General features: G+C 65.0%; 48 protein-coding genes, 2 tRNA genes and 1 pseudogene (2 of these 51 running past the window's edge). 20 read left to right on the plus strand and 31 right to left on the minus strand.

Annotated elements, in window-relative coordinates:
- A protein-coding gene (mnmE, locus tag MTHMO_RS00240) for a tRNA uridine-5-carboxymethylaminomethyl(34) synthesis GTPase MnmE (protein WP_202212999.1) crosses the window boundary here: on the minus strand, nt 1-493 show its 5' end (the start). It extends 836 nt beyond the left edge of the window; only the first 493 of its 1329 coding nucleotides appear in the window; the start codon lies at nt 491-493; its stop codon lies beyond the left edge, outside the window.
- Nucleotides 494-677: 184 nt separating this feature from the next.
- On the opposite strand from mnmE, the gene priA reads away from it, so the two are divergent.
- On the plus strand, nt 678-2981 hold the full coding sequence (priA, locus tag MTHMO_RS00245) for a primosomal protein N' (protein WP_202213000.1): 2304 nt from the start codon (nt 678-680) through the stop codon (nt 2979-2981).
- A gap of 12 nt (nt 2982-2993) precedes the next feature.
- Here the strand turns inward: priA and MTHMO_RS00250 are convergent, their stop codons facing one another.
- Together MTHMO_RS00250 and glgA are read right to left on the minus strand one after the other, a co-directional pair.
- A complete protein-coding gene (locus tag MTHMO_RS00250; protein ID WP_202213001.1) occupies nt 2994-3551 on the minus strand; it encodes a peroxiredoxin in 558 nt (185 codons plus the stop codon).
- Nucleotides 3552-3699: 148 nt separating this feature from the next.
- A complete protein-coding gene (gene glgA / locus MTHMO_RS00255; RefSeq protein WP_237394661.1) occupies nt 3700-5427 on the minus strand; it encodes a glycogen synthase GlgA in 1728 nt (575 codons plus the stop codon).
- Nucleotides 5428-5535: 108 nt separating this feature from the next.
- Here glgA and MTHMO_RS00260 point away from each other — a divergent pair, with 108 nt between their 5' ends.
- The 3 genes from MTHMO_RS00260 (at nt 5536) to MTHMO_RS00270 (ending at nt 6427) form a co-directional block, all read left to right on the plus strand.
- Nucleotides 5536-6171, plus strand: coding sequence for a lytic transglycosylase domain-containing protein (locus MTHMO_RS00260; protein WP_202213002.1), 636 nt, complete (start codon nt 5536-5538; stop codon nt 6169-6171).
- Between the two features lie 98 nt (nt 6172-6269).
- A tRNA-Arg gene (locus MTHMO_RS00265) sits at nt 6270-6343 on the plus strand.
- Nucleotides 6344-6356: 13 nt separating this feature from the next.
- Nucleotides 6357-6427 (plus strand) — tRNA-Gly (locus MTHMO_RS00270).
- Between the two features lie 281 nt (nt 6428-6708).
- On the opposite strand, the gene MTHMO_RS00275 is transcribed toward MTHMO_RS00270, so the two are convergent.
- From MTHMO_RS00275 to MTHMO_RS00295, 5 genes are all read right to left on the minus strand, one after another.
- On the minus strand, nt 6709-8100 hold the full coding sequence (locus MTHMO_RS00275) for a glutamate decarboxylase (protein ID WP_202213003.1): 1392 nt from the start codon (nt 8098-8100) through the stop codon (nt 6709-6711).
- 38 nt (nt 8101-8138) lie between these two features.
- Complete coding sequence (locus MTHMO_RS00280) at nt 8139-9143, minus strand: exopolyphosphatase (protein WP_202213004.1); 1005 nt, start codon at nt 9141-9143, stop codon at nt 8139-8141.
- Entirely contained in the window at nt 9140-9490 is a 351-nt protein-coding gene (locus MTHMO_RS00285; RefSeq protein ID WP_202213005.1) for a hypothetical protein, read from the minus strand. The genes MTHMO_RS00280 and MTHMO_RS00285 overlap by 4 nt, the downstream gene beginning before the upstream one ends.
- The gene (clpB, locus tag MTHMO_RS00290) at nt 9487-12093 is read right to left on the minus strand and encodes an ATP-dependent chaperone ClpB (protein ID WP_202213006.1); all 2607 of its coding nucleotides are present in this window, start codon (nt 12091-12093) and stop codon (nt 9487-9489) included. Before clpB ends, MTHMO_RS00285 begins: the two co-directional genes overlap by 4 nt.
- Nucleotides 12094-12157: 64 nt before the next feature.
- Entirely contained in the window at nt 12158-12532 is a 375-nt protein-coding gene (locus MTHMO_RS00295; protein ID WP_202213007.1) for a DUF423 domain-containing protein, read from the minus strand.
- Between the two features lie 208 nt (nt 12533-12740).
- On the opposite strand from MTHMO_RS00295, the gene MTHMO_RS00300 reads away from it, so the two are divergent.
- Complete coding sequence (locus MTHMO_RS00300; RefSeq protein WP_202213008.1) at nt 12741-13862, plus strand: carbohydrate kinase family protein; 1122 nt, start codon at nt 12741-12743, stop codon at nt 13860-13862.
- A gap of 103 nt (nt 13863-13965) precedes the next feature.
- Nucleotides 13966-14244, plus strand: a complete 279-nt coding sequence (locus MTHMO_RS00305; protein WP_202213009.1) for a hypothetical protein — start codon at nt 13966-13968, stop codon at nt 14242-14244.
- 65 nt (nt 14245-14309) lie between these two features.
- Here MTHMO_RS00305 and MTHMO_RS11070 read toward each other — a convergent pair whose 3' ends face one another.
- From MTHMO_RS11070 to MTHMO_RS00315, 3 genes are all read right to left on the minus strand, one after another.
- Nucleotides 14310-14435, minus strand: a complete 126-nt coding sequence (locus tag MTHMO_RS11070) for a hypothetical protein (RefSeq protein WP_255535290.1) — start codon at nt 14433-14435, stop codon at nt 14310-14312.
- 171 nt (nt 14436-14606) lie between these two features.
- Nucleotides 14607-15614: a hypothetical protein gene (locus MTHMO_RS00310; RefSeq protein WP_202213010.1), complete on the minus strand. Its 1008-nt coding sequence runs from the start codon at nt 15612-15614 to the stop codon at nt 14607-14609.
- A 49-nt stretch (nt 15615-15663) separates the two neighbouring features.
- Nucleotides 15664-16308, minus strand: coding sequence for a hypothetical protein (locus MTHMO_RS00315; RefSeq protein ID WP_202213011.1), 645 nt, complete (start codon nt 16306-16308; stop codon nt 15664-15666).
- Between the two features lie 134 nt (nt 16309-16442).
- Here MTHMO_RS00315 and MTHMO_RS00320 point away from each other — a divergent pair, with 134 nt between their 5' ends.
- Nucleotides 16443-18062 carry an IS1634 family transposase gene (locus MTHMO_RS00320; protein ID WP_202213012.1) on the plus strand — a complete coding sequence of 540 codons (1620 nt, stop codon included), beginning with the start codon at nt 16443-16445 and terminating at the stop codon, nt 18060-18062.
- Nucleotides 18063-18107: 45 nt separating this feature from the next.
- On the opposite strand, the gene MTHMO_RS00325 is transcribed toward MTHMO_RS00320, so the two are convergent.
- From MTHMO_RS00325 to MTHMO_RS00350, 6 genes are all read right to left on the minus strand, one after another.
- Nucleotides 18108-18491 carry a hypothetical protein gene (locus MTHMO_RS00325; protein WP_202213013.1) on the minus strand — a complete coding sequence of 128 codons (384 nt, stop codon included), beginning with the start codon at nt 18489-18491 and terminating at the stop codon, nt 18108-18110.
- 50 nt (nt 18492-18541) lie between these two features.
- A complete protein-coding gene (locus MTHMO_RS00330) occupies nt 18542-19549 on the minus strand; it encodes a hypothetical protein (RefSeq protein ID WP_202213014.1) in 1008 nt (335 codons plus the stop codon).
- A 49-nt stretch (nt 19550-19598) separates the two neighbouring features.
- Nucleotides 19599-20606 carry a hypothetical protein gene (locus MTHMO_RS00335; protein ID WP_202213015.1) on the minus strand — a complete coding sequence of 336 codons (1008 nt, stop codon included), beginning with the start codon at nt 20604-20606 and terminating at the stop codon, nt 19599-19601.
- 20 nt (nt 20607-20626) lie between these two features.
- Complete coding sequence (locus MTHMO_RS00340) at nt 20627-22012, minus strand: hypothetical protein (RefSeq protein WP_202213016.1); 1386 nt, start codon at nt 22010-22012, stop codon at nt 20627-20629.
- 111 nt (nt 22013-22123) lie between these two features.
- Nucleotides 22124-23125: a hypothetical protein gene (locus MTHMO_RS00345; RefSeq protein ID WP_202213017.1), complete on the minus strand. Its 1002-nt coding sequence runs from the start codon at nt 23123-23125 to the stop codon at nt 22124-22126.
- Nucleotides 23126-23853: 728 nt separating this feature from the next.
- Entirely contained in the window at nt 23854-24648 is a 795-nt protein-coding gene (locus MTHMO_RS00350; protein ID WP_202213018.1) for a thymidylate synthase, read from the minus strand.
- A 29-nt stretch (nt 24649-24677) separates the two neighbouring features.
- On the opposite strand from MTHMO_RS00350, the gene mutS reads away from it, so the two are divergent.
- Together mutS and hisI are read left to right on the plus strand one after the other, a co-directional pair.
- On the plus strand, nt 24678-27242 hold the full coding sequence (mutS, locus tag MTHMO_RS00355; RefSeq protein WP_202213019.1) for a DNA mismatch repair protein MutS: 2565 nt from the start codon (nt 24678-24680) through the stop codon (nt 27240-27242).
- A 69-nt stretch (nt 27243-27311) separates the two neighbouring features.
- A complete protein-coding gene (hisI, locus tag MTHMO_RS00360) occupies nt 27312-27737 on the plus strand; it encodes a phosphoribosyl-AMP cyclohydrolase (protein WP_202213020.1) in 426 nt (141 codons plus the stop codon).
- Nucleotides 27738-27764: 27 nt separating this feature from the next.
- Here the strand turns inward: hisI and MTHMO_RS00365 are convergent, their stop codons facing one another.
- The gene (locus MTHMO_RS00365) at nt 27765-28877 is read right to left on the minus strand and encodes an acyl-CoA reductase (protein ID WP_202213021.1); all 1113 of its coding nucleotides are present in this window, start codon (nt 28875-28877) and stop codon (nt 27765-27767) included.
- On the minus strand, nt 28874-29956 hold the full coding sequence (locus tag MTHMO_RS00370; RefSeq protein WP_202213022.1) for an acyl-protein synthetase: 1083 nt from the start codon (nt 29954-29956) through the stop codon (nt 28874-28876). The genes MTHMO_RS00365 and MTHMO_RS00370 overlap by 4 nt, the downstream gene beginning before the upstream one ends.
- Before the next feature lie 55 nt (nt 29957-30011).
- On the opposite strand from MTHMO_RS00370, the gene MTHMO_RS00375 reads away from it, so the two are divergent.
- Genes MTHMO_RS00375 through MTHMO_RS00395 form a run of 5 tightly spaced genes read left to right on the plus strand, consistent with a single transcriptional unit; the run spans nt 30012 to nt 33464 of the window.
- Nucleotides 30012-30329 carry a polymer-forming cytoskeletal protein gene (locus MTHMO_RS00375; protein ID WP_202213024.1) on the plus strand — a complete coding sequence of 106 codons (318 nt, stop codon included), beginning with the start codon at nt 30012-30014 and terminating at the stop codon, nt 30327-30329.
- Nucleotides 30326-31102 carry a polymer-forming cytoskeletal protein gene (locus MTHMO_RS00380; protein ID WP_202213025.1) on the plus strand — a complete coding sequence of 259 codons (777 nt, stop codon included), beginning with the start codon at nt 30326-30328 and terminating at the stop codon, nt 31100-31102. Before MTHMO_RS00375 ends, MTHMO_RS00380 begins: the two co-directional genes overlap by 4 nt.
- 55 nt (nt 31103-31157) lie before the next feature.
- Nucleotides 31158-31844 carry a hypothetical protein gene (locus MTHMO_RS00385; RefSeq protein ID WP_202213026.1) on the plus strand — a complete coding sequence of 229 codons (687 nt, stop codon included), beginning with the start codon at nt 31158-31160 and terminating at the stop codon, nt 31842-31844.
- Nucleotides 31780-32313, plus strand: coding sequence for a hypothetical protein (locus MTHMO_RS00390; protein ID WP_202213027.1), 534 nt, complete (start codon nt 31780-31782; stop codon nt 32311-32313). The genes MTHMO_RS00385 and MTHMO_RS00390 overlap by 65 nt, the downstream gene beginning before the upstream one ends.
- On the plus strand, nt 32310-33464 hold the full coding sequence (locus MTHMO_RS00395; RefSeq protein ID WP_202213028.1) for a VIT1/CCC1 transporter family protein: 1155 nt from the start codon (nt 32310-32312) through the stop codon (nt 33462-33464). Before MTHMO_RS00390 ends, MTHMO_RS00395 begins: the two co-directional genes overlap by 4 nt.
- A 9-nt stretch (nt 33465-33473) precedes the next feature.
- On the opposite strand, the gene recN is transcribed toward MTHMO_RS00395, so the two are convergent.
- Both recN and prfB read right to left on the minus strand, forming a co-directional pair.
- The gene (recN, locus tag MTHMO_RS00400) at nt 33474-35168 is read right to left on the minus strand and encodes a DNA repair protein RecN (protein ID WP_202213029.1); all 1695 of its coding nucleotides are present in this window, start codon (nt 35166-35168) and stop codon (nt 33474-33476) included.
- Nucleotides 35169-35183: 15 nt separating this feature from the next.
- Nucleotides 35184-36269, minus strand: a pseudogene (gene prfB / locus MTHMO_RS00405) (peptide chain release factor 2); the annotation flags it as partial.
- 152 nt (nt 36270-36421) lie between these two features.
- Between prfB and MTHMO_RS00410 the strand changes: the two are divergent.
- Genes MTHMO_RS00410 through MTHMO_RS00425 form a run of 4 tightly spaced genes read left to right on the plus strand, consistent with a single transcriptional unit; the run spans nt 36422 to nt 39611 of the window.
- Nucleotides 36422-37606, plus strand: a complete 1185-nt coding sequence (locus tag MTHMO_RS00410; protein WP_202213030.1) for a molybdopterin molybdotransferase MoeA — start codon at nt 36422-36424, stop codon at nt 37604-37606.
- Nucleotides 37603-38097 (plus strand): cyclic pyranopterin monophosphate synthase MoaC, encoded by a 495-nt coding sequence (gene moaC / locus MTHMO_RS00415; protein ID WP_202213031.1) that lies wholly within the window; start codon nt 37603-37605, stop codon nt 38095-38097. The genes MTHMO_RS00410 and moaC overlap by 4 nt, the downstream gene beginning before the upstream one ends.
- On the plus strand, nt 38094-38591 hold the full coding sequence (mog, locus tag MTHMO_RS00420; protein WP_202213032.1) for a molybdopterin adenylyltransferase: 498 nt from the start codon (nt 38094-38096) through the stop codon (nt 38589-38591). The genes moaC and mog overlap by 4 nt, the downstream gene beginning before the upstream one ends.
- Before the next feature lie 57 nt (nt 38592-38648).
- Nucleotides 38649-39611 (plus strand): NADPH:quinone reductase, encoded by a 963-nt coding sequence (locus MTHMO_RS00425; RefSeq protein WP_202213033.1) that lies wholly within the window; start codon nt 38649-38651, stop codon nt 39609-39611.
- A 27-nt stretch (nt 39612-39638) separates the two neighbouring features.
- Here the strand turns inward: MTHMO_RS00425 and MTHMO_RS00430 are convergent, their stop codons facing one another.
- The 4 genes from MTHMO_RS00430 to MTHMO_RS00445 form a co-directional block, all read right to left on the minus strand.
- Nucleotides 39639-40793, minus strand: a complete 1155-nt coding sequence (locus tag MTHMO_RS00430) for a Re/Si-specific NAD(P)(+) transhydrogenase subunit alpha (protein ID WP_202213035.1) — start codon at nt 40791-40793, stop codon at nt 39639-39641.
- A 64-nt stretch (nt 40794-40857) separates the two neighbouring features.
- Nucleotides 40858-42201, minus strand: coding sequence for an MFS transporter (locus MTHMO_RS00435; RefSeq protein WP_202213036.1), 1344 nt, complete (start codon nt 42199-42201; stop codon nt 40858-40860).
- A gap of 21 nt (nt 42202-42222) precedes the next feature.
- Entirely contained in the window at nt 42223-43194 is a 972-nt protein-coding gene (locus MTHMO_RS00440) for a deoxyhypusine synthase family protein (protein WP_202213037.1), read from the minus strand.
- Between the two features lie 97 nt (nt 43195-43291).
- Nucleotides 43292-43927, minus strand: a complete 636-nt coding sequence (locus MTHMO_RS00445) for a MarC family protein (protein ID WP_202213038.1) — start codon at nt 43925-43927, stop codon at nt 43292-43294.
- Nucleotides 43928-44088: 161 nt separating this feature from the next.
- Here MTHMO_RS00445 and hpnE point away from each other — a divergent pair, with 161 nt between their 5' ends.
- On the plus strand, nt 44089-46344 hold the full coding sequence (gene hpnE, locus MTHMO_RS00450) for a hydroxysqualene dehydroxylase HpnE (protein ID WP_202213039.1): 2256 nt from the start codon (nt 44089-44091) through the stop codon (nt 46342-46344).
- The gene (locus MTHMO_RS00455; protein ID WP_202213040.1) at nt 46341-46901 is read left to right on the plus strand and encodes a hypothetical protein; all 561 of its coding nucleotides are present in this window, start codon (nt 46341-46343) and stop codon (nt 46899-46901) included. The genes hpnE and MTHMO_RS00455 overlap by 4 nt, the downstream gene beginning before the upstream one ends.
- Before the next feature lie 46 nt (nt 46902-46947).
- On the opposite strand, the gene MTHMO_RS00460 is transcribed toward MTHMO_RS00455, so the two are convergent.
- The 6 genes from MTHMO_RS00460 to uvrA all read right to left on the minus strand — a co-directional run.
- Nucleotides 46948-49797: a TonB-dependent siderophore receptor gene (locus tag MTHMO_RS00460; protein ID WP_237394663.1), complete on the minus strand. Its 2850-nt coding sequence runs from the start codon at nt 49795-49797 to the stop codon at nt 46948-46950.
- A 39-nt stretch (nt 49798-49836) separates the two neighbouring features.
- Complete coding sequence (locus MTHMO_RS00465; protein WP_202213041.1) at nt 49837-50565, minus strand: energy transducer TonB; 729 nt, start codon at nt 50563-50565, stop codon at nt 49837-49839.
- A gap of 202 nt (nt 50566-50767) precedes the next feature.
- Entirely contained in the window at nt 50768-51733 is a 966-nt protein-coding gene (locus MTHMO_RS00470; RefSeq protein WP_202213042.1) for a HAMP domain-containing sensor histidine kinase, read from the minus strand.
- On the minus strand, nt 51730-52419 hold the full coding sequence (locus tag MTHMO_RS00475) for a response regulator transcription factor (RefSeq protein WP_202213043.1): 690 nt from the start codon (nt 52417-52419) through the stop codon (nt 51730-51732). Before MTHMO_RS00475 ends, MTHMO_RS00470 begins: the two co-directional genes overlap by 4 nt.
- Before the next feature lie 91 nt (nt 52420-52510).
- The gene (locus tag MTHMO_RS00480; RefSeq protein WP_202213044.1) at nt 52511-54166 is read right to left on the minus strand and encodes an alpha-keto acid decarboxylase family protein; all 1656 of its coding nucleotides are present in this window, start codon (nt 54164-54166) and stop codon (nt 52511-52513) included.
- An 87-nt stretch (nt 54167-54253) separates the two neighbouring features.
- Nucleotides 54254-56475: the 3' end of an excinuclease ABC subunit UvrA gene (uvrA, locus tag MTHMO_RS00485; RefSeq protein ID WP_202213045.1), read on the minus strand. The gene runs 3331 nt beyond the window's last position; only the last 2222 of its 5553 coding nucleotides appear in the window; the start codon falls outside the window, past its right edge; its stop codon occupies nt 54254-54256.

The following is a 56475-nucleotide window of genomic DNA, read 5'->3' on the forward strand; positions in this document are numbered from 1 at the left end:
TGAGCTCCAGAAGCTCGGCTCTGGCATCCGCCAGCTTACGGCCGAGCCTCCCCTCCTGCATCTGCTGAGCGACAACCAGGCTGCGAAGGCTGCCGGCATGAATGAGGTCTGCAATCGCCTCGGCCTGGGTCAGATCGAGCTTGCCGTGAAGGAAGGCGCGCTGGGTGAACTCTCCGGGAAGAGCCGCCCGGACGCCTCGGCTGAAATAGGCCGCCAGGATCCGGTCGACCAGCAGCGGATTCCCGTGGCAGGAGATTTCGACCATCTCTTCGCCCGTATACGAGCGGGGCTGCTGCCAGTAGAGAAGGACGACGTCGTCCAGCTTCTGCTCTCCGTCCCAGAGTTCCCGGTACCAAGCCTTTTGCGGGAGCCAGGAAACCGGCTTCCGCAGCAGAAGTTCGGTGATCCTCCGGGATTCCGGGCCGCTGATCCGAATCACGGCCAAGGCCGCCGGTGCGGCGGGAGTGGCGAGTGCCGCAATGGTATCGTTCATCGGTTGCCGCGCAAAGGCGGTGAATTCTCTTGCCGCGCGCGTCCGCTGCCCGCCGGGCGAAGAGGCTGGCCGCGGAAGAGGCCGGCGGCGCTCCATCCTCTGGTCCTGACCATACTCGTCCTGTCGGCGGGCGGCAAGCGGACCCTAAGAAGGAAGTTGGTGGGAGCTTTTCTGGCGGGATACGATGGCCGCGTCCCGAACCATGCCGAACGAGCTCTTGGAAGGAAAACGGCCCTCCGCCGCTCCTCGAGGTTCCATCGCCCGAGTTCTCTTGGAGAGAAAGCGGGATTGCCTGCTCGACTATGCCGTTCCCGAACGGCTCGCCGGCCGGGTTGAGATCGGTTCCCACGTTCGGGTTCCGTTGCGGCGGGCGGAGACCACGGGCTGGGTCATCGATTTTCCGGCCGAGCCCGCCGTCGAGGGATTGCGCGAGCTGGCCGGAATCTGCTCCGACGCTTTTCACCTCCCTGCTCCTCTCCTGCAACTCGCCGCGTGGGTCGCCGACTACTATTGCGCTCCTTTGGCCGCCTCTCTCGCTTGCATTCTGCCCGCTCCGGTCCGGCGGGCGCGCGCACAGGAGCGGTTGCGGGCCGTCTGCCTTGGCGAAGCGGACCCAGAAGCCCTCGAGCGGATCGGCTGCTCTCCGCGCGAAAAGGAGGCGTGGATGCGGCTGCGCGAGCTGGGATCTGCTTGGCTCTCCGAGCTCTGCACCGGCACGGGAATCGGGCCGCAAGTCTGGAATCGGCTCGCAAAGCGCGGACTCATCGACCTGCGGAAGGCGGAGCGACGGCGGCATCCGTTGGACGTCCCTCTTCAAAAAAACGAGGTCCTTCCGATCTTGACCGCGGATCAGGCGGCGGCGTTCGACTCCGTTCGGCGGGCGATTCGGGAGAACGCGTTCTCCGCGTTCCTTCTCTTCGGAGTTACCGGCAGCGGGAAGACGGAGATCTATCTGCGGTCGGTGGCGGAGGCGCTTGCCCAGGGGCGGTCCGCGCTGATTCTTGTTCCGGAGATCGCCTTGACCCCGCAACTCGCCGAGCAGGTGCAGAGCCGGTTCGGCGATCATCCCGGCAGGGTGGCGCTCTGGCATAGCCGGCTTTCCCCTGGAGAGAGGCACGACCAGTGGCGGGACGTTCGCTCCGGGCGTGCGCGCATCGTGCTCGGCGCGCGCTCCGCCGTTTTCGCTCCGTTGCGCGATCTCGGGCTCATCGTCGTCGACGAGGAGCACGAGCCCGCCTACAAGCAAAGGGAGACTCCGCGGTATCACGCGAGGGACGTCGCCGTAATGCGCGCCCGCCGGGAAGGGATTCCGGTAGTCCTGGGCTCCGCCTGCCCCTCGCTCGAGTCCTATGCCAACGCCCTTGCGGGCAAATACCGGCTCTTGGAGTTGAGCAGCCGCGTCCAGGACCGCGCCCTTCCTTGGGTCCGGATCGTCGATCTGCGCAGAAGAGGCAAACGGCGGAATCCGGCGGCCGACGCCAAGGAGACCAAGGAAGAAATCCCTTGGCTTTCCCGCGAACTCCGGGAAGAGCTGGGGAAGCGACTGGCGCGGGGGGAGCAAGCGATTCTCTACATTAACCGGCGGGGATATGCGCGGGTTCTCCAGTGCGCGGGGTGCGGCGCCGTCCGGGAGTGCCCGGATTGCAGCGTCGCCTTGACCTATCATCGCGCGGCCGGAAGGCTCCGTTGCCACTTCTGCGGCCACCACGAACCCTACCCCGAAGCATGCTCCGCCTGTTCCGGAAAGCGCTTCGACCTGCTCGGAACCGGAACCGAACGCGTCGTCGAGTCGGTCGAGCAAGCGTTCCCCTCGGCCCGGGTCTTGCGGATGGATTCGGATTCGATGTCCCGGAAGGGCTCCCTTTCGGAAGCCTTGGCGGCTTTTGCCGCCCGCCGCTTCGACATCCTGGTCGGCACCCAGATGGTCGCCAAAGGACTCCACTTTCCCGGGGTGACCCTGGTCGGGATCATCCAAATCGACGGGCTGCTGCACATGCCCGACTTCCGCTCGGCCGAACGCGCCTTCCAGCAGCTTGTCCAGGTCGCCGGCCGCTCCGGCCGCGGGGAAGAGCGAGGCGTCGTCTTGATCCAGACCCGCTGTCCGGTGCACCCGGCGATCCAGTTCGCCCGGCACCACGACTATCGCGGCTTCGCCGAGCAGGACCTGGAATTTCGGACGTCGCTCGGCTATCCGCCGGCGTTGCGCCTGATCCTCCTTACTTGGAAGGGCCTAAAAGAAGATCTGTGCCGGCGGACGGCGGAAATCGAGGCTGCGGAGATCCGGCGAAGGCTTGAAGGATCCGCGGAAGTCGGCCCGGTGGTGCCCGCCCCGATCGCCCGGCTTCAGGGCGCCTTCCGCTTTCAACTCCTTCTTAAGACATCGCGGATCGCCGAGGCCGCCCGCCGCCTTAAGCAGTGGCTAGGGGAACGCGGCCGCCGGAAGGAGGCCGACCTCATCGTGGATGTCGATCCGGTCGAGTTCCTGTAGCCTGCCGGTTGCTCAGGCGGCCGCCGGCCTGAGGAACTCTTCTCCCTTCCGCCAGTTGCAGGGGCAGAGCTCGCCCGATTGCAAGGCGTCGAGCACCCGCAGCACCTCCTCCGGGTTGCGTCCGATCGAAAGGTCGTTGACCGAAACGAACCGGATGACGTTCTCCGGGTCGACGATGAAGGTCGCCCGGAGCGCGACCCCCTCCTTCCGATCGAGGATGCCGAGCGCGCTCGAGAGCTCCCGCTTGATATCGGCGAGCATGGGAAAAGGAATATCCTTCAGCTCCGGGTGGTGGAGCCGCCAGTTGAGGTGGACGAACTCGCTGTCGATCGAGACGCCGTAAAGGACGGCGTGGCGCTCGGCGAACTCCTTCATCAGCTTGCCGAATGCGACCAGTTCGGTCGGGCAGACGAATGTGAAATCCTTCGGCCAGAAAAAGAGGACCTTCCATTTGCCGCTGTGCGTCTGGTCGGAAATCTCGGTGAATGCCGTGTCGAGCTTCAGGCCTTCCGGCCCCCCTTGGACGGCTTTCAGGGTAAACTTGGGAAACGGATCGCCCACTGTCAGCATGCTGGCATCTCCTTTGCGTCTCTTTTGGTTTAGGGTGTTGTGCTTTAGGACATAACAAGAAGGCGGACAAGCGGTCAATTCCCGGTGCCCGCCCTGCGGAGGGGCGGATCGCATCCCCGGCGGCCGCCGCCGCTTGTCCAAGAAACCGCTATCCGGCGACTTCCGCCGGATAGCGACGGTGCCGGAGCGCTTCGGTGTAGACCTCTTCGTACTGCCGCGCGGCTTCCGACCAGGGAAAAAGCACCTTCATCGCCTCGGCACGGAGCGCTGCCAGGGTCGAGGGCGAGCTTTTCCAGAGGCGCAGAGCGCGCCGGCAGGCGGCGGCCAGCCCCGGCCCGGTGGGATCGAAGAAAAGCAGGCCCGTGCCGCGGCGCGTCTTGTCTTCCAGATCGATCACCGTGTTCTTGATCCCTCCCGTCGCGCGTGCCACGGGGATCGAGCCGTAGCGCATCGCGTAGAGCTGGCTTAGGCCGCAAGGCTCGTAGAGGGAAGGCATCAGAAAGAAATCGCTTCCCGCAAAGATCCGGTGGCTCAGCTCCTCGGAGAATCCGATCGAAGCTGCAACCTTGTCGGGGAACTCGCGGGCGAGCCAGCGTAGAAACTCCTCGAACTCCCGTTCCCCCGATCCTAAAGAGACGCACTGGAACGACTCCTCCCGGAGAAGGGAAGGAAGGGCTTCCCGAACGAGGTGGATTCCCTTTTGAAGATGGAGGCGGCTGACCATGGCGAAGAGCGGCAGGTCAGGCCGAACGGGGAGGCCGAAATGACGTTGGAGCGTTTCCTTGCACCGGGCCTTCCCGCTTAAGTCTTCCACCGAGAAGTTCGCCGGAAGAAGCGGATCGGTGCTCGGATCCCATCGCGTCTGGTCGACGCCGTTGAGGATGCCGCGCAAGCGGCTTCGCCGTTCGGACAAAAAAGGGGCGAGCCCGCAGCCGCCGACCGGCTCGAGGATCTCTTCGGCGTAAGCCGGGGAGACGGTGGTCAGAAAGTCGGCATCGTGAATGCCCGCCTTGAGCAGGTTCACCTGGCCGTAGTCCTCGATGAAGTCCGGCCGGAACCGGTCCCACTCCAATCCGAGATAGGGGAGGACGGCGGATCCGTACTTCCCTTGGTGGCCGACATTGTGGATGGTCAGCACGCTGATGCTGGCGCCGAAAGGCGACAGGAGATGCGGCCAGGCTTTGAGAAAGACCGGCACGAGCGCCCCCGGCCAATCATGGACATGAAAGACGTCCGGTATCCAGGCCAGAGACTTGCAGATTTCCAGGGCGGCCTTCGCAAGGAGGGCGAACCGGAACGCGTTGTCCGCGTACTCTCCGGACGGCTCGTCATAGACGCCGGGCCGTCCGAAATAGTTCTGGTAATCGATGAGCCACACCGGGACCCGCTCGGCTCCCAGGACCGTTTCCCAGACGGCGATCCAATGTTCCTGCCCATCCCCCATGTGCACGCAGCAGGAGCCGAGGAGGCGGGCGGAAGCCTTTTCGCGGTCGATTGCGGCATAAAAGGGGAGAACGATCCGTACCTCGTGGCCGCGCCGGGCGAGCGCCGATGCGAGCCCTTCGACGGCGTCGCCTACTCCTCCTACCTTCACCAGCGGCGCGCATTCCGCGGCGACGAACAGGATCTTTCTCCGGTTCTCCGCGGCAGAAGCCGACTCCGGCCTGCGACGAGGGCCCGCCGCGCCAGCGGAGCTCTTCCGCCTGCGCCGCGGCTTTTCGATTTGGCCCGGAACCGCTTCGACCGCCTTGGCGTGCAAGCCGACCTCCGCGTGCTGGGCTTTCTGGTCCTTTCCCGGAGACACGGTCGGTTCCGACCGCTTCCGCCCCGGTCGACGCTCTTTCTTGCTCGATCGCTCGGATGGTTGCAGGGCCATGATTGGATTCTCTGCCCATGAGCGAAGCGGCGGCAAGCTTTTGTCGAGCGGCGCCCCGACTACCGGCAATTGGCTTGCGTGGTCCGGCGGGCAAGGGAAAATGACGGAATGCGCCGGGCATTATTGTCGGCCGCCGCCCTCGTCTTTCTCTTCCTGCTCGGCTATTGGGCTTGGCGAGGCATGGTCCTGCGGGAAGACAGCCGCTACGAAGCGCAGGTCCGGCAGGCGGCCGCGCGCTACGGGGTCGATCCTCTGCTGATCCGCGCGGTCATTTGGGAGGAGACCGGATTCCGCCTGAACAAGGTGGGGCGTGTCGGCGAGCTCGGCCTCATGCAGGTCCGTCCCACGACCGCCTTCGATTGGGCTCGCAGCGAGAAGCGGACCGATTTCCGGCCGGAGCAGCTTGCCGATCCCGAGATCGGTATTTTGGCCGGAAGCTGGTATCTGGCTCGGGCGCTGCGCCGCTGGAAGGATACCGACAATCCCCCCGTGTTCGCCCTGGCCGAATATAACGCCGGACGCCGGAATGCCCTGCGTTGGGTCGACCCGGCGCATCCGAAAAGCGGCCGCGCCTTCTTTGCGCGCATCGATTTTCCCAAGACAAGACAGTATGTGCGCGAAATCCTGGATCGCTATGCTTTCTACCGCGGCCGCCCGCCATGGGAGGCCTGCCGTAGCCTCACGTCGCGGCCCGGCCGGGTCCGGAAAGGAGAGGAGGCCGTGGCCGACTCGGCGCGGCCGTAGCTTCCCGGGAGCGCACCGGCGGATCCGCGAACAAAGCAGGAAAGAAGAAAAACGGGTTGCCAAGCCCGCGGCCCGGTGCATGATGAAACATTGTCGCAGGGCCCTTAGCTCAGCGGATTAGAGCGTCTGACTACGGATCAGAAGGTCGTAGGTTCAAATCCTACAGGGCCCAGGCCGGAAACGCTGCGGGTGTAGTTCAATGGTAGAACGGCAGCCTTCCAAGCTGCATGCGAGGGTTCGATTCCCTTCACCCGCTCTCTCGGCCGGCCATGCGACGGATCGCGTTCTCCCGCTGGATATGGCCGGGTTTCGCCGGCGCTCGTGAGTTCGGCTGCGGATGGGCGAGGGGCAGCCGGCCGGAATTTGTCACAAGCTTTTTCCTGCGGCTTGCAAACCGGGCTTCCCTGCTTTGCCTTCGCTTGGTTTCCCATCCTCGCAGTACGTCTTCGTACAGCTTCCGGTGGAAACCCTGCGCCCCGCCTTGCACCTAAGCCCATTTCCGGCGCCCTCGGCTACACAATGGGTGAGAAATGGCCGCTAGTGAGCAAAGCGGTTCGCCCGCTTGCGCCTTTCCGAAGGCGTCGCCGGCTTCCCGGCGCCGGTCTGGACGGCCCAGTGAAGGTCTCTTAAGAAATGGTCCGCCATGTCTCGGGAAAAGCCCTCCCGCACGACGATGCGCAGGACCGAAACGGTTTCGGCGTCGGGAGGCATCGTATAAGCCGGCACCTGCCATCCGCGTGCATGAAGCCGCTCGGAAAGGGAAAACGCCGACAAGGGCGCCGGTTCCTTGAGCCGGAAGGCGAAGGTCGGCAACTGCGAGCCGTCGCTGACCAGATCGAACGGACCCATCTTGGCGATTCGGCCGGAGAGAAAGAGAGCGGTTTCCCGGATCGCTTTCAAGATCCGGGTGTATCCCGTGCGGCCGAGGCGGAGAAAGTTATAATACTGGGCGATGACCGGAGCGCCGGGGCGGGAGAAGTTCAAGCCGAAGGTCGGCATCTCGCCTCCCAGATAATTGACGCGAAAGATCAGCTCTTCGGGCACCGCTTCCTGGGAACGCCAGAGCACCCATCCCACGCCGGGATAGACGAAACCGTACTTGTGGCCCGATACGTTGATCGACTGGACGAGAGGGAGCCGGAAATCCCACCGGAGATGGGGATCGAGAAAGGGGGCGACGAACCCGCCACTGGCCGCATCAACATGGAGGGGGACTTCCCACCCTTTCGTTTTCGCGATGGCGGCCAGAGCGTCGTGAATCTCCTCGATCGGCTCGTACTCTCCCGTCATGGTGGTCCCGAGAATCCCGATCACCCCGATAGAATTTTCGTCGACGTGAGCGGAGACCCCGGCCGGAGTCGTCACGTAGCAACCGGGGGTCACCGGGATCAGCCTCGGCTCGACTTCGAAGTAGCGGCAGAACTTTTCCCAGACGACCTGGACATTTGCCCCCATCACTAGATTCGGGCGATCGGCGGGCAGCCCGGAGGCGAGGCGTCGCTTCCGCCAGCGCCATTTGAGCGCCAAGCCCGCCAGCATCGCCGCTTCCGAAGAGCCGATCGTCGAGGTTCCCATCGGATTCTCGCCGGCCGGAGCGTGGAAGAGATGGCCGAGGATGCTGACGCAGCGCTGCTCGATCTCCGCGGTCTGAGGATATTCGTCCTTGTCGACCAGATTCTTGGCGAAACTCTCCGCCATCAGGTCGCGGGCCTGCTTTTCCATCCAGGTCGTGACGAAGGTAGCGAGGTTGAGCCTCTCTTGCCCGTCGAGCAGGAGCTCGTCGTGGATGAGCTGATAAGCGATCTCCGGAGGCATCTCCCCGTCCGGCAGGCGGTGGCGCGGCGCGGGCTGGCTCATAGCTCTCTGCGCGTACGCGGGGGATAGGAAGGATTCCGGAGCTTCGGGGGGATGGGAGATGACTTTGTGCATAGTGTGGATCCGATGGCCGGATGGGTCCTTTTTGCGTGTCAGATCTTCCGTAGCCGCTCGACCAAGCCGTGGCGCAGCCCACGCACGCTGACGGTCAAGCGATCGATCCCTAAGGCGGCGAGCGTAGAAAAGAAGACCGCGACTCCCGGGACAAAGATATCCGCCCGCCTGGCGGGAACGCCGGGAAGTTCCTGCAACCGGTCGAGATCCAAGCGCGAGAGATCTTCGAGAAGGCGCTCGAGGGTCTGGGCGGTCGCCGAGAAAAGATGGATCTTCTCGACATCGAATTGTCGAAGCTCCTGAAGCAGGGCGGCGAGCGCTGTGGCCGTCCCTCCCACGGCGATCAGCGTGCGGTCGCGGGCGGAAAACTCCCGCAAGGCCTCCCGAAGCTGCTTCTCCAGGGTGAGGAGCATCGTGGCCAGCGACTTGCTTCCGATCGGAAATTGCGAGATGAACCGGTCGCGGAGGCGGATGCAACCCAAGGGTAGGCTCAACCGCGCGCCGACCGCGCCCGCCCGGCCTTCCGTCCACTGTGAGCTGCCGCCGCCTACATCGGCGACCAGCAGTTCGCGGTTCCGGAGCGCAGGGTCGGCGGCAACGCCCTGGAAGGTGGTCTCCGCTTCCTCTTCGCCCGAAAGCAAGAGAACCGGACAGTCGAGAAGGTCGCCGACCTGCTTGAGGAAGCGCTTTCGGTTCCGGCTGTCGCGCACCGCACTGGTGGCCGCCGCGATTCGGCGCCCGGCCCGCCACCTGTCGGCGGCCTCGCGGAGGGCGCGCAGCGCGTCCACGGTCTGCTCCACGGCTTCTTCGGACAGCTCACCCGTGGTAAGCACCCCTTCGACGAGCCGGGTCGTAAAGCTGCGGTGGTCGAGGACCCGCAAGTCGCCGCCGTCCCATTCGGCAACGAGGAATTTGATCGAATTGCTTCCGATGTCGAAGACCGCGTATCGGGCTGCGGCGGGTGCTTTCCCCCCGTCCGCGGGAGCCGGGATGACATCCGGCCCGCCCCCTTTGCAAGCGCAGCCAAGCAGTTCGTTCGTCACGACGGCGTCTCCTCGGCCTCCTGGGATGCTTCTTCGAGAAGCTCCTCCAACTCGCCGATCAACTGGTCGATCCTCCGCAAGTCCTTCCTGCGCCCCTTTTCCGGGACGATCGACAAGGATTCGAGCTTGGCGGCGGCCTTGGCCAAGAGCCTCTGCTCCCGCTTTCCCGGAAGCCGACCGGCTCGATCCAGCTCACGAACGGTCAGGGTCAACTGGCGGATCTCCCGCTGCAGGCGCGCGACGTAGTGCGCGGCGGTCTCATCGAGCAAAAAGGAGAGGGAGGCCAAGCCCCGCTCCACTTCGCTTGAGCGCCGCGGGCGCGCGAGCAATCGGGGGAAGTGCTTCATCCGTTGCCCTCCGGCTTCGTCCGGAAGAGAAGCTGCCCGTTGTTCCAATCGATCGTGAGCGCGGTCTTGTCCGGAATTTCTCCGGAGACGATCTTGCGGGAGAGGGGAGTCTCGATCTCCTTCTGGATGACCCGCTTTAGCGGGCGTGCCCCGTAAGTCGGGCTGTATCCCAAGCGGGCGAGATGCTCCTTGGCGGCCGGGGTCAGCTCGATGGTGATCGACCGCTCCGCCAATCGCTTGCGCAGCTCCTCGAGCTGCAGATCGACGATCTTCTGGAGCTGCTCCATCTGCAGAGGCTTGAAAAGCACGATCTCGTCGAGCCGGTTGAGAAACTCCGGCCGGAAATGGGCGCGCAGCTCCTCCATCACGCGGTTCCTCACCGGCTCCGGAATCTCCCCCGAAGGGCCGATCCCTTCGGTCAGATAGACGCTGCCGATGTTGGAGGTCATGACGATGATGGTGTTGCGAAAATCGACCGTGCGGCCTTGGCTGTCGGTGAGCCGGCCGTCGTCGAGGATCTGGAGGAAGACGTTGAAGACGTCCGGATGGGCTTTCTCGACCTCGTCGATGAGGATGACGCTGTAGGGCTTGCGCCGTACCGCCTCGGTCAGTTGGCCCCCCTCTTCGAATCCGACGTACCCCGGAGGGGCGCCGATTAGGCGAGCAACCTGATGCTTTTCCATGTACTCGCTCATATCGAGCCGGATCATGTTCTCCTCGCTATCGAAGAGCGCTTCGGCCAAGGCCCGGGCGAGCTCGGTCTTCCCCACGCCGGTGGGCCCCAGAAAGAAGAACGATCCGATCGGCCGCTTGGGATCCTTAAGGCCGGAGCGGGCGCGAATCACGGCGTCGGCGACGGCGGCGACCGCCTCGTCTTGCCCGACCACTCTCTGGTGAAGGATCGAATCGAGCCGCAGCAGCTTCTCCTTTTCGCCCTCCAGAAGCTTGGACACCGGAATCCCGGTCCAGCGGGCGACGACTTCCGCGATCTCCTCCGGGGTCACTTCCTCGCGCAAAAGCCTTCCCTCCGCTTGTCCCTTAGCGAGCTTTTCCTCCAGCTCCTGGAGGCGCCGCTTCAGCTCGGGAATCCTTCCGTACTGGAGCTCGGCCACCCGGTTGAGATCGTACGACCGTTGGGCGATTTCCATCTCGTGCTCGGCGGCCTGGAGCTCTTCTCGCACCTTCTGGAGCGCGCCGATCGCCCCCTTCTCCTCTTGCCATCGAGCGCGGACCTGATCCCTTTCGCTCCGCAGGTTGGCCAGCTCCGCCTCGAGAGCTTCGAGGCGCTTGCGCGAGGCCTCGTCGCGCTCCTTTCGGAGAGCTTCCTTTTCAATCTCGAGCTGGAGCACGCGTCGCTCCAGCCCTTCGAGCTCCTCCGGCATGCTCTCCATCTCGGCCTTCAGCTTGGCCGCCGCCTCATCCATCAGATCAATCGCCTTGTCCGGGAGGAACCGATCGGTGATGTATCGATGAGAGAGCACCGCCGCCGCCACCAGGGCGCTGTCTTGGATGCGCACCCCGTGATGGAGCTCGTACCGTTGCCGCAACCCCCGGAGAATCGAAATCGTATCCTCCACGGTCGGCTCGGAGACAAGAACCGGCTGGAAGCGGCGCTCCAGAGCGGCGTCCTTCTCGATGTACTTCCGGTACTCGTCCAGGGTCGTGGCGCCGATGCAGTGAAGCTCTCCGCGCGCCAGGAGCGGCTTGAGCATGTTGCCCGCATCGATCGCGCCCTCCGCCTTGCCGGCTCCCACCATGGTGTGGATCTCGTCGATAAAGAGAATGATCTGCCCTTCGGCCGCCGTCACTTCCTTGAGCACCGCCTTGAGCCTCTCTTCGAACTCCCCCCGGTACTTGGCTCCGGCGATCAGCGCCCCCATGTCGAGCTGCACGATCCGCTTGCTCTTCAAGCTCTCCGGTACGTCGCTGGCCGCGATCCGCTGTGCCAATCCTTCGACGATGGCGGTCTTGCCGACTCCCGGCTCGCCGATCAGGACCGGGTTGTTCTTCGTCCGTCGCGACAGGACCTGGATCGTGCGGCGGATCTCCGCATCGCGCCCGATCACCGGGTCGAGCTTCCCTTTTTTCGCGAGTTCCGTCAGGTCTCGCCCATACTTCTGGAGCGCCTCGTAGGTCTCTTCGGGGTTGGGACTGGTGACACGCTGGTGGCCGCGAACTTCCGTCAACGCCTGCAGAAAGGATTCCCGATTGACGGCCGCCTCGCGAAGGAGGCGGCCGGTGACCGTGGAGGAGGGCTCCTCCAGAAGTGCCAGCATCAGATGCTCGACGCTGACGAACTCATCCTTGAGCCGCTTGGCCTCCTCCTGCGCCTTGACCAGGGCTTCGCGAAGACGCTGGGTGATATAGGCCCCGGTGTTGGCGCCGGTAACGCGCGGCAGCCGCAAAAGCTCCTGGCCCAGGCGCTCGCGCAGCTGGCCGACGTCGACGCCCGCACGCTCCAGCAAGCGGGGAACGAGCCCCTGGCCGTCGGCCAAAAGAGCCTCGCAGAGATGCTCCACATCGACCGACTGGTGGGAATGGCGAACGGCTAGATTTTGCGCTTCGGCGATGGCCGCCTGCGCTTTTTCGGTGAATCGATTCATAGAAAAGGCCCGCTGAAGGGAAAGTAGCGGAGGCCGCCGGGAAAGTGCAAAACTTTTGGTACGGCTAGGAAGCTGGCGCGGGCTTACGGAAAAGAGCTTCCAGCCCCACTGCGAGCCAGCCGATGCCCAAGAGGCTTCCGCCGAAGGGTGTGACCCGGGTCCAGCCGGCGTTTCCCGTGAGAACCCACGCGTACAGGCTTCCGGAGAAGAGCACGATGCCGAGCAGGAAGCAGACGGAAGAGACGGCGAAAGCCTTGGGGTGGCGGCTTAAGGAGAGAAGGGCTAAAACGTGGACGAACTGGTACAAGACAGCCGTTTTCCAGGTATCCAGCGCGTGGGGGGAGCCGGGCGAGAGAGAAAGACGGTGCGCGCCGTAGGTCGCCGCGGCGATCCCGAGGAAACCGAGCAGACCCGCGGAAAAAGCCCGAAAACGGTTCATGCCATAAACCTACAGGTGGAAAAGGGGTCCCGTATGCGGGATTTGTCCGCGAGGGACCCCTCTTCTGTCGAGCGGATTTTCGGCCGCCGGAATCGCAAGGGACCTTTCCCGGCCGGCCCATAGGTTCCGACGACGCCCGACCATAGGCTCGTTTCCTTGCGGCGCGGCATTGTCAAGAGGTCGGCAAGTGCGTATAGGAGAATGCGCCATGGCCGAGCGGCGCCTCGCCCGACAGACCGGAGAACAGCTCCTCGGCTCTCGGGCCCAACTGCTCAAGCGGGTTTGCCTGTCGGGATTCGACGGCTTGGTGGAGGAGTCCTTCCGCGTGGTGGGCCATCGCCGTTCCCCGGAGCAGTACTCCGTCCTTGCTTCGGTTCGCGAGTTTCTGGTCCGTTTGCAGTCCGAGGACGATGCGGGAGCGGATCGGGTTTTCGAGCTGGTCGAGGGGCGTCCCCGCATGGCGGGGAGCGCTCCCTGGTTTTCCTCGGCGCTCGGCGCGCTGGGGGTGCAGGTCCACTTCGTCGGCGCCTGCGGAAAGCCGGGGTGCATGCATCGGGCTTTTGCCGAGCTCGAAAAGCGCGCTCGCGTTTATCCGGTGGCTGCCCCCGCTTATGAGCGGGTCTTGGAGTTCGGCGACGAGCGCATCTCTTTCGTGGATTATCGTCCCTGGGGGGAGATCACCTGGGAGCTGGTAGAGGAGCGCGTCGGAAAAGCCGCGCTGCGCGACCTCTGGGCGAAGGCCCATCTGGCCGCATTCCCCAACTGGTCACGGCTCACGCATCTCTCGCTCCTCTGGAGACGGCTCCTTTCCGAGCTCTGCCCCACCTCCGGGGCGCCGCGGAAGCTGCTCCTCTTCGACCTGGGGGACCTTCGCCATTCCACCGACGCCGACGTCCTGTCGGCGATCAAGATCCTTCAGGAGTTCCAGGCATGCCATGACGTGGTCCTGAGCTTGAACGCTCGGGAAAGCCAGACGGTCGCCCGCGTGCTCCGCCTGCCGAGAATCGGCCTCGATTTTGCCGGCGCGCCTTCCGCGGCGGCCGCCCTCCGGGAGAAAATCGGAATCTCCACGGTGGTCATCCACTGTCCGCTCTACGCAGCCGCCGCCGACGGAGAGGGCGAGGAGGGGCTCGAATGCGCGCATACGGCCAAGCCGAGGACCGTTCTCCAAGCAGGCGACCATTTCAACGCCGGATTTTCCGCCGGCCGTCTCCTCGGCTGGCGGGCGCGCTACTGCCTGCAGCTCGGAATCGCCTGCGCCGGCTTCTATGTCCGGCACGCGGTGAGTCCTAGTCGCGAGGAGCTCGTCCGCTTCCTGCGGGCGCTCTGAGCGCGACGGCCTCTCCGCCGGATTGCCCTCCCCCAGATTCTTTGGCAGGGCACGGGCCCGCGCGCGGACATCCGGAGAGAGAGAGGAGGAGGGGAAAAAGAGCATGGTTCCAAGCGCATGGGTCGAGCCGTTTGCCCTGGGAGCAGTTCTTGCTGGCGGCGGCGCCGCCGTCGATTTCCGCGGAGCCTCGTCCGGCAAGTCCACCAGCGGCGCTTCGGCGAAGAAGAAAAACTGGACGCCCCCTGCGCACAAGATTTTTGCCCAACTGCTCGCAAGCGACTCAACCGGCACCTCTCTCGCCCGAAAGCTCGTACTGGTGAGAAATGGGGGCTATGGTCGCTCTCCGCCGGAAAAACGGTCGTCGCATTGTCTTGGTTTTTAGGATTCCCGAGACAATCGCTCCCCATGCCGCATCCGACCGCCGCCGCATCGTGGCAAACTCTGGTACTAAGGCCGACAGGCTGCTAGCTCCCGCGCAATCTCCCGAATCCCCTTGCCCTGCCGCCTCATCACCCGAATCACCATCACCGCCATCTGGTCCAACATCCGCAGCCTCCCAGCTGCCAATTTCACCCAAATGGGTCAGTTTCCCTCCGGCGATCCGGGTCAGTTTTGCATCGGCGGTGACACGGAAGGCGACGTCCGCAACGGGAAAGAAATCCGCCTCGGGCGCATTCGAGCAGGAGTCGGGTCATCGTCTTGGGCTCCTCCCACGCCAAGGGCAACGTCGCTGCCTCACCCCTTTCAATCACCCGAATGTCCGGAGAAGCCCGCCGCAGCGTAGATCTGCTTGGTAAGCGTGTAGACGGCATCGTGCATTTTCTGATCATGCAAGGCCCGGGCAAGGTCGTTGAGTGCATAGAGCACCTGACTTTGTGGGGAAAAGGCGATAGCGATCGGCCGGACCGGAGGAAAAATGGCGATGGCGGGCTCGAGATTGGGTCCTTTGGCAAATTGGGCGATCTCTTCCCAAAACCAGCTGGGCATCGCGGAAAGCTTCCAAGCAGGTTTATCCGCTATAGGTACACCACCTTCTGCGAACCAAATGTCTCGTAAAACCCCGAGGAACTCCTTTGCCGACCACCAGTTCTCGAGGACCTGATGGAGCTTTTCCGGCCCCCAGCGGGTGAAGAGCTCGTAATCTTCTTTTAGTTCCCTGGCATTCTCCTCGTCGTATTGGCTTTCGGGCAGCTGGTTGGCACGAATCGCTTGCGCGTCCTGTAAATCCTGAAGCTCATAGGTGGCCTCCCGCTGCTCCGGAGTCAGATGCGCGAGCCACCAGGCGTCCCATGCGGCTTCCTCGGTATCGAGAATCTGCTCCTGTTCTTCGTCAGGGAGATCCAAAAATTGCGGGGGGACATCCTTTTGGCTTTGTCCTCGAAGCCTCAAGAGCGCATCGAGGATCGGAATGGGAAGGGTGGCGAGCTTTCGCTCCAGCTTGCGGATCTCTGTGCGGACAACGAATTTCCCCTCTTCGGTATGCCTATCGGTGTGCGGAGTCGACCAGCGGTAGGCCTGATCCATCGCCCACCGTCCTTCGGGAGTCTGAAGGGTTTCGGCAAAGAGCTGCGGGTCGACCGTCTGCAAAAAAGAAAAGGTTGCGGGCATCCGCAAGGTGGTGAGCTTTTGGATCAAGGCTTGGGCCTCGGGAGAGAGGGGAGCGGATGGTTTGTCCTCTGCAACGGCCACGGCGGCAGTCAACCAGAGGGAAAGAAATCCGCCTCGGGCGCATTCGAGCAGGAGTCGGGTCATCGTCTTGGGCTCCTCCCACGCCAAGGGCAACGTCGCTGCCTCACCCCTTTCAATCACCCGAATGTCCGGAGAAGCCCGCCGCAGCGTAGATCTGCTTGGTAAGCGTGTAGACGGCATCGTGCATTTTCTGATCATGCAAGGCCCGGGCAAGGTCGTTGAGTGCATAGAGCACCTGACTTTGTGGGGAAAAGGCGATAGCGATCGGCCGGACCGGAGGAAAAATGGCGATGGCGGGCTCGAGATTGGGTCCTTTGGCAAATTGGGCGATCTCTTCCCAAAACCAGCTGGGCATCGCGGAAAGCTTCCAAGCAGGTTTATCCGCTATAGGTACACCACCTTCTGCGAACCAAATGTCTCGTAAAACCCCGAGGAACTCCTTTGCCGACCACCAGTTCTCGAGGACCTGATGGAGCTTTTCCGGCCCCCAGCGGGTGAAGAGCTCGTAATCTTCTTTTAGTTCCCTGACATCATCCTCGGCGTATTGGCTTTCGGGCAGCTGGTTGGCACGAATCGCTTGCGCGTTCTGTAAATCCTGAAGCTCATAGGTGGCCTCCCGCTGCTCCGGAGTCAGATGCGCGAGCCACCAGGCGTCCCATGCGGCTTCCTCGGTATCGAGAATCTGCTCCTGTTCTTCGTCAGGGAGATCCAAAAATTGCGGGGGGACATCCTTTTGGCTTTGTCCTCGAAGCCTCACCCATCTTCCGCACAATTTTGAGGATTGTTTCGGCAGATGAAGGACTTACGCAAAATAATGTAGGACGTGTAATGCGAATACAATGTGAATAACATTTGTTTGCATAAGCATCATGCTCTTGGCATATTGTAGGCATGTACGTGCAAGAGGTGCGCACTTGCCAGAGGGGCAAAGTCTACCGATCCGTTCTTGTCCGGGAGTCGTATCGGGTGGGCAAGCAGGTCAAGACGAGGATCCTGTCCAATCTGACCCGGATGCCGGTGGAGGTCCAGCAGGCGGTCCGAGCGCTGCTGCAGGGGAAGAAGCTGGTGCCCCTGGACGGACTGGAAGGGCAGGAAGCTCTGGATTACGGAGGAATCGCGGTCCTCGAGCAAGCGTGGCAGCGATTTGGACTCGATCAGGTTCTTTCCGGGGTGGGTTCGGAGCGGAAGGGGCGGCTTTTGAAAGCGATGATCTTTGGACGGATTCTCTTTCCCTCTTCCAAGCTCGCCCTTCGGGAGGAAGCAGGCGGGACGCTTTTGGCTAAGGTATGCGGGCTGGAGGAGAAGGACCTGGAAGAAGACGATCTCTACCGGGCGATGGATGGGCTCAACGGCGTTTGGAGCGGGATCGAGAAGAAGCTTTACCGGGAAGCCCAACCAGAGGGAGCGAGCTTGGTGCTCTATGACCTTTCGAGTGTCTACTTCGAGGGGACGGCCCCGAGGGGATTGGCGCAGTACGGCTACAGCCGGGATCACCGGCAAGATCGGCGGCAGGTGCTTCTTGCGGTCGCCACCGATGCCCGGGGGATCCCGATCCATGTGGAGGTCCTGCGGGGGAACCGGGCGGACAGCACGACGCTGACGGGGCTCTTGGTGACTCTCAGACGCCGACTCGGGATCCGAGAGGCTACCTTCGTCTTCGATGGCGGGATGAAGAGCCGGTGGAATCTGGAGATGCTCACCGGCATGGAGCTTGAGTACGTGACCCGATCAACTGGGACCAAGCTCCAGGAGATCGTTCGGCGACTTCCCAAAGATCGGCAGCTCTGGCTGACGGATCGAACCCGGGTGATGGAGATCGAGCACCAAGGGGTTCGCTACGTCGTTGCCGGAGGGGAGTGGCGCGCGATGCGCGATCGGGAGCGGCGGCAGAGCCGCATCGCCCGAGGAGAGGAAGAGCTGCGCCAGATTGCCAAGGCAACGCGCAAGGGGGCAGACCCAGTCGAGCTCGGCAGCCGGATCGGCCGGGCGCTCCAGCGGATCCAGGCCCATAAGTACTTTCAGTATGGAGTCGACGCCAAGGGCCGGTTCTGGTGGAAGCTTGACCAAGAGCGGGTCAAAGAAGAAGAGGCGATCGACGGCTGGTATCTTTTGGAGACCAACCTCCCGTCCGCCAAGGCTTCTCCTCAGGAGGTGCTGACCCACTACAAGCGGCTCGCAGAGGTCGAGGCCGCTTTTTCAGAACTCAAGAGCTACCTCGAAGTCCGTCCGGTCTATCATTGGCGGCCCGATCGGGTCCGCAACCACGTGAGAATCTGCTTCTTGGCTTTCTGGATGAATGCCCGCCTCAGGACCGAATGGGTGGCCAAAGGGTTTACCGAAGAGGTGCCCAAGGTGCTCCGCCGCCTTCAGGCGATCCGCTTGATCCGGCTTGCCCCAAACGGACGGCCTTTGATCGGGTTCTTCTCCAAGATCCCCGCCGACATCAACCCACTGCTCCAAAAGCTCGACCTCCTCCCCCTCTTTGCTCGCCCGCCCAAATGGGCCATGTAGGCAGAACGAAAAAGTCTTAACGTTCTGCTACAATCACTTGCGACACTACACAGCGGAAGTTCGGCTCAAGAGCGCATCGAGGATCGGAATGGGAAGGGTGGCGAGCTTTCGCTCCAGCTTGCGGATCTCTGTGCCGATAACGAATTTCCCCTCTTCGGTATGCCTATCGGTGGGAGTCGACCAGCGGTAGGCCTGATCCATCGCCCACCGTCCTTCGGGAGTCTGAAGGCTTTCGGCAAAGAGCTGCGGGTCGACCGTCTGCAAAAAAGAAAAGGTTGCGGGCATCCGCAAGGTGGTGAGCTTTTGGATCAAGGCTTGGGCCTCGGGAGAGAGGGGAGCGGATGGTTTGTCCTCTGCAACGGCCACGGCGGCAGTCAACCAGAGGGAAAGAAGTACGCCTCGGGCGCATTCGAGCAGGAGTCGGGTCATCGTCTTGGGCTCCTCCCACGCCAAGGGCAACGTCGCTGCGGAATCCTCTTTCAATCACCCGAATGTCCGGAGAAGCCCGCCGCAGCGTAGATCTGCTTGGTAAGCGTGTAGACGGCATCGTGCATTTTCTGATCATGCAAGGCCCGGGCAAGGTCGTTGAGTGCATAGAGCACCTCACTTTGTGGGGAAAAGGCGATAGCGATCGGCAGAACCGGAGGAAAAATGGCGATGGCGCGCTCGAGATTGGGTCCTTTGGCAAATTGGGCGATCTCTTCCCAAAACCAGCTGGGCATCGCGGAAAGCTTCCAAGCAGGTTTATCCGCTAAAGGTGCACCACCTTCTGCGAACCAAACGTATCGCAAAACCCCGAGGAACTCCTTTGCCGACCACCAGTTCTCGAGGACCTGATGGAGCTTTTCCGGACCCCAGCGGGTGAAGAGCTCGTAATCTTCTTTTAGTTCCCTGGCATTCTCCTCGTCGTATTGGCTTTCGGGCAGCTGTCGGGCACGAATCGCTTGCGCGTTCTGTAAATCCTGAAGCTCATAGGTGGCCTCCCGCTGCTCCGGAGTCAGATGCGCGAGCCACCAGGCGTCCCAGACGGCTTCCTCGGTATCGAGAATCTGCTCCCGCTCTTCCTCAGGGAGATCCGAAAATTGCGGGGGGACATCCTTTTCGCTTTGTCCTCGAAGCCTCAAGAGCGCATCGAGGATCGGAATGGGAAGGGTGGCGAGCTTTCGCTCCAGCTTGCGGATCTCTGTGCGGACAACGAATTTCCCCTCTTCGGTATGCCTATCGGTGTGCGGAGTCGACCAGCGGTAGGCCTGAGCCATCGCCCACCGTCCTTCGGGAGTCTGAAGGGTTTCGGCAAAGAGCTGCGGGTCGACCGTCTGCAAAAAAGAGAAGGTTGCGGGCATCCGGAGGGTGGTAAGCCTTTCGATCAAGGCTTGGGCCTCGGGAGAGAGGGGAGCGGATGGTTTGTCCTCTGCAACGGCCACGGCGGCAGTCAACCAGAGGGAAAGAAATCCGCCTCGGGCGCATTCGAGCAGGAGTCGGGTCATCGTCTTGGGCTCCTCCCACGCCAAGGGCAACGTCGTTGCCTCACCCCTTTCAATCACCCGAATGTCCGGAGAAGCCCGCCGCAGCGTAGATCTGCTTGGTAAGCGTGTAGACGGCATCGTGCATTTTCTGATCATGCAAGGCCCGGGCAAGGTCGTTGAGTGCATAGAGCACCTGACTTTGTGGGGAAATGGTGATAGCGATCGGCCGGACCGGAGGAAAAAGGGCGATGGCGCGCTCGAGATTGGGTCCTTTGGCAAATTGGGCGATCTCTTCCCAAAACCAGCTGGGCATCGCGGAAAGCTTCCAAGCAGGTTTATCCGCTAAAGGTGCACCACCTTCTGCGAACCAAATGTCTTGTAAAACCCCGAGGAACTCCTTTGCCGACCACCAGTTCTCGAGGACCTGATGGAGCTTTTCCGGCCCCCAGCGGGTGAAGAGCTCGTGATCTTCTTTTAGTTCCCTGACATCATCCTCGGCGTATTGGCTTTCGGGCAGCTGGTTGGCACGAATCGCTTGCGCGTACCGTAAATCCTGAAGCTCATAGGTGGCCTCCCGCTGCTCCGGAGTCAGATGCGCGAGCCACCAGGCGTCCCATGCGGCTTCCTCGGTATCGAGAATCTGCTCCCGCTCTTCCTCAGGGAGATCCGAAAATTGCGGGGGGACATCCTTTTCGCTTTGTCCTCGAAGCCTCAAGAGCGCATCGAGGATCGGAATGGGAAGGGTGGCGAGCTTTCGCTCCAGCTTGCGGATCTCTGTGCGGACAACGAATTTCCCCTCTTCGGTATGCCTATCGGTGTGCGGAGTCGACCAGCGGTAGGCCTGATCCATCGCCCACCGTCCTTCGGGAGTCTGAAGGGTTTCGGCAAAGAGCTGCGGGTCGACCGTCTGCAAAAAAGAAAAGGTTGCGGGCATCCGCAAGGTGGTGAGCTTTTGGATCAAGGCTTGGGCCTCGGGAGAGAGGGGAGCGGATGGTTTGTCCTCTGCAACGGCCACGGCGGCAGTCAACCAGAGGGAAAGAAATCCGCCAAGCCATTGGTGACGGAAAATGGTCTTCATGGTTTCTTCTCCTTGTCCTCCTATGGACCTTGCGGCACCGAGCTTGCCCTGCGATTGACCGCCTCGGAAAGAGAGTGGTCGATCGGTTTTCCCGACAAGGGGTCGTAGGGCGTGCGACCCGGATCGAGCGCAATGTTCGCAGCTGCTTGCTGGTTGCGTTGGGACACAATTGCCTGCACCTGCTGGGGAGTCAAATGGGGAATGGGTGGCGCCGGTTGCCCTGGTTGCGCCGGTGGCGAAAAATATCCCAAGCCCAGTTCGGCCAAAAAACCTTGGGGGGTGATGGCACTCTGTACAATGGCAACCGAAGGGATGTGATAGATGTTCTCCAATAGGTAGTTGAGTCCGGGATAGATCTCGTTCGGCTTGCTCGTTGTCGCAATCCGCTCATTGGGGAGGAATCCCATGTGGGAGACTCCCCCAATGACAATGGTTCGGGCGTTCGGCTTGGTGACCTGGGCCGCAAACGCGGCAATGCTCAGGTTTCGATCCTTCATTCCCCGTGGGGACGCCAAAAACCTCATCAATTCAGCGTCTGTGACTGGCCGGCTGGGGGAATTCACGATTAGGTTCCCGTTCTGGTCCAGTCCGATATTCCGGTCGAGGTCGCCTCCGATTACCTTGTATCCTGTCTTGTAGAAGTGGCGCCAGAGGCGAAACATTTGCATCTGTGCTCGGAGACCATCGATGGCCTCTGGATCCACGCCGTTCGCCATCGCGAACGCTTGCGCCGCGCTGCGGGTCAGTGAGTCAACCTTTTGAAGGATTACCGCATACCTCTTTATGAGGTTGCTGTGTTTTTTTCGATCCCGATTCCCATTCGGATCGTCCGGCGCGTACCCAGAGGCAAGCTCGGCCATGTTCTGGTAGCTCGGATCTTTCAGAAACCGGTCGAGCTGCTTCTGCTTGGCGGCGGGATACTCGAGGATCACGTTTCGGAATCCGTGGGTATAGGCTGAGTCGGCGAACCTTTCTTCGGCCTGCATCTGCTCGGGAGTGAAATGAAATTCTCCAAGGCCGACGCACTGGATGCCCGCCTTGTCGAGGGCGGCCCAATTGCTCTTGTCGGCCTGGGTGATCGGGTTTTGCCCGGGAGGCAAGGGGGAGATCGGCGCGCCGGCGGGGGCCGCGGTTTGTCCCGGGCCTGACGAAGAGCTTTGGAGAGCGGTTGCCGCGGCGGCGGCCGCCGCCGCTGTGCCCATCTGGGTGCCTATCGCCGCTCCTTCCGCAGCCGTGCTCTCGGCCGTCTGGGCCGCCGCCTGCGGCGCGGCCTGGTCGGTTCCCTCGGGATTGGCGGGAGAAGGAGCGCAGGGGTCGCCGCAGGGGGGAGCGGTCAGAGCGGCGGGGGCCTCCCCATTGGGGGCGGCTTCCGGAGGGGCGACGCAAACCTGCCCATAGCTCCTCAAGCCCCCCGCGAAGGCCAAAGGACGGTCGCCCGCAGCAGGAGGCCAGAACGGCAAAAGGCCTTTGGTCTCATGGCCGGGTTGCTCCCTGGGAGGCTTGGGTTCGGAAGGATTTTACCGGGGTCGGGGGCTCTTGCCTTTCAATTGCTCGATTTGCGCCCTTTGGCAGAGGAAGGCATCGATCCACCGGTTACGTTCCCGGGCGAGCTCCCGGTAGTAGGCTACAAAGCAGGACTCGGCGTCCTGCGGCTCGAGCGCTCGGACGGGGGCGAGGATCCGCCCGGCCCAGTCGGTCTGGGCAGCATAACCCGGCGAGGCGACGGTCCAGCGCAAAAGGGCGGAAGCGGTTTCCGGCGCGAGCATCGGCCTCGGAGAGGAGAAGAGCTCCGGCTCGGTGGCCCGAAGCCACTCTTGGGCTCGGGCGGCGATCGCCGGCCGCGGGGCGCCGGGAACTCCCCAGGTGGCGTAGTAACGGAAGCGGAGCTCATTCCAGTTTTGGTCAAAGCTCGCCTCCAAGGGCCGCAGGCAGCGGTTGCCCGCGAGGCGCAGGGCCAAGCCGTCGCCCTCGCGAAGGGCCAGGATCTCTGCGGCGACAAAGCCGCAGTTCCATTCGAGAAGGGAGGGGGCGGCCAGGAGAATCTTCCATTGGCCGTCGACGACCCGGGCCCGCTCGACCCGCCAGCGAAAGACGAAGGGGTCGCCCGCCCTCAGCAGCCGGTGCTTGTGCTGCACATCGTGGTGGCAGCCCGGCGGGAGGTAGGCATCGAAGAGGAGATCCGACCAGATGCGGGCGACCGGCTCGGGCATTTCTTTGGGGAGGGGGAGCCGGAGCGCCGGCACCACATAGAGGTCGATCCGGGAGCGGACGACCGCCCGGTAGTCGATCGCCACTCCCCCGGGGAGACGCTCGTAGCCGATGGGCTCAAGGGAGTCGATCGTCACCGGCCGCATGAGGTGGCGTTGCAAGCAGGCGCGCGCGGCGGAAACGGGCGGGAGCTCCCTGCGCTCGACCTCGGGATCGAGCCGCCGGGCTTCCCGAAGCCCCGGGTCTCCTTCCCGGAGCCAGTGGAGGAGCTCTCTGCGCCAGCGGGCATAGTCGGCGCGCAGCCGAGCCAAGGAGTGGGGCTCGTCATCGGCCAAGGAAGCGGGAACGGCGACCGCTTGGGGAGGGGTTGCCGGCCGCTTCCGCTCCTTCGCCCGAGGATGGAGCGCCAGCAGGGCGGCGGCCAGCAGGGAAAGGGGTGACCAGGAGGGCGGCGCCGGTGGGCTTCCGCGGCCCGCCTAGGCCGCTCGGCGGCCGGACGGGCCGGGAGTCGCCTTCCCCTTGTTGTGGCTGAAAATAGGACCTCTCGGAACACTCCGTCTCTTCCCGCTCCGGAAAAACGACCGCGCGCATGGCTCCTTCCTCCCTTGCGATCCTTCTTTCCCGCGGCCCGCGGGACGTGCCGGTGCCCGCCGAAGCCGAGGTTTCGGGCTCCTTACCGGGAAGGAAACTAGCAGGGTCGCCGGGAGAAGGGGCAAGCGGTTTTTCGGTTACATTTTGGTGACGATTTCTTCAGATTTTCCGTTAAGGAAAGGCCGCTCTTCCCGGAGGCCGTGAACCCTGGCCGGGACAGGCGGGGCCGCGGCCGGCGCCCGGCGCGGGTTCGGTCGCGTTAAGGGCTAGCGGCCATTTCTCACAAATTTCGTAGCCGAGGCGCTACAAATGGGCTTGGGTGCGAGGCGGGCGCAGGTTTTCCACCGGAGCTGTATGAAGACATACTGCGAGGATGGAAAACCAAGCGGGAGCCAAGCAGACGAGCCCGTTTTGCAAGCCGTAGGAGAAAGCTTGTGAGAAATGGCCGCTAGACCGCGACCGGGGCGGGAATGGACGGGTGGGGATCGTAATCGCGGAGGGCGATGTCTTCGTAGCGGATCTCTTCCAGCGAGCGGACCTTGGGGTCGATCTCCACGCGGGGAAGGGGCCTCGGGGAGCGGGAGAGCTGGATGCGGGCCTGCTCCAAATGGTTGGCGTAGAGGTGGACGTCGCCGAAGGTGTGGATGAATTCCTTCGGCCGCAGCCCGCAGACGTGGGCGATGAGGAGGGTAAGGAGGGAGTAGGAGGCGATGTTGAAGGGGACTCCGAGGAAAAGATCGGCGCTCCGTTGATAAAGCTGGCAGGAGAGGAGGCCCTCCTGCACATAGAATTGAAAAAGGACATGGCAGGGAGGAAGCGCCATCTGCCCGAGCTCGGCGGGATTCCACGCGGTGACCAGAAGACGCCGGCTGAACGGATCGCGGCGGATCTGCTCCAGGAGATTCCGGATCTGATCGACGACGGCCCCGTCCGGCCCGCGCCAGCCGCGCCATTGCGCTCCGTAGATCCGTCCCAGGTTTCCTTCGGCATCGGCCCATTCGTCCCAGATCGTGACCCCGTTCGCCCGGAGGCTCGCCACGTTGGTTTCCCCCCGGAGGAACCAGAGAAGTTCATGGACGACCGACTTCCAATGGATTTTCTTGGTGGTCAGCAGCGGGAAGCCGGCGGTTAGGTCGAACCGGAGCTGGGCGCCGAAAAGAGAATAGGTGCCGGTTCCCGTGCGATCGGGGCGGTAGCGGCCCTCGCACAGGACGGTCTTGAGCAGTTCGAGGTAATTTTTCACGCCGGACCGGGCTCGACTGTAGGAGAAGAATGAAGTCGCCACAATCCTCACCCGAAGGCAAGGCTCCGGCCGAAACGCCGATGATGGCGCAGTACCGCGAACGGAAGGCGGAGCTGCCCGCCGACGTGCTGCTCCTCTTCCGGCTGGGGGACTTCTACGAGCTCTTCGGGGAGGACGCCCAGACGGGGGCGGCTCTCCTCGGGCTCGCTCTTACCCACCGGCAGGGCGTGCCCATGTGCGGCATCCCGGTCGACTCGGCCGACGGCTACATCGCCCGGCTGGTGCAGGCGGGCCGGCGGGTGGCGGTCTGCGACCAGGTGGAGACCCCGAAGCCGGGCAAGCTCGTCCGGCGGGAGATCACGCGGGTCGTCAGCCCGGGAAGCCTGCTCGACCCCGCCTCGCTCCGCTCGAAGGAAAATAACTTCTGTCTGGCTCTGGTTGCCGGCCGCGGTCGCTTCGGGGTGGCCGCCCTCGACCTGGGGACGGGCGAGTTCCGCGCGGGGGAGCTGGGCGGCGAGGCGGAGCTGGCCGACCTGCTCTGCCGGCTTCGGCCCAGCGAGATCGTGATCCCGGAAGAGGCGGCGGATTCCCGGCGGGCGCAGGCTCGCAGCGGGGAACTCCGGGCGCTGTTGGAAGCCTGCGGCCGGTCGGCTCTGACCGAGCACACGAAATGGGCCTTTTCCCCGGAGCAGGCCTCCGGCCTTTTGCTCGCCCACTTCGGAACGAAGTCTCTCGCGGCTTTCGACCTCACCGAGGCCTCGCCGGCCCTTTCGGCGGCCGGCGGCCTTTTCCACTACCTGCGGGAGGAGCTGCGGCAGGACCTCTCCCATGTCCGGGACATCCGCCCGATCCGTCGCTCCGATCTGCTCGTCCTGGATGCCGTGGCCCAGCGCACCTTGGAGCTCCTCTCCGCCGCCGGCCGGGGGAAAAGCCTTCTGGAGGCCATCGATCGGACGCTCACCCCCGGAGGGGGGAGGCTCTTGCGGCAGTGGCTCTGCGAACCCCTCCGCGACCGGTCGCAGATCGAGGCGCGGCAGGAGGCGATCGCCTACTGGATGGAAGAGGATCGGCGGCGGTGGGAGCTCCGGGAGCTTCTGGCCAACGTCCGGGATTTGGAGCGGCTGCTGGCGAGGGTCGCGCAGGGATCGGCCACGCCTCGGGAGATCGGAGCGATCAAGGAATCCCTCAAGCCGCTCGCGCGGATCCGGGAGCTTCTGCCGCGTTCCTGCCGGTGGGAGCGCTGGCGGGGAAATCTGGAGCCGCAGGACGATCTGGTCGCCGAGATCGAGCGGGCGCTGGTGGAGGATCTTCCTCCCTCGTGGCGGGACGGGGGGATCTTCCGGCCGGGTTTCGATCCCGCCCTCGACGCGCTGCGCGAGGCGGCGGAGAAGGGCAAGCAATGGCTGCTCGCCTTCGAGCGGAGCGAACGGGAGCGGACCGGCCTCCGCTCGCTCAAGCTCCGCTACCATCCGGTCTTCGGCTACCTCCTGGAAGTGGCCCGCGGCCAGCTCTCCCAGGTCCCTGCGGACTACGTCCGCCGGCAGACCTTGGCGAACGCGGAACGGTTCACCCGGCCGGAGCTCCAGGCGATGGAAGAGAAGATCCTCGGGGCGGAAGGGCGGGCCCGCGAATACGAGAAGGAGCTCTTTGAGGCTCTCCGGCGGAGGCTTTGCGAGCGGCTCCCCGTGCTCCAGAGGGCGGCACGGGCCGTGAACGAGATCGACGTTGTGGCGGCGTTGGCCGAGCTCGCCCGGGAAAGGCAGTATGTTCGCCCGGAGATGGTGGACGACCCGGTCGTCGAAATCGCCGGCGGCCGCCACCCGGTCGTCGAGCAGGCTCTGGTCGGAGAGCGGTTCGTTCCCAACGACACCTATCTCGACGGCCGCCGCGCCCGGCTGGCGATTCTCACGGGGCCGAACATGGCCGGCAAAAGCACCTATCTGCGGCAGATCGCGCTCATCTGTCTGCTCGCCCATATCGGCTCCTTCGTGCCCGCGACGCGGGCGAGGATCGGAGTCCTCGACCGGATCTTCACCAGAATCGGCGCGAGCGACGATCTGGCGAGCGGCCAGAGCACCTTTCTGGTCGAAATGCAGGAGACCGCCAACCTGCTCCGCCACGCCACCGAAAGGAGCCTGGTGATCCTCGACGAGGTGGGCCGGGGGACGAGCACCTTCGACGGGCTCTCCATCGCTTGGGCGGTTGCCGAGGAGCTCTGCGACCGGAACCGCTGCCTCACCCTCTTTGCCACGCACTACCACGAGCTGGCCGAGCTGGCGAACACCCGGAGCGCGGTGCGCAATCTCTCGATGGCGGTCCGGGAGATCGACGGGCGGGCGGTCTACCTGCGCAAGGTCGTCGAAGGAGTGATCGACAAGAGCTACGGGCTCCAGGTGGCGCGGCTGGCGGGCTTGCCCGAGCGGACGATCCGGCGGGCGGCCGAAGTGCTCTCCGGGCTTGAAGCCGAGGAGGAAGATCCGGCGAGCCGGGCGATGGAGGTCCGCCGCCGGCGGCGCCGGGAGGAGGCCGAAGAACTCCCGCTCTTTCCCGGCTGGGATCGGCCGGACGCCGGGGAGGGGGATCGCGCCGGCTGAAGCCGGCGCCGGCTCCGCGCGGCTTTGGCGTTGACCCGGTCCGCGTCCGATGCGACCATCCTTTCCTTCATGAGCGCCGGATCGGAGATCGAGCAGAGCAGCCGGCTCGAGCCGCGGTTCGACCCGGCCGGGACCATCCCTTGCATCACCGTGGATGCCGAGACCGGGGAAGTCCTCATGGTCGCCTACATGAACCGGGAGGCGCTCGACCGGACGATCGCCACGGGCTTGGCGACCTATTACAGCCGCTCGCGCGGGAAGCTCTGGGTGAAAGGGGAGGAGTCGGGCTTCGTCCAGCAGGTTCGAGAGATCCGGGTCGACTGCGATCAGGATTGCCTCTTGCTCAAGGTTTCCGTGAAGGGCGGGGCCTCCTGCCACGTCGGCTACCGGAGCTGCTTCTACCGGCGGCTTAAGCCGGGAAGCGCGGAGGAGCTCGAGTTCACCGAGTCCCAAAAGGTTTTCGATCCGGAGAAGGTTTACCGGCGCAGCTCCTGAAACGCGGAGCGCTCCGGGCCGGACCCGTTATCCGCCGGGGCCGCTCCGGCGGCGGGGAGCCGGCGGCAGGCCCGGCCCTTCCCAGTCGACCCAACGGACCAGATCGGCCAGCGGGGTCCTTCCGTCGTGATGCCAGAGCGGGGAAGGATGCTGCATCCTTCCCGCCGGGCAGAAGCGGCTGGCTCCGAGACGGCAAAAGAGCTTGCGGACGGCGGCGGGGAGCGGACCGGCGATCCCGATCGTAGAGAGGTGGCCGGCGAGGGGAGCCAGCCAATGCTCGAGCCGGGCTTCCGGGACCGCGTCCAGGTAGAGGACCCGGTGTCCGCAGGAGGGTTGGAATTGCGGAAGATCGCGGACCACCAGCGTCCACTGGAGCCTTTCTCCGTCATCCCAGACGGGCCAGCCGAGCGCGCGCGCGACCGTTCGCGCTTCGCGGATCCGGGCCGCTTCCCAGGCGCTGCGGCGGACGGGATGGTCCTGCGCTTCGCGGGAAAGCGCGCGGACCAGCAGTTCGGTCAGGGGGGAGAGGGCGGTCGCCGGGTCTAGGAGGAGGCACTGCGGAGAGAGGCAGCCGGCTTGGTCGTATGCGCCCACGTCTCGGGCGACGGCCTCGGCCAGGGCGGGCGTCGGGCGGCCGATCCTGCCGGCCCAGAGCAGGCTCGCGCGGTGTCCGTAGCCGACAAAAATCCGGTCGTCGCGGCACCGCGACCGGAAGTGGCGGATCGTTTGGTCCCGCCCGAAGACCACCACGGCGTCGGCCGCGGCAAAGAAGTCCTCCGAATACGCCGGAAGGATCCGCGCCTTTTTCCGGAGTGCCGGCGGGAGGGCGGCGCGGAACCGGAAGAGAGCGCCCCGCTGCTCCTTGGGGCACTGGAGAAGGTTGTCCGATCCGAGGAGCAGGCCCTCCAAAAGGGATCGCCAGCCCGAAACGGGAAGAGTGCTCGCGAGCACGTGGTAGATGCGTCGGGGCGGGATCGCGCGGCTCCAGCCGGAGCCGTGGCGGACGAAGCCGTCGAGGGCTTCTATGCTCCCCAGGGCCGCGGCGAGGAGCGAGCGGAGATCCTCCGGACCCGAGATCCCCAGCTCGGGGAAGAGGCGGCAGACGGGCGCCAATCGCTCGATCCGGTCCGCGGCCGTCATTGCGCGCGAAGCTCTTCGGCGGTAAGGGAGCACCCTCGCAGCGGAACGGAGGCGGACCGGCCGAGGAGGCGGAAGCTGTTCCGGGCGGCGATCGCTTCGTCGCGAGTCTCGACCGCCAGCACCGAATCGACGTTGGCGAGGTCGATCCAGGCAACCAAGCCCTTGCTTCCGGTCCGGCACTCCCGGCCGGTCCGCGGGTCGAGAATCCGGACACGCGTCCAGGGCGGAACCCGGTGGATCCCCCCGACACCGCGGGCGTAGGCTTGGCTCGAAAGCTCGGTCATCCCGTATTCGCTCCAGATCTCCTCTGCCGGGATGCCGAAGGCGCTTTCCAGGGCCCGATAGAACTCGCGTTTGGGAAGTTCCCGCGTCCGGCCCTTAAAGCCGCCGGTTTCCAAGAGGAAGCTCCCCCGGGGGAGGGGCAGGGTCGTTCCTCGGCAGCTCTCCAGAAGCGGGATGAACGCGAAGGCGGTTCCGCAAAGCCCGACGGGCCGCCCTTGACCGATCGCCTCCTCCAGGGCGGAGAGCAAGCCGGTCCGGTCGAGCAGGCCGTCGCGAATCCAAAAGCGGGACGGGCGGGGGTTGGCTTCCGCCCAGAACCCGAACATCGCGGAAAGAGACGAATGGGGGGCCTCTTCCGGAGAGGGAGCAAGAAAGTGGAGGTCGACCGCCTCCCAGGGGACCCCCGCCCGTCTGGCTCCTTCGGTGCTCACAATCCGATAGAGATCGGTGTCGAGGAGGAAGTGGCGCCCGCGATTTCCACTGGTCGTTCCGCTCGTTTCGAAGACTTTTTGCGGAGGCCGGGGCGCATGGGCGAATACAGAGGCCTGCTTGAAAAGCTCCTGAGGCAAAAAAGGAATTTCCCGCCAATCTCCGGAGCGATCGCTCTGGGCCTCGAGCAGCCGCCGTAGCGGCGCAACTTCCTTCGCCTGGGCTCGGCAGAGGGCGAGCGCAAGGCGCCCGAATCGTTTCTCGTCGTTCTCGCCGAGCTTCAGGAGAAGATCTCCCCAGCGTCTTCGGCCTTCCGGGCCGCCGAGAAGCTCCCGGAGCGAAACCGGCGTGCTTTTCTCTTTTGCCATTCTTCGTCTCCTGGGCGATCATATCAGCGCATTTGCCCTACGGAGCGGGGAAAATTTGTTTCCGAATCTGTTTCCAAGCAACGCAGCGAACCGGTTTGCGGGCTCGGACGGCGAAGAGAAGGTCAGCCTGATGCCCGGTTGCGAGCTCCAGGGCGAGCTTTTCACCCAGCGGGACGGCTGGGTCGGAGGGAAGTTTTCCGGCACTCTGGTGGTGGGCGGGCGGCTCGTCGTGGCCGGGTCGGCCGAAGTGCAGGGGGTGGTGGTTGCCGGCAGCATCGACGTCGAGCCGGGTGCCCGGGTGCAGGGCATCTGCTTTGTCGGCCCTCAGGGCATTGAAGAATGGAAGCGGTATCGGGAAGCGAAGGTCGCATGACCTGCGGGAACGGCCCGAGGGATCGGAAGAAGATCCGCTGCCCGCATTGCGGTGGGGAGCAGTGGGAGGCGCCTGCGGCCCTCTCGACGATCTGCCGCCGGTGCCAGGAATACATTTCCCTCGTGCCGAAGCGGGAGAGCGGCTTCGAGCGCAAAGGTCGGCCCGCGCGGGACCGGTTCGTCCGCTGCCCGTTTTGCGGGGCGGGCCAATGGGTCTACGCGTCCGCCCGCTCATCGGGATGCATCGCCTGCGGGAGCGACCTGAACTTGGTCGATTACCAAGTGCACGGGAGGGCCAGAGAGCCGCTGAAGACTCTCGGGGATGTCGAATTCCATCCGGGCTGCGACTATCGTGGGCCGCGAGTGGAGGCGCGCCAAGTGCGGATCAGCGGCCGGATCGTGGCGGAGGTGCGGGGGAGCGCGGCCGTGCAGTTTCGGAAAGAAGGAGATGTCAAGGGAGGGGTCGTCGCCCCGGACGTGGAGGTCTGCTCCCGGTCGAGCGCCTCCGCGGCCGCTATCGTCACCTGCGTCCTGCGGGTGGCCGGTCGGCTGGAAAGCGATCGGATCGTGGCGCTGTGCAGCTTGGAGGTGAGGGACGGAGGCATCCTCCGCGCCGGGCGGATCTTGGCTCCGCGACTTCGCGTGATCGGGCGTGCCTCTCTTCTTGGAAGGATCGAGGTTCTCCCTCTGCCCGAGCCGCCGGAGGTCTCCCTCCCCGCCTTGGAAGCGGTGGCCAGGCGGATCGTTCCGGAGGAACCTCTTTTCGGGTGGTAAAAACTCCCTTCCGGTTGCGGTCGGTGGGGCGATCTCGTATGGTGGAAGGCCGTTTATGCTGCAGCCACTCCTCCCTTGGCCACGTATCCTGAAGGCCTGCTTCTGGTTTTTGGCCATCGGCACGCCGGCGGTCCACGCCTACTTCCTACCGGAGCGCCCTCCACCTGCCATTCCCGGAGCCCAGCTTCCGGAAACGGACGAGGAGGAGCGAGCGGCACGGGATCGGGATTTGGGCATGCGCATCTACCGGGAAGCGATCTACAGCGCGGGCATGGATACGGGAAGTCTTCCGGGGGGCGGCACCTTTTCCGGCGCGGCGGCCGTTGCCTTCGTGTTGAACCGGGTTCTCGGCGCCCCGCCGGTCAGCCCCTATCTCTCGGATCTTGAGCACTGGCTGGAAGGAAATGGAAAGCGGATTGCGGACATGCGCCAATTGCGTCCGGGCGACATCATCCTTTCGCCCCATTCGCTGACCATTGCGGGCCAGGCGGGAATCCTCGGCAGAAAAATCAGCAACTATCCCGATTTCGAGATCTATGCGAACTGGGCGCAGAACCATCTTTTTGTGCCGAGCTGGTCTCTGCGGAAGTGGAAGGAGTATTTCGAGAGCCGGCTCGGGCTCGATTTGGTTTTTTTTCGCGTGACGCGCAGCCCGGAGAAGGATGGAGGTGAACCCCATGAGAGCCTGGATCGTCGTCGCCGCCCTCTTATCGGTCTTCTGCCGGCAAGCCCTAGCCGATGAGTCGCCCGTTCTTTTGCCCAACACGACGCCCCGGTTGGCGCGCTACTTGCAGCAGCTGCCGGTAAAGGCGCAGCAGGAGATCGCCCGGCGCTTGCGCGCCGAGCTTACCTACGACCTGATCGGGAGCGGAGCCGTTCCGGACGCGCCGGGAAGGACGATCGTGGAGATCGAGCTGGTGACCGAATCGAGCTGCGGAGTTCTGGTCTTCGAGACGACGGCGACCGACGCCCGGTTTCTCTTCCTCGACGATCTGCCTTATCGCATTCCGGATCGCTTCCGGCTCACCGATGCGGAAAAGCGGACGATCGCCCTGGTGTTCGCACAATACGAAAAGGCCGAGTTCAAGGATAGGGATTGGGCGCGCATGTGGTTTTCCCGGCCTTCCTTGATGACTCCGTGGCAGGTGCAGGCCTATCGCGAATTGGGCATGCTACCGCGGGAATTCGGTCGACTAGGATACGGTCCGTGAAGAGCGGAAAGCGGGACGACGCCGCCCTGCTGCGGAAATACTGGCTCGCCGAGAAGAGGAGCGCGGAGGCCTATCGGGATCTGGCCGAAGCCGAGCCCGTCGACCGCCGTCGGGAGATCTTCCTGCGCTTGGCGGAGACCGAGGAGAGACATGCGGCTCGATGGGAGGAGGAGTTGCGGGCGCGGGGAGTTCCCCCTCCGAGCCTGCCGGGCGGCTGGCGGCGCTGGTGGCGGCGCTGGTGGCGGCGGGCGGTCGGTCCGGCCCTGATCATCGGGAAGCTGGAAAGAGCCGAAGATCGGCAAGAGCAGGAGTATCTGAGGCGGCGGAAGGAGGGATTGATCCCCCAGGCGCTCGACGCCGCCTTCCGGGAGATGGCGGCCGAAGAGCGCTCTCATGCCCAAGTCTTGCAGGCGCTCGGAGGGGCCAATCCCCCGAAGAGCGTCGCGGGAAAGATTCTCGCCCGGGAGCGTTGGCATAAGCGCGGCGGCGGATGGGTGGCCGATGCGATCTACGGCGTGAACGACGGCCTGGGCGCGGTCTTCGGCATCGTATCCGGGGTCGCAAGCGCCACCGAGAACCAGACCCACTATGTGCTTCTCTCCGGGTTGGCGGGCATGCTCGCGTCGGCGCTGTCCATGGGAGCGGGCGCCTATCTGGCCGCCAAGAGCGAGCGGGAAGTCTACGAGGCGGAGATGGCCCGGGAAGCCGAGGAGGTGGCGCAAAACCCCGAGGAAGAAAAACAAGAGATGGCGCTCTTTTATGAGCTCCAAGGATTCGACCGCGAGGAGGCGCGGGCGATGTCGGAAAAGCTTTTTTCCCGCCCGGAGCAGTTTCTGGCGGTGATGTCCCGCTCGGAGCTCGGGCTTGCCGAAGAGTCGTTCCCCCGCCCGTTGACCGCTTGCCTATCCGCATCGATTTCCACGGGGATCGGCGCCTTGGTTCCTCTCCTTCCGTTTTTCTTTTTGGGCGGCGTCCAGGCGATTTCGCTCTCCTTCGGGATCAGCCTGGCGGCCCATTTCCTCGTCGGCGCCGCCAAGTCCTTGATCACGACCCGATCCTGGTGGTCTTCCGGGCTCGAGATGACCATGGTCGGCGTTCTGGAGGCGATCGCGACCTACGGGCTCGGCTTCCTCTTCCGGGTTCCGATGTAGGCTCTCGGGTCACCCCGCCTTTCCGGGGGATCCCGCTCGCGGAGCTGCCGAAAGCATGCGGTCGGCCAGCGCCAGCGATTCCTCGCTCTTTCCTCCCAGCATGCGCGCCAGCTCCTCCCTCCTTCGCGACTCGTCGAGGCGCTCGAGCCGGATCCGGGTTTCGGTTTCGGACTGTTCTTTGCGGACGCAAAAATGGCGATCGCCTTGAGCGGCGACCGGGGCGAGGTGGGTGACGCAGATGACTTGATGGTGCGTTCCCAGGTTGCGCAGATGGCTGCCTACCTTCCAAGCGGTTTCGCCTGCCACGTTCGAGTCGATCTCGTCGAAAACGAGGATCGGAACCCGGTCGACCGCCGCGAGGACCGTCTTGACGGCAAGCATGAGGCGGGCCGTCTCCCCGCTCGATGCAATCTCCCGGAGAGGGAGAGGCGGCTGTCCGGGATTGGCGGCGAAGAGAAACTCCGCTTCCTCCGCGCCTTTTCTGCCCGGTTGCGGACGGGGGATCCAGGCGATCCGGAAGTCCGCGCGCGGAAATCCGAGCTCGGCCAACTCGCGGGAGACCGCCCGGGCGAGCTGCTCGCCCACGCGCCTCCGCTCTTCGCTGAGCCGCCGCTGGGCTTCTCCGAAGCGGCGCTCGAGCTCGGGCCGTATTTCGGCGAGCTCCCGGCGCCGCCGCAGCTCCTCCTCTTCCTCGGCCAGTTCCCGTTCGGCGGTTTGCAGCGTGCGGAGGACGTCGGAGAGGGAGGGGCCGTACTTCCGCTTCAAGCTTTCCAGGAGGCTCCGCCGTGCTTCCAGGGCGTTGAGCCGTTCCGGGTCGACCTCGAGCCGTTCCCGGTAGTCGATCAGCAGAGCCTCGAGCTCCCGGAGACCGACGGCCGAGGCTTCCAGAAGCTCCTCGGCTTTCGCGGCACCGGGGCCGTCGAGGCTCGCCCAGCCGGCGAGCACACGCCGGGCGCGCGCGACGCGCTCGAGGGCGCCCTGCTCGCCGAATAGGAGTGCGTCGACCTCACCGACCGTCTCGAGCAGCTTCCAGCCGTGCCGCGAAAGCTCAAGCTCCCGGAGGATCTCTTCCTCTTCTTCGAGCCGGATGGCCGCTTGCCCGATCTCCTGAACCGCGTTCCGGCGCAGACGACGGGCGCGTTCCCGTTCCGGATCGGAGAGAATCCTTTCTTGGCTTCTGGCCTCTTCGAGCCGGTCGTAGGCCTCCTCTACGCGACCGACCAGCTCCTCCAAGCCGCCGAAGGCGTCGAGAAGAGAGAGCTGGGTGCTACGCCGGAGGAGGGACTGGTGCTCATGGGGGCCGTGCAGGTCGAGAAGGAGGTCGCCGACCTGCCGCAGGACGGCGGTCGTGGCCGCGCAGCCGTTGAGGAACTGCCGGCCGGAGCCGGAAGGCGAAAGAACTCGTCTTACCAGCAGAACCCCTTCCTCGCAGGGCTGGGCGCCGCTCGATTCCAGGACCGGGTTCAAGGCCGCTGCCGCCGCCTCCTCGAGGTGGAATTCCCCTTCGACCGAGCAGGCTTTGCCGCCGCCCGGAAAGAAGGAGCGGTCCGGCCGGTTCCCCAGGAGAAAGCCCAAGGCCCCGATCAAGAGGGACTTGCCGGCGCCCGTCTCGCCCGTGACGACCGTGAAGCCGGGACCAAGCTCCCATTCGAGGCAGCCGATCAGAGGCAGGTGTTCGACGCGCAGGAACCGGAGCACGATCACCCCACGCGATGCCGGCTAAGGCTCTTCCTCCGCCGCGGAGGAGCGCCGCTTGCCCTGGAGAAAAGCGGAGAGGAAGGAATCGATCTCCCCATCGAGCACCCCTTGCACATCGGAAGTCTCCTCGCCGGTGCGCAGATCGCGCACCAGCTGGTAGGGCTGGAGCACATAGGAGCGGATCTGGCGGCCCCATCCGATTTCTCCCTTCTCCCCGTAAATCCGCTCCTGCTCCGCCCTCCTTCGGTCGAGCTCGATCTCGTAGAGGCGGGAGCGGAGGACGCGGAGGGCCGTGGCGCGGTTTTGGAGCTGGGAGCGCTGGTTCTGGCAGGTGACGACGATCCCGGAAGGCAGATGGGTGATCCGCACGGCGGAATCGGTCGTGTTGACCCCCTGCCCGCCATGGCCGCCCGATCGGAAGACATCGATGCGCAAATCGGAGGGGGAGATCTCGATCGTGACTTCGTCATCGACCTCGGCGACGACGTCGACCGAAGCAAAGCTGGTCTGCCGCTTTCCCTGAGCGTTGAAGGGAGAGATCCGAACCAAGCGATGAACCCCCCGCTCGCCTTTGAGATATCCGTACGCATAGGAGCCGGCGATCAAGGCCGTGGCCGCCTTCACCCCGGCCTCCTCCCCGGCGAGAAGATCGAGGATTTCGAACTGAAAGCCGTGGCGCTCGGCATAGCGCTGGTACATACGAAGCAGCATCGCAGCCCAATCGCAGGCCTCGGTCCCTCCGGCTCCCGCGTGGATGCCCAGGATCGCGTTTTTGGCGTCGAGCGGGTCGGCCAGCAGGAGCCGAAGCTCCGCTTCAGCGAAGAAGGACTCCGTTTCGGAGATCTCACGATCCAGCTCATCCTGGAGCGATGGATCGGGATTCTCGGCCAGGAGCTCCTCGAGCGCACGGAGGTCCGCCATCCGCCGCTCGAGAGCGGCTAGATCCTGCAGCCGCGCTCGGACTTCCTTGCTGCGGGCGATCGTCTTTTCCGCTTCTTGCCGGTCGGCCCAGAATCCGAGGGAAGCCATGCGCTCCTCGAGCTGCTTCCGTTCCGCAAGCAGGCGATCGGCGTCAAAGAAACCTCCGCAGCTCGCGGAGGCGCGCTTCGAACACTACCCATCGGGCGGAATTGTTCTTCTTGTCGTCCATGGGCGAAGCATAAGCGTTCCGGCGGGGAGCTGCAAGGGGCGCGGGGACGGACCTCCTCCCACCGTTTCCGCTTGCCTCCGGCGGAAACGGAAGCTCTTCTTCAAGAGCGATGGTGACGGCGGACGAGGGATGGCGCGTCCTGGGAAGCTTGGCGAAACCGGTCGGATCGGAACGGGTCCCCTTGAGACGCCTCTACGGAAGAGTGCTGGCCGAGGAGATCCGGGCGGAGAGCCCGCTTCCCCCATTTTCCCGCTCGCTGGTGGACGGATATGCGGTGCGCGCCGAGGATCTGCCCGGCCCGCTCCCCGTTTGCGGGGCTTCGGAAGCGGGACGGCCCTTTCCCGGAACGTTGCCGCCGGGCTCGGCCGTGCGCGTCCTGACGGGCGCGGTCGTTCCGGAGGGCGCCACGCACGTCGTGATGCAGGAATATGTCGAGCGTGCCGCCGAAGGGATCCGCGTGCTCTCGCCTCTCGGACCCACTAACATCCAGAGGAGTGGAGAGGATGCGCAGCCGGGCCAGCTCCTGCTCAGCCCGGGGAACCGGCTCGGGGCGGGGCAGATCGCCCTCCTGGCGGCCTTAGGGAGAAGCGAGGCCTCGGTTTTCCGGCGGGTACGCGTAGCCCATCTGCTTTCCGGGGATGAGCTGGCTCCCGCGGGCGAGCTTCTTCCGGCGGGGCGGATCCACGACGTCGACGGTCCGATGATAGCCGCTCTCTGCGAAGCTGGGGGCTTCGATCTGGTCGGACAACGGTGGGTGCCGGACGAGCGGGAGGAGATGGAGCGGGCGGTCGAAGAGTGGATCCCCGAGGTTGACGTTCTCGTTCTTTCCGGAGGGCTGGGGCCGGGGGAGACCGACCTCGTGCCCCGGACCCTGTCGGCATTGGGGTGCACGATCCATGTTCAGGGGCTCGCGATTCGGCCGGGCAAGCCGTTCTTGTGCGCCTCGCGGGAAACAACGCTGGTGCTGGGCCTGCCCGGCAACCCGGGCGCCCATCTCGCACTTTTCTGGCTCTTCGTGAAGCCGCTCCTCGAGGCCCTTTGCGGCATGCCTTTTTCCATTCCCTGGCAGACCGGGCGCTTGAACGTCGATCTTGCCGCCGGCCCTCTGGTCCGCGAGACCTTCTGGCCGGTGAGGACGGCGATTCGAGAGGGCGGGGTCTGGCTGGAGCCCCTCCCGTGGACCGGCTCGGCTTCCGTGACGACTCTGGCGCGCGCGCAGGGGTTCGTCCGGCTGCCGAGAGGCCGCGGACCGTTCGCGGCCAAGGAGCTCCTCTCCTTTCTCCCCTTCGCATGACTCCCGCTTCATCCTCTTCCTCCCCGTCCTTCTCTCACCTTGACGATTCCGGGCGGGCCCGGATGGTCCGGGTGACCGAGAAGGCCGACCAGAGGCGCAGGGCGATGGCCGAGGGATTCCTGCGGCTGGCTCCGGAAACGGTCGAAAGGCTCCGTGCGCAGGCGCTGCCCAAGGGGGACGTCCTCACCGTCGCTCAGGTCGCCGGGGTCCTCGGCGCGAAGAAGACGGCGGAACTGATCCCTCTCTGCCATCCGCTCCCCCTCCATCACGTGGAAGTGCGGCTGGTGCCCGAGACGGATCGAATCCGGATCGTGGCGGCTGCGGAAACCGTGGGAAAGACCGGGGTGGAAATGGAGGCGCTGACGGCGGTCGCCGTGGCGGCTTTGACTCTGTACGACATGTGCAAGGCGGTCGACAAGGGGATGTCGATCGAGGGGGTGCGGCTCTTGGAAAAAGAGAAGGAGCCGGTGGCGGGCAAAGAGGAATCATGAAGGTCGGGCGGGTTACCTTGAGCGATCGGGCCCATGCGGGGGTCTACGAGGATCGGAGCGGCCCCGAGATCGAGCGGATGGTCGAGGAGATCTTCGCCGAGCCGATCGAATTCGTGCGGATCCTGCTTCCGGACGAGGAGGACGCGATCGTCGAGGCGCTTCGTCGCCTTGCGGACCGGGAAGAGTGCGCGCTGGCCCTGACCACGGGGGGCACCGGCCCGGCTCCCCGCGACGTGACGCCGGAGGCGACACGGCGGGTGCTGCAAAAGGAGCTGCCGGGATTCGGCGAGATCATGCGGTCTCGCTCGTTCGCCCGGGTCCCGACGGCGATTCTCTCTCGGGCGACCGCGGGCATTCGCGGCCGCTGCTTGATCGTCAATCTGCCGGGTCGACCGTCGGCCGTCCGCGACTGCCTCGAGCTCCTGGGACCGGCGATCGCCGAATGCCTCGACCATATCCGGGGCTTCCGCCCTAGGCTGCGGGAGCGGAAGTAGCGGCGGAGGGAAAACCCCGGCCGGAGGAGCCGGTGCGCTCAACGGAAGGCAAAGGAGATGAAGGCCATTCGTGTGCATGAATTTGGCGATCCGGAGGTGATGCGGTGCGAGGAGGTGCCGGATCCGGAGCCGGGACCGGGCCAGCTGCTGCTTCGCATCCGGGCCGCCGGGGTGAACCCGATCGACGCCTATATCCGTGCGGGCCGTTATGGGTCGCTGCCGCCTCTTCCCTATACTCCCGGGCTGGATGCCGCCGGCGTGATCGAGAGGGTGGGAGAAGGCGTGTCGATCCGAAAGGCGGGCGAGCGGGTCTATGTCGGGGGCAGCATCACCGGGACCTACGCGGAGTGGGCGCTCTGCGCCGAAAAGCAAGCCGGGCTTCTTCCCGAGTCGATCTCCTTCGCCCAGGGTGCGGGAGTCTACGTTCCCTATGTGACCGCCTACCGGGCTCTCTTTCAAAAGGCCGAGGCGATGCCGTCCGAGACGGTCTTCATCCACGGGGGGAGCGGTGCCGTGGGCCTGGCCGCGATCCAGTTGGCCGTCGCCGCCGGCTGCCGGGTTGCAGCATCGGCGGGGACCGAGGAGGGGCGCCGGCTCGCGAGGAAGCAAGGAGCCGAGCTGGTCGTCGACCACTGCTCGGAAGCGCACGGAGCGGAGGTGCTCGCCTGGACCGGAGGAGCAGGGGTCGCGGTTCTCTTGGAAATGCTGGCCAACGTCAACCTCGGCCGCGATCTGGATCTCCTTGCGGTGGGGGGGCGGGCCGTCGTGATCGGTTCCCGGGGCTCTGTCGAGATCGATCCCCGCGCCATCCTCTCCCGGGAGGCTCGCGTTCTCGGGGTTTCCCTCTTTCGCGCCTCGGACGAGGAGATCGCCACCGCGCGCTCGGCCGTCGAAGCCGGGCTGGCCAACGGAACGCTTCGGCCGATCGTGCGCGAGGAGCTGCCGCTAGCGCAGGCGCCCGTGGCGCACCGGCGGGTGATGGAGCCGGGAGCCTTGGGCAAGATCGTCCTGATCCCCTGAAGATCGCCCGGAGGGCCGCTAGGTTATTTATCCGGCCGCCGCCGGCTGCCGGACGGCCTCGCTCGCCTGGCGAACGGCTTCGTGGACGATCTTCCCGTCCCGGCAGACTAACGTCTGCTGGAAGATGGGATCCTCGAGGTCGATCTCCATCGCCCCGTTCTTCACCAGGAGGGAGAGAAAGGCTTGGAGGTTCTTCGCATAGAAGAGGCTCGCCTGCGGTGCCAGCGCCGAGGCCGGATGGAGGGGGCCGTGCACGATGACTCCGGAGCGAACGACGGTTTGGCCCGGCTCCGTCAGCTCGCAGTTGCCGCCCTGCTCCGCGGCTAGGTCGACGATCACCGACCCGGGCCGCATCCCCTCTACGGCTTCCTTGGAAATGAGGAGGGGAGCGCGCTTCCCCGGAATGAGGGCGGTGGTGACGACGACGTCGGCCTTTTGGCATTGCGCGGCGATCAGCTCGCGCTGGCGGCGCAGAAACTCTTCGGATTGGGCCTTGGCATAGCCCGAGGTGTCCTCCGCCTTTTCCCGCTCCATCTCGAGCCCGATAAATCGGGCCCCCAGGCTTTCGACCTGCTCCTTGGCCACCGGGCGGACGTCGTGGGCTTCGACGGTGGCCCCGAGCCGCCGGGCCGTCGCAATTGCCTGCAGTCCGGCGACACCGGCTCCGATGATGAAGACGCGTGCCGGGGGGATCGTCCCGGCGGGGGTCATGAGCATCGGGAAGAAGCGGGGCAGCGAAGAGGCGGCCAGAACGATGGCCCTATAGCCCGCCACCGTGCTCTGCGAGCTGAGCACGTCCATCGACTGGGCGCGGCTGATCCGGGGAAGCAGATCCAAGGCGAAGACCGTCAATCCCTTGCGGGCCATCTCCGCAACGAGCGGAAGGCGGGACAACGGGTAAAGAAGAGAAACGACCGTCGCACCGGGTGTGAGCGCCTCGATGTCCGACGAGGAGGGAGCATGAAGTTGACAGAGAATTTGGGCTTGGCGGAGCACATCGTTGCGGCTGGCCAGGCGCGCCCCTCGTTCGGAATAGGCCCGGTCGGGAAAGCCCGCTCCCTCGCCCGCTCCCGCTTCGAGCAGGACTTCGAAGCCCAGCTTCTTCAGGGCGGGGATTCCCTCCGGGACAAAAGAGACCCGGTTTTCCCCCGGCAAGGTTTCACGGCAGGTGGCCAAGATCATGTGGTCGGTCTTTTCCCGCGACAAACGGCGATGCTAGCTTTATAGGATGTCGCCTTTCCGGGAATCAAGGGAGCAAAAAGAGTTTTCGCAGGGTTCGAGAGGCCGGCGCAGGGAGTCGCCGATCATCGCCCGGGCGGCGAACCGGAGGCCTGCTGTCCGGAAGCCGGATCAGGAAGAAGAGACCGGCGGCTATGAGCAGGCTCAAGCAGAGGAAGACGACGGCGTAGCCGTCGACTTCCCAAGGGCCGATCGAGCGCTTCTCTCCCGGAAAGGCGGCGAGGACCCCTCCCCATAGGATCGGACCCGCTCCCAAAGCCAGGCTGTTGACCACGCTGAAGCGGGCGAAATACCGGCTGCGACCCTCGCCGGGAGCCAGCCGCATCGCCTGGTGGACGTTTCCGACTGGAAAACAGGCGAAGCCGATGCCCCAGGAGACGATCAGGATCGCTAGAGGGATCGGATCGGGGGCGAGCCGCCGCGCGGCGATCGCGGCCCAGAGGCTAAAACAGATCATCATGGCGAAAGCCGATGCAATGAGCACCGGACGGCTGCCGAACCGGTCGACCCGGTTGCGCAAGAAAGCGAGGCTGAGGAGAACCACACCCGTCTGGGCCGCTAAGAGGCCGAAGACGCCCGCGGGGTCCCAGCGGTACGCTCCTTCCAGGAGAGGAACCCAGAAGACCGCTCCCGCCGCCAGAGAGCTTGCCGTCAACGCGTTGAAGGCGAAGAAAGCCGGCAACCCGGTTCTTGGCGAAAATGTCGGGGCGCCGATCGGATCCGCCCGGTCAGCGGCCGGAACCGGAACGTCGGGCACTTTCCGGAGAAACCAAAGGCTGACGACCCCGGCTGCGAAGCTTCCCCAGAAGGTCCAGGAGAAGGTCGCCGCCGAGGGATGGCCGCGAAAGAGAAGGAAGGAGCCGGTCAGGATCAGCAGATTGGCGGCGGCCGAGAAAAAAAGATCCCGAGCCAGATACCATCCCCGCAGGCCTTCCGGCACCAGAGATGCCATCCAAGGGAGGAATCCGCAGAGGGAGGCTCCTCGGGAGGCGTTGTACCCGAGGAGCAAGAGAAGCATCGCCGCCATGGCGGCTTCGCGGCCGATGCAGGGAATCACCCATGGGACCAGAGCCATCCCGGCGATGAAACCGGTGCGGAGCGACCATCCTCCCACCACGAGCCGCCGGTAGCCGACCCGGGGCAGGTAACGGGTTGCCGGAATTTGCAGCAGATTGAGCGCGGGACCGAGAGCGGCGACGATGCCGAGCAACCAATCGGAGGCTCCCAGCTCGCGGAAAAAGAGAACCATCGGAACCCCGTTGACGAGGGTGAAGGAAGCCGTGTTGAAGAGCTGGAAGAGGTTGATCCGCAGCACCGTCTTCCGAACGTGGCTGCCGGGGGAGGCTACCATGGGAGAAGCGACCGCCGGGGGCTATCTCCCCAGCACGTAGGCGAAGAGGAGCGGGGCGACGATCGTGGCGTCGGATTCGATCACGAACTTGGGGGTGGAGGCGGCCAGCTTCCCCCAGGTGATCTTCTCGTTCGGAGCCGCTCCGGAGTAGGATCCGTAGCTCGTCGTCGAGTCGCTGATCTGGCAGAAATACCCCCAGTAGGGGACATTCTCCTCCTGCATGTCCTGGTGGAGCATCGGCACCACACAGATGGGGAAGTCGCCGGCGATTCCGCCGCCGATCTGAAAAAAGCCGAGGGAATGGCGCGCGGAGGTCCGCTGATAAAAATTCGCCAGCTCCATCATGTACTCGATGCCGCCGCGGACCGTCCGGGGATCTCGGATCTTGCCGCGCAGGCAGTGGCCGGCATACATGTTGCCCAGGGTCGAGTCTTCCCACCCGGGAACTACGAGGAAGATCTCCTTCTCCATCGCGGCCAGCAGCCAGCTGTCCTTCGGATCGATTTGAAAGAACGGCTGCAGTCGGCCGGAGCGGAGGACGTTCCAGAGAAACTCATGCGGGAAGAGTCGTTCTCCTTGCTGATCGGCGCGCACCCACTCCTCGAGAACGGCGGCCTCGATCCGGCGCATCGCTTCCTCTTCCGGGATGCAGGTGTCGGTGACCCGGTTGAGGTGGCGCCGGTAGAGGGCCTCCTCGTCGGCGGCGGTAAGCTCCCGGTAGTGCGGGACCCGGACGTAGGAATCGTGGGCTACAAGGTTGAAGAGATCTTCCTCAAGGTTGGCTCCGGTGCAGGAGATCGCGTGGATCTTATCCTGCCGGATCATCTCCGCGAGCGAGATCCCGAGCTCGGCCGTGCTCATGGCCCCGCCCAAGGCGATCAGCATCTTTCCGCCCTGGGCAAGGTGGGCCCGGTAGGCGCGGGCGGCGTCGACGAGAGCCGCAGCGTTGAAATGGCGGAATTCCCGGTCGAGGAATTCGGAAATCTGGCCCATCGGAATCCTGGAAAATCCGCATGCCCCGGACACGAGGCCCGCGCGGATCGGTTGATTATTACTTTCGAGGCGCCGGAAAACGCAAGTCTTCGGTCATCTAACCCTTCGACCCGATCGCGGCGCGGATGCCGTTGAGGAGGAACTGGACGGCGAAGGCGGCCAGAAAGAGCCCCATGAGGCGGGTCGTCACTCGAAACGCCTTGGGACCCAATAGAGCGTTCCCCGCCCTGGCCGCCCAATGGAACAGGAAGTAGGTGAGGGAGAGCACGATGCCGACGATCAGGAAAACGACGGCCTTTTCCATCGGGCTGCGCGCCCGCTCGGCCAAGAGGACCACGGTCGAGATGGCGCCGGGACCGGCAAGGAGCGGGATCGCCAGAGGACTGACGGCGACGTCTTCGCCCTTCGGGCCGGGGACCTTGTCTTCGCCGCTTTCCTGAATAGCCGACCGCTGGGCCATCAGCATGTCGTGGGCCATCGAAAGAAGGATGAGACCTCCGGCGATTTGAAAGGCCGGCAGAGTGATGCCCAGGAAGCGGAAGAGGACCTGGCCCGCAAGCGCAAAGAAGAAGAGGATGGCGGCGGCGAGCGCGCAGGCCAGGCGTGCCGAAAGGATCTGTTCCCGGAAGTCGTGCCGGGAGGTCAACGCCAGAAAGGTGGGGAGCGCGGCGATCGGGTCGACCGAAAGGAACAGGGAGGAGAACGCGAGCATCGCGAATTGGAGAAGATCCATCTCTCCTGCTGTTGGTGAAAGGACAGGTGGTCGGCGTCAAGCGGGAAAACCGGAGCCGGCCGGCTTTTCCGTGCCCGCGCGATGGGAAGCGAGCGGAAAATCCGTTCTCGGCATTTCCTCGGGAATCGATAATAAGGAAGGCGCGGAAAGAGACGGGACGCATGGAAACGGAGACGGGGCGCGTGCTTACGGCGCGCAGCGGATCGAATCTCGCCGCTGCGTTCTTCTGCTTGCCGCGGGAGAGGCGGCAGGCAATGGCCGTCTTCTACGGGTTCTGCCGGGTGGTGGACGACGTGGCCGATTCCTCGTCCCTCTCGCTTGTCGAAAAGCAGGAGGGGATCGCGTTTTGGCGGGCCGAGATCGATCGGGCATACCGGGGAACGCCACGCTCCACGCTCGGCAAGGAGCTGGCGCCGGTCGTTCGGCGGTACCGGGTCGCCCGGGAGCTGCTCGAGGAGGTGGTCAACGGCGTCGAGATGGACCTGCGGCAGAGCCGATACCGGACATTTGCCGAGCTTGCGGTCTACTGCCGGCGGGTCGCCGGTGCTGTGGGACTGGTCAGCATCGAGATCTTCGGCTGCCGGAGGCCCGAGAGCCGCTGCTACGCCGAGGACCTGGGGATGGCCTTTCAGCTCACCAACATTCTGCGGGACATCCGGAAGGATGCCGCCGCCGGCAGGGTATACCTGCCGGAAGAGGAGCTCGCCGAGTTCGGGCTCGGACTCGAGGATGTCCTTCAGGGCCGGTGGAGTCCGCGGATGCGGGATCTCTGCCTCTTCCAATGCCTGCGGGCCGAGCACTACTTCGCTCGCTCGCGCCGGTGGATCCATCCCGAGGATCGGAGGAAGCTGGTCGCCTCCGAAGCGATGCGCGCGGTCTACAAGGCGATCCTCGATAAGATCCGCAAGGCGGATTTCCGGATTTTCTCCGGGGCGGGCCGGATGGGAAGGCTTGAGCGCGCCCTCCGAATGGCGGCCGCACTCCTTGCTTTCGCCCGGGACCGGCAGCTTCCCTGGAATCCGCCGCGGCAAGTGGTCATCCTCGGCGCCGGGCTGGCCGGGATGGCGGCGGCGGTGGAGGCGACCTTGGCGGGCGATCGGGTCATGCTTCGGGAGGCGCGGGCGGAAGCCGGAGGGCGGGCGGGCAGCTTCGTCGAGGTCAAGACCGGGGAGAAGCTCGACACCGGACAGCACCTGCTGATGGGGTGCTACCGGGAGACTCTCCGGTTGCTCCGCACTCTGGGCGCGGAGCGGAAGCTGCTCTGGATCGAGCCGCTGCGGATTCCCTTTCGCAGTGCCCGGGGAACGAGCCTACTGGCGGCTTGGCCTCTTCCCGCCCCCTGGCATCTGTTGGGGGCCTTGATCGGCTATCGGGAGATTGCTTGGAGCGACCGGCTGGCGGCCATCCGGCTGATCGGCTCGCTCATCCTTGGGCGCGAGCCTCTCGAGGAAGAAACCGCCGAGAGCTGGCTCCGGCGGATGGGGCAGCCGCGAGGGATCGTCCGAGCGCTTTGGGAGCCTCTGTGCCTCGCCGCCTGCAACCAGGAGATCCGCCGCGCGTCCGCCCGCATGCTGGCGATCGTCATCCGCCGGGCGCTCTTGGGGAACCGCAAGGGCTCGGCCCTGATCCTCTGCCGCGGCAATCTCGGCGAGCTTTTGGCGGTCGAGTGCGCCCGGCTTCTCCGTTATTGCGGGGGGAGGCTCGTCTGCCGCTCGCCGGTGAGCCGGCTCGTATTTGCCGGCGACCGGGTGGCGGCGATCGAGGATCGGTCCGGGGAGCGTTGCGAGGTCGATCAGCTGGTGAGCGCCCTTCCGTGGCATTCCCTCCGCTCCCTCCTGCCCGAGGAGAGCCGGCTCCAAAGGATCTGCCGGTCGATCGGAGAGGAAACGATCGTCAATCTCTATCTCTGGACCGATCGGCCGCTCACGGACGAGACGGTGGTCGGCTTTCTCGACTCGACCGTCCATTGGCTCTTTTCGCGCGAAAAGATCCTGGGGAGGGCCTCCCCTTGCGGCCATGCCTACGCGGCGGTGATCAGCGCCGCGCGCTCCTGGAAAGAGCTTTCCCGAGAGGCGGTGGCCGATCGCGTGATGGAAGAGCTCCGCCGGCGGCTGCCGGAAGCCGCCGAGGCTCGGCTCCTCCATTCCTTCCTCTATCGGGCGCACGCGGGCACTCCCTCTTTGGGCCCGGCCGAATGCGCGCGGCGACCCGGGTCCCGGAGCGAATGGCGCAACCTTTGGCTTGCTGGAGATTGGACAAACACCGGTCTCCCCGCCACCATCGAGGGAGCTGTCCAGAGCGGGATTTCTGCGGTTCGGACGATGAACGGAGCGGCGGATGATAAGGTGGCATCGCCTCTGGTATCCGGCGGCGGGTGCGCGATGGAGGAGGCGGGGAAGGAGGGCATGGTCTCATGAGCAGGAGATGGTGGGTGTTCGTCGGCGTGTGCTGGGCCGGTCTGGTCGGGGGGATGGGAAGCTCTCTCCGCGGGGCGGAGGGCGCGGCCGGCTTCGAAGCGGAGTTCCAAAACGTGGGCAGCACTCTTCGGAAGGCCCCGCTTCCGGAGTATCCCGGCCTCGTCGACCAGAGGCTTCGGCCGCTCTTGCGCCGGGTGCGCGCCGCGCTCCTCGAAGAGGGGCCCAAGGCGGAAGCGACGATGCGGGCGGTGCTTTCGGGGGCGAAGGAGCTACTGGCCATCGAGGACGTGGAGGCGGCCATGCTGACCGCCTACGCGGTCTCCGCCAGGCCGGAGCTGGTCGTTCGCGTGCTGCGCGCCCTGCCGGAGGCGGACCGGGAGGAGCTCGCCTTTTACCTCTTCGTCGGAACGTCGAGCTGCGGGGAAGGGGATCCGCGCAAGCCTTCCCTCCTTCGCTTGGAGCTGGCGATGGCGCCCCTGCTCGACGAGCTGATCCTCAAGGCCGACGAGGAAGCCGCCGCCGAGGCGCAAGCCTCGGGAAGCCGTTCCCGCAAATAGCGCCCCCCGTCGCCCGGAGGGGCTTCCGCCGCGCTGCGCGTCGCCGTCAGAAGTTGATCTGGACCGTGCCCTGGATCCAGAAAGGGAGCTGCGCGACGATGTAGTCGTAATTCATGAAGCGTGCATTGCTGAACCCGGGCGCTCCCGGCAGCCAATACTGCTCATTGGTTAGGTTGTAGATGTAGAGGCTCGCTTCCCACCGCTTAGTGGCGTAGAAGAGGCGGGCGTTGAGGGTGTACCAGGTGGGAATCCGGGTGGAATAGGTGTAGAAGATAAAATTTCCGCTCTCCGTGTTCCCCCAGAGGGAGATGCCGAAGCCGTTGTCGAACTTGTAGGTCGCCATCAGGTTGCCGTAGTTGGTCGGAAAGCCGATGAACGGATAGTTGGCCGGAGGGAGGTTGACCATCGGATCGACGGGCAGGCCGTACTGGCGGGCGACCGAGGTCGAGTAGGGCTGCTCCGCCAAGGGTCCTTGCGGGAGGCCTGCCCACTGCTCCTGCGCGGCGATGTAAGCGTAGCCGAAGTTGAGCCAAAAGTTCCGGTTGGGCTGGTAGCTGCCGGTGAGCTGGATCCCTTGGATGTCCGCTTGGGCCGTGGCGATCGGCCCCCCGGGGATGACCTGTGCGGGGATGTAGCCGCTCTGCATGTAGGCGGAGAAGCCGAGGAAGAGCCGGTCGTGCAGGAGGTCGAGCTTCGTTCCCAGCTCGTAGAGAAAGTTGTTTTGATGGTAGTAGTCGGAGGGATAGGAGGGCCCGAAGCTCCCGAACTGGCTCAATAGGGTAGTCTGTCCGTAGAAGAAGGTGAAGTAGTTGGTCATCCACGGGAAGAGCTTATAGCTGGGGCTGATCGAGACCTCGGGCTGGACGATGCTCATCGAGGTCGGCGTCAAAGGCGGAAGTCCGAGCGCGGGGGCCGCGGCCGAAATCTCGGCCGGAGTCCCCGGCGGCGGGGAAGCTTCGATGAAGTAGGCGTTCATCCGGCCCGAGAGCAGGAGGCTCCACTGGTCGGTGAAGTCGAGCTTGTGCTGGTAGAAGGGCGAGACCTCGTAAAAGGTGTCGGCGGTCGACAAGTAGTTGAAGACGTTGTAGTAGGCGCCCGGGTAGCCGGGGACCGGAATATCGGTAAGATACGGGTTCTGGTAAATCGGGCCGATCGCCTGGGCGAAGGAGACCAGCGGGGAAAATTCCCTCGCGGTGAGCGGCTGGGTCAGGTTCCAGATGTTGATCGGCGAGTGCCAGACGCCGGAATACTCGGTGTCGCTGAAATAGCGAAACTCGAGGCCCGCATCGATCATGTGGTGGAGCTTCCATCCGCCGCCGGACGCTCCTTCCGCGGTCTGGTCTAAGGAGGGAGCGGGCTTCTTTCCCTTCCCGATCGGAGTGTCGAAAGAGGCGCGTAGCTCGAGGCGATCGTCGAAGTCGTAGCCCGCCGGCAGCACGGCCCAGAAGGTGGACGGAATCGCCTGATCGATAAAGGTGCTGAAATATTCGAACATCGAGTTGTTCACGAGCGAGAGGTTGTCGTCGATCTTGAGCGTTTCGATCGCCTGGGCGACATAGTAGAGCTGCTGGGTCGAGTTCTCGGAGTTGGCGAAGAGGTTCGTCCGGCGGCTGATCGGCACCTGCGGTCCCCAGTTCATCGCGTAGCCGGCGCCGGGCGGGGCGGTGCCCAGCCCCGGGTGCAGGACGCCCGGGGGGCCGTACCAGCCGACTAGGGAGCCGGTCTGATAAAGGCCGTCGCTGATCAGGGCCTGGTCGGGGCGGTTGAGCCCGGCGACCGTGTTAAGGTGGTTGACGTCGAACTCGGTGTTGAAGTCAATCGAGAGGTTGTCGTAGGGCTTGGCGGAGAGGGCGAGGTAGGCGCACTGGCGCTGGAGGTAGGCACCGTCATAGTAGTTGTAAGGAGCGTAGCCGTCCTGTCCGAAGTAATCGACGCGGTAGGCGAGCTTGTCCTTGAGGATGGGCCCTCCGATGTCGATGTTCCAGAAGTTCGTGCTGTACATTCCGCCCGTGTAGCTCGCGCTTCCCCGGAACTGGTCGAAATAGGGCTGCTTGGTGACCTCGTTGGCGAATCCTCCCGCCATCTCCTGGGGGCCGAAGACGATGCTGACCGGCCCGGTGACCACGTCGAGGTTGTCGTAGGCGTTCATGTTCATGAGCGGTCCCCACTGGGCCGACTGGCTGAAGCCGACGAGCATCCCGTTCCGGTAGGCTGTTGCCGGAAGGCCGCGGATGACGGGTTCCGAAACGGGGCTGCCGGTCATCTGCGTCGGATTGACCCCGGGGACGAAGGCGGCCAGATCGTTGACCGACTGGGCGTTGATGGTCTGCATCTCCTCCTTGTTCACTACTTGGACGGTCCGAGGAGTCTCCATGACGCTCATTTCGGGGCCGAGCACCCCGACCGGTTCCTCGGCCGGAACGACCGTCTCGTAGGGAGCGGAGCCTGCGACGGGGACCTCGCCGAGGACCGGGCCGAGCCCGGCGGGCAGCTCCCCTCCCGGTAAGGGGCCCGGCGGAGCCGTGATGGGCGGGGCGGCTTCCGAGGGGGTGCGGTCGGAGCGGCGGCCCCGGGATTCGGAGGTGGCGGCGCCTCGCCGGAAGGCACCGCGGGTTTGCTTCCGGGGCCTCCGGAGCGCTTTCGGCCGGGGTGCCGGGGTGCTCTCCGCCGGTTGGTCGGCGGCCCCGGAAGGTGCTGCCTCCGCGGCGGGAGCGGGGCCGGCGGCAGGGTCGGCGCCTAGGGCCGGAGTCCGGAGCCCGGCGAAGAGGAGGAGCCCGGTAAGGGCGGAGGCCGCAGTTTGCTCGAGGCGGGAGCGGCGCATGGGCGTAGTTAGGGTAAGGCGCGCGTCGGACGGCTTGAGCCTCTCTGTTCCGGAAAGGGCTTCCTTGTCAACCATTCTAAGGGCGGAGGAAGCCCTTCCGGCACGGAGGCTCGGCTACTGAAGGTAAAAGCGCACCGGCACGACCGCCTGCGACTCGACCGGCTTTACGCCCGCCAGGGCGGGGTGAAAGCGCCAATGCTCGACGGCGGTCAAGGCCGACTGATCCAGGTCGGCAAAGCCCGAGCTGCGAACGACCCGCGCCATTTCGACGCTACCGGCGGGCGAGATCTTCACCCAGACGTAGACGATCCCCTGCTCCTTCTTCTGTCGAGCCGTCTCGGGATAGACCGGCGGGGGATTCCGCAAGTAGTCCGGCTGCGCGACCCGGGTCGGCCGGGGCGCGGCGGCAACCGCGGGCGCCGGTTTCGGCGGGGCGGCGGCCTTCTTGGGCTGCGGCTTGCGGACAATGGCCTGCGCCATGTCGCCGGGCTTGCTCGGCTGCGGTTCGACGGGAGCCGGAGGCTGCTTCATCGGCTCCGGAGCGGCCACCAGATCCACCGTCGCCGGCGGGAACGTGGGGGCCGCCGCCGGCTTGATCTTGGGGGTCAGGCTGATTCCCGCTCCCAGGAGCAGCGCCGCATGGAAAACCAGGGAGAGAATCCAGCCTGCGGTCCGCTCGCTCCGTTCGACGGGATCTTCCTCGTACGGAAGGCATGCCGTGGTTTTGCGAGGGGAGGTCTTGGCTGGCTGGGTCGTTTTCGGGGTCGCTCCGCCGCCCAGCAAACTCGAAAGCTTCGCCAGCCGGACGCCTTGGCTCTTCTGCTCTTCTTGGAGAAGGATCATGGCGGGCTCCTTTCCGTTTTCCGCCCGGCGGCGGCTCCCCGGGAGCCGCCGACGACCGGCCGGCGGAGCCCGCGAGAGTCACCCTGGGCGATTTTTCAACCCGCCGTCAGCTTAGGCCATCCCTCTTTAAAAAAGGGGGCGTCCGGAGTTTAAGTTTTCTTCAAGTTGCGAAATCGGAGGGGAAGCCAAGGCCGCCGCCGGTTCACCCGCTAGCCATTTTGGGGAAGATCCGGAGCCGCGCGCAATGCCACTCGCGGCAGAGCCGGTAGGCGGCGCGCATGTTCCCGTGGCTCTGGACGAGCGCGGCCACGATCCGCTTGCCCATACCGAGCCCCGATCGGCCCACGCCGCTGCGCTTGATCCGGTTGCCGACGGCGAGGGTGATGCCGGAGGCGTTGCGGCGGAGGCGGAGGTAAATCGGGCCCCGGCCATGGCGGAGCGCATTGGAGATGAGATTGTAGAGGATCTGCTTGAGATAGGTGCGATCCGCGTCGGCTTCGGCAGGGATCATGCGGGCTTCGATCGTCCGCCCTTCGGCTTCGGCCAACAGGCGGAAGCCTTCCAAGAGCTCTTCCAGGAGCTCGTCGACGCGAAGCCGCTCCCAGCGGAGGACCAAGCCCCCCTTTTCGGCTCGTGCCAGGAGGAGCGCGCGATCGAGGTAATGGCTGAGGCGGTCGAGCTCCGCTTGGATCTGCTCGGAGATCGCGGGATCGACCCGTTCGACCGCCTGCTCCATCCGGAGGCGGGCCATCGTGAGCGGAAGCTTGAGCTCGTGGGCGACCCGTGCCGAAGCACGGTCGGCCTCGGAGAGAGTTTCCTGGACGCGGTCGAGCAGCCGGTTGATCTCCTGCACCAAGGCTTCGATCTCCGGATCCCGCTCATCGACGTGGACTCGCTGCCAGGGGTTTTGCGGGTCGAGCAGGGAAAGTTGGCGGCGGAGCGCCCGGAGCGGCTGCTTGGCCGCGGCCGCTACCAGGAACCCGATCCCTGAGAAGGTGGTGAGCATGGCCAGCGCATAGGCGGCTTCCCACCGGACCATCTCGCGGCGGTGCTCCGCCGATTTCAGGAAACGCGCCTCGCGTGCCGAGGCCACCCAGTGAAAGATGGTGGACACTCCGAGGAATCCCAAGCCGAATACGGCCGTCAGCGTGAGCCACCGGCGGTTCATGGCGCGGGGGACGGCGGGGAGGCGCGCAGCGCAAAGCCGACGCCACGGATCGTCTGGAGCAGCGGGGGCTTTCCGGGCAGGTGGAGCTTCTGGCGCAAGTGGTTGACGTGGACGTTGACCAGCGCGGTTTCCGAATCGAAGCAGCGATCCCAGATCTTTTCGAGGATGAGCGCCTTGCTCACGGGGTTGGGGGCGTGCTCGATCAGGAGCCGCAGGAGCTCGAACTCCCGATTGGTCAGGTCGATCGGCTGATCGCCGCGGGTAACCGATCGCGCTACCAGATCCATCTCGATGTCCTCGAACCGCAGCCGGCTGGTCAAGGTCGGGCTCTGCCGCCGGAGAAGGGCGCGCACGCGCGCGAGCAGCTCCCGGGTCGAGAACGGTTTCCCCAGGTAATCGTCGGCACCCGCGTCCAGTCCGCGTACCCGGTCCTCGACGTCGGCGCGGCCCGTGAGGAAGAGCACCGGCAGCCGCGATCCGGAACGCCGGAGCTGGCGAACCACCGAGATGCCGTCCCGCTCGGGGAGCATGAGGTCGAGGATGAGGAGATCGAAAGGATAGTTCTGGGCCAGCCAGAGCGCCTCTTCCCCGTCCTCGGCCACCTCGGCCGTATACCCCTCGGCCTGGAGAGCCGCCTTCAGGTGCTTCCAGATCTTTCGATCGTCTTCGGCAATCAAGATCCTCATCGTCCCATCCGCGGGGGCGCCTTTCGCCCGCTTAGGCTGCGGAGAACGTCACGGCGTAGGAAAGATCGCCTCGGCATAGCAACCTGCAAACCTAACGAACGGGACCCGGGCGCTTTTCCGGTGCGAGGCGCTGGGCCAGTCGCTCGAGGGCGGGCGAGCGGTCGTGGGGGCTCAAGCGAACCTCGATCAGCCAATAGGATTCTTTCTGGCCCAGCGCGGCATGAAGAGCTTCTGCGAGCTCCTGGTTGGTTCGGGCTTGGCAGGCACGGCCGGCTCCCAGGAGCTCGGGAAGCCGGCAGTAGTTCCAATCCAGCAGGTCGTTGAACGGTCCGTCGAGAATATGCCGCTCGGTCGAGTAGCCGCGGTTGTTGAGCAGGACTACGATCGGACTCAAGCCGAACCGGACCGCGGTCGAGAGCTCCACCCCCGTCATCTGGAAGGCACCGTCTCCCACCAGGACTAAGGGACGCAGCCGGGGATTGGCGAGCGCGGCTCCCAGCGAGGCCGGAACCGCGAATCCGAGCGAGGCGTAATACGCGGGGCTCAGGAACTCGGTCGATTCCCGAATGACCAGCTCCGAGGCGCCGAAGAGGGCTTCGCCGACATCGGCGATCACCACGATATTCGGGCTTAGGATCCGGTTGATCTCGGCGAAGAGCGAGGCGACCGTGACCCGGTCCTGCGGCCGCGGCGGCGTTTTTGTTTCCCGGTCGGCGGGGCGCACCGCGATGCCCGGCACGGCTTCCTTGCGGATACCCAGCTTGAGGAGGCCCCGAACGAAATCTTGCAGCCGCACGCCCTCGAAGGAGTGGTGGCGGATCGAGAGCTTCTCGCTGGTCGCATAGATGCAGCGGCCCATATCCAGGGAAGCCGAGCTTCCTCCCACCGTGATGTCGGTCAGGAAGACTCCCAAGAGGAGGAGGCAGTCGCTCGCGTCTACATAGTCGCGCACCTCGGCCCGTCCGGTCGCGCCCTCATAGACTCCGATATAGTGAGGATGGGTCTCCGCGATGACCGATTTGCCGAGCAGCGTGGCCGCGACCGGAATGTTCGTCTGTTCCGTGAGGGCGACGAGCTCCTTTTGGAGGCCGAAGCGGTGAATCTCCACGTCGGCTAGGATCAAGGGGCAGCGGGCGGCCAGCAGCATCTGCCGGGCTTCCTCCAAGGCTTCCGCAAGGGCTTGCGGGTCGCTCTCCTCGGGTTCCCGGAGAGCGGAGGATGGAGGGGCGGGTGCATCCATGAGATCCCGAGGCACCTCGATGTAGACGGGCCGGTGGTAGCGGCGGGCGAGGCCGAGCAGCCGGTCGATCTCCGACGAGGCGGTATCGGGATTATCCAGGACGGCGGTGCCGACCGTGATCTCCTCGAAGATCTTCCGCTGCGTATCGAAATTGCGCACCTTGTGATGGAGCAGCGGGTCTTTCCTGCGCTCGGCCATCCCGGGAGCTCCGCTGATGACGATCACCGCCGATTTCTCGGCATAGGCCTCCGCCACCGCGTTCGCGATTTTCAGGCCGCCGACGCAGTAGGTGACGCAGGCCGCCCCGATGCCCCGGATGCGCGCATAGGCGTCGGCCGCAAAGCCCGCGCCCTGCTCATCACAGGTGTTGATGGTCTCGATGCCGCGCGCCCGGAACATGGGGAAGAGGGGCAGCGAGTAATCGCCCGGCACCCCGAATAGGTATTCGATGCCCTCGCTCCGAAGGCGGCTGGCCAAACGGTCCGCGACGCTCGGGAGTTCTTTCATGCCGCAAGGTTGCCCCAAAGAGTTCGTCGGGGAAATGCGAAAATCGGACGCTCCCTCCTGTCTGCGAGAATTCGGCACGGCCGGAGATTACGGCGCAGCGGCGCGGGCCAGGACAGGCCGAAGGAAGGGCGCGGTCGGGGAGGTCTCGATACGGGCGATTTTTTCCGGCGTGCCTTCGGCGACGATCTTCCCTCCGGCTTCGGCGGCTCCCGGACCGAGCTCGATGACGTGGTCGGCCTCGGCGATCACCTCGAGATGGTGCTCGACGATGACCACGGTGTGGCCGAGGTCGACCAGCCGCTGGCAGAGCCGGAGGAGCCGTTCCACGTCGGCGAGATGGAGGCCGATGGTCGGCTCTTCTAGAAGATAGAGGTAGCGCTTCGGGAGAGGATGCGCCCGCGAGCGCGGAAGAGGATGGACGAGGGACGCCGCGAGCTCGGCGGCAAGCTTGAGCCGCTGCGCTTCGCCTCCCGAGAGGGTAGGGCTCGGTTGGCCGAGGGTCAGATAGCCGAGGCCGGCTTCCGTGACCAGCGCAAGCGCTTGGTGGATCCTGGGCACGCCGGCGAAGAAGGCAGCGGCTTCTTCCACCGTCAATTCCAGAATCTGGGCGATCGTCTTTTCCCGGTACTCGACCTCGAGAGTCTGGGGATTGTATCGCTTGCCGGAGCAGGTCTCGCAAGGGATTCGGAAAAGAGGGAGCAGCGGGAGCTCCACGGCCAGCGTGCCGTTTCCTTGGCACGCGGGGCATCTCCCGGACGGGGTGTTGAAGGAGAATCGACCGGGACCGTAGCCTCGCTGGCGCGCGGTCGGAAGCGAGGCGAAGAGCGCGCGGATCGGGTCGAAGACGCCTAAATAGGTAGCGGGGGTCGACCGGCTCGTTTTGCCGATCGGGGATTGGTCGACGAGGATGGCGGAGGAAAGCGCATCGGCTCCGGAAACCGAGCGCCAGCAGGCCCGGAACGGCCGCGTTCCCTCGGGACGCTTCTTCGCGGCCGCGTTGCGGACCGCCGGAAAGAGGACGCGATGGAGGAGAGTGCTCTTTCCGGACCCGCTCACTCCGCAGAGGACCACCAGCCGGCCTAGAGGGAGCGCAACGGAGAGATCGTGCAGGTTGTGCACCTCGATCCCCTCGATGCGCAGCCACGGCCCGGAACGAGGGCAGGGCCGGCGCCGTCCGGAGAGCGGATGGCGCAGCGGACTGCCCAAAAGCCTGCCGGTCAGCGAGTTCGGATCGCGGGCCAAGCTCGCCCAGGAGCCGTCGGCCACGATGCGGCCGCCGGAGCGCCCGGCGCCCGGCCCCAGATCGATGACGCGATCGGCCCGCCGGATCGTCTCCTCGTCGTGCTCGACGACCACCAGGGTGTTCCCCTTGGCCTGGAGCTTGCCCAGCGTCTGGAGAAGGCGGGCGTTCTCTCGGGCATGAAGTCCGATCGTGGGTTCGTCGAGGATGTAGAGGACTCCTTGGAGGTTGCTGCCGAGCTGAGCGGCGAGGTGGATGCGCTGCCTCTCGCCTGCGGAAAGGGTCAGAGCCGGGCGGTCGAGCGAAAGGTAGGCGAGACCCGCCTCCTCGAGGAAGCGGAGACGGCTCAGGACCTCGGGCAGGATCTTGGCGAGCACCGGCCCTTCCCGGCCGGAGAGGGGAAGCCGGGAGAAGTAGGCGAGGGCTTCCTCGACCGAAAGCCGGCAGATTTCCGGCAGCGTCGGCCCGGCTCCGACCTTTCCCCCTTCCAAGGGAAGACGCACGGAGGCGGCGATGGGATTGAGGCGGCTGCCGCCGCATTCCGGGCAGGGGATGGACTCTTCCGGATCGCTGTCGATCCCTTCGGAGAGGGTTCCGTGACCCTGGCAGCGCGGACACCAGCCGAGGGGGGAGTGGAAGGAGAAGAGGCGGGGATCGAGCTCCTCGAAAGAACGCCCGCTGCCCGGACAGTAATACCGGGTGCTCAGCAGCGAATCCTTTCCTTGCGGATCGACCAGGATGATGCTCTCCCGTCCGAGCGAGAGCGCCTCTGCGACCATCCGCTCGATCTCCGCGTCGGAGGACTCAGGCAGGAGGGTTCCGAGCCATACGTCGATCGAGTGCGTGCGGTAGCGATAGGTTCCGGTGAATCGCTCGGGATCGACCCAGCGTCCGTCGATGCGGAGGCCGGGAACCTTCTTGCGTGCCGCCCAGCGGCCCAGCGCGGCGTAGTTTCCCTTCCGGCCGCGCACGACGGGAGCGAGGATCCGGTGGGGAACGCGCAGGCGCCTGCGCACTTCGGCGAGGAGCGCTTCCGCCGACTGCCGCTCGGCCGGTTCTCCGGTCTCCG

This window comes from Methylacidimicrobium sp. AP8 (assembly GCF_903064525.1).
In the GTDB taxonomy this organism is placed as follows: domain Bacteria; phylum Verrucomicrobiota; class Verrucomicrobiia; order Methylacidiphilales; family Methylacidiphilaceae; genus Methylacidimicrobium.

Coding starts and splice junctions, on each gene's coding strand:
- priA (WP_202213000.1), top strand. CDS start 678: ATGGCCGCGTCCCGAACCATGCCGAACGAGCTCTTGGAAGGAAAACGG.
- MTHMO_RS00250 (WP_202213001.1), bottom strand. CDS start 3,551: ATGCTGACAGTGGGCGATCCGTTTCCCAAGTTTACCCTGAAAGCCGTC.
- glgA (WP_237394661.1), bottom strand. CDS start 5,427: ATGGCCCTGCAACCATCCGAGCGATCGAGCAAGAAAGAGCGTCGACCG.
- MTHMO_RS00260 (WP_202213002.1), top strand. CDS start 5,536: ATGCGCCGGGCATTATTGTCGGCCGCCGCCCTCGTCTTTCTCTTCCTG.
- MTHMO_RS00275 (WP_202213003.1), bottom strand. CDS start 8,100: ATGCACAAAGTCATCTCCCATCCCCCCGAAGCTCCGGAATCCTTCCTA.
- MTHMO_RS00285 (WP_202213005.1), bottom strand. CDS start 9,490: ATGAAGCACTTCCCCCGATTGCTCGCGCGCCCGCGGCGCTCAAGCGAA.
- clpB (WP_202213006.1), bottom strand. CDS start 12,093: ATGAATCGATTCACCGAAAAAGCGCAGGCGGCCATCGCCGAAGCGCAA.
- MTHMO_RS00295 (WP_202213007.1), bottom strand. CDS start 12,532: ATGAACCGTTTTCGGGCTTTTTCCGCGGGTCTGCTCGGTTTCCTCGGG.
- MTHMO_RS00300 (WP_202213008.1), top strand. CDS start 12,741: ATGGCCGAGCGGCGCCTCGCCCGACAGACCGGAGAACAGCTCCTCGGC.
- MTHMO_RS00305 (WP_202213009.1), top strand. CDS start 13,966: ATGGTTCCAAGCGCATGGGTCGAGCCGTTTGCCCTGGGAGCAGTTCTT.
- MTHMO_RS00310 (WP_202213010.1), bottom strand. CDS start 15,614: ATGACCCGACTCCTGCTCGAATGCGCCCGAGGCGGATTTCTTTCCCTC.
- MTHMO_RS00320 (WP_202213012.1), top strand. CDS start 16,443: ATGTACGTGCAAGAGGTGCGCACTTGCCAGAGGGGCAAAGTCTACCGA.
- MTHMO_RS00325 (WP_202213013.1), bottom strand. CDS start 18,491: ATGACCCGACTCCTGCTCGAATGCGCCCGAGGCGTACTTCTTTCCCTC.
- MTHMO_RS00330 (WP_202213014.1), bottom strand. CDS start 19,549: ATGACCCGACTCCTGCTCGAATGCGCCCGAGGCGGATTTCTTTCCCTC.
- MTHMO_RS00335 (WP_202213015.1), bottom strand. CDS start 20,606: ATGAAGACCATTTTCCGTCACCAATGGCTTGGCGGATTTCTTTCCCTC.
- mutS (WP_202213019.1), top strand. CDS start 24,678: ATGAAGTCGCCACAATCCTCACCCGAAGGCAAGGCTCCGGCCGAAACG.
- hisI (WP_202213020.1), top strand. CDS start 27,312: ATGAGCGCCGGATCGGAGATCGAGCAGAGCAGCCGGCTCGAGCCGCGG.
- MTHMO_RS00365 (WP_202213021.1), bottom strand. CDS start 28,877: ATGACGGCCGCGGACCGGATCGAGCGATTGGCGCCCGTCTGCCGCCTC.
- MTHMO_RS00370 (WP_202213022.1), bottom strand. CDS start 29,956: ATGGCAAAAGAGAAAAGCACGCCGGTTTCGCTCCGGGAGCTTCTCGGC.
- MTHMO_RS00380 (WP_202213025.1), top strand. CDS start 30,326: ATGACCTGCGGGAACGGCCCGAGGGATCGGAAGAAGATCCGCTGCCCG.
- MTHMO_RS00385 (WP_202213026.1), top strand. CDS start 31,158: ATGCTGCAGCCACTCCTCCCTTGGCCACGTATCCTGAAGGCCTGCTTC.
- MTHMO_RS00390 (WP_202213027.1), top strand. CDS start 31,780: ATGAGAGCCTGGATCGTCGTCGCCGCCCTCTTATCGGTCTTCTGCCGG.
- MTHMO_RS00410 (WP_202213030.1), top strand. CDS start 36,422: ATGGTGACGGCGGACGAGGGATGGCGCGTCCTGGGAAGCTTGGCGAAA.
- moaC (WP_202213031.1), top strand. CDS start 37,603: ATGACTCCCGCTTCATCCTCTTCCTCCCCGTCCTTCTCTCACCTTGAC.
- mog (WP_202213032.1), top strand. CDS start 38,094: ATGAAGGTCGGGCGGGTTACCTTGAGCGATCGGGCCCATGCGGGGGTC.
- MTHMO_RS00425 (WP_202213033.1), top strand. CDS start 38,649: ATGAAGGCCATTCGTGTGCATGAATTTGGCGATCCGGAGGTGATGCGG.
- MTHMO_RS00430 (WP_202213035.1), bottom strand. CDS start 40,793: ATGATCTTGGCCACCTGCCGTGAAACCTTGCCGGGGGAAAACCGGGTC.
- MTHMO_RS00435 (WP_202213036.1), bottom strand. CDS start 42,201: ATGGTAGCCTCCCCCGGCAGCCACGTTCGGAAGACGGTGCTGCGGATC.
- MTHMO_RS00440 (WP_202213037.1), bottom strand. CDS start 43,194: ATGGGCCAGATTTCCGAATTCCTCGACCGGGAATTCCGCCATTTCAAC.
- MTHMO_RS00445 (WP_202213038.1), bottom strand. CDS start 43,927: ATGGATCTTCTCCAATTCGCGATGCTCGCGTTCTCCTCCCTGTTCCTT.
- hpnE (WP_202213039.1), top strand. CDS start 44,089: ATGGAAACGGAGACGGGGCGCGTGCTTACGGCGCGCAGCGGATCGAAT.
- MTHMO_RS00455 (WP_202213040.1), top strand. CDS start 46,341: ATGAGCAGGAGATGGTGGGTGTTCGTCGGCGTGTGCTGGGCCGGTCTG.
- MTHMO_RS00460 (WP_237394663.1), bottom strand. CDS start 49,797: ATGGTTGACAAGGAAGCCCTTTCCGGAACAGAGAGGCTCAAGCCGTCC.
- MTHMO_RS00465 (WP_202213041.1), bottom strand. CDS start 50,565: ATGATCCTTCTCCAAGAAGAGCAGAAGAGCCAAGGCGTCCGGCTGGCG.
- MTHMO_RS00470 (WP_202213042.1), bottom strand. CDS start 51,733: ATGAACCGCCGGTGGCTCACGCTGACGGCCGTATTCGGCTTGGGATTC.
- MTHMO_RS00475 (WP_202213043.1), bottom strand. CDS start 52,419: ATGAGGATCTTGATTGCCGAAGACGATCGAAAGATCTGGAAGCACCTG.
- MTHMO_RS00480 (WP_202213044.1), bottom strand. CDS start 54,166: ATGAAAGAACTCCCGAGCGTCGCGGACCGTTTGGCCAGCCGCCTTCGG.